The organism is Streptomyces sp. CNT372 (genome assembly GCF_000377145.1).
On the sequence record NZ_KB897781.1, the window covers coordinates 169191 to 224293 of the forward strand.

Below are 55103 nucleotides of genomic sequence, written 5' to 3' on the forward strand. Positions count from 1 at the left end.
CGCGAGGCCGAGGATGCGGTACTCGATGCACGAGTTGACGGTGTCCTTCAGCAGCAGCCAGGTCATCTTCCGCTTGGAGACGTTGCGGTAGAGGACTCGGGCCCGGTGGAGCCGGCCCGGGGGCCGCTCGGGTGTCTCGTTTGCTGCCTGCACCTCCTTACCGTATCCGTACGGCGGGCAGCGGGTGACCGGCCGCACACCGTCCGCCGCGCTCCGCTTCGGGGTCCGCGCGGCGCGCGGGCCCCGGGGGCGCGGGGCGGCGGATCCGCTGCCGGGGGCGAGGTCCCGGGCGGGGGAGCCGGGGTTTGGCCGGATCCGGGCGGCGTGATTGTCTGACCGCCATGAGCATCGCCGTCACCACATGGTCCCTGGAGCAGACGTCCCCCTCCGATCTGAGGCCCGCGTCCGCGCCCGAGGGGGACGTCCGGGTCGTGCGCGCCGAGGTCCCCTCGCCGGAGTTCAGCCGCTTCCTCTACACCTCCGTGGGCGGCGACATCCGCTGGACCGACCGGCTCGGGATGACGTACGCGGAGTGGGAGAAGTGGCTGGACCGGCCGGGCGTCGAGACCTGGGTGGCGTACGACCGGGGGACGCCCGCCGGCTACGTGGAGCTGGAGGCGCAGGACGGCGGCGCCGTGGAGATCGTGTACTTCGGGCTGATCCCGCGGTTCCGCGGTCGGCGGATCGGCGGGCACCTCCTCTCCTGTGGCGTGGCCCGGGCCTGGGACCTGGCCGAGCGGTGGTCGGGCCTGCCCGCCACCTCCCGGGTGTGGCTGCACACCTGCTCCAAGGACGGCCCGCACGCGATGGACAACTACCTGCGGCGCGGCTTCCGGCTCTTCGCCACCAGGGTCGAGGAGGAGGACGAGATCGCGACCCCCGGCCCCTGGCCCGGCGCCCTCGGCTGACCCTCTCCGCGGTCGCCGGACGGCCCCGGCGACCGCGCACCCGCACGACCACGGGCGTCCGCACCGCGGTGACCTACGACACAGTGTCCCACCCTGCGAGACATTGATGTCCACATATTGGATGACGGTGGACTGGGTCCAAAGTCCCGTGACACGCTTCCGTCATGTCCAGCACTGGAATTGCCTTGGTGAGTCGGCGGCACGTCGACCTCGGCCGCATGTCCAGCGCCATCTGTCCGGCCTGCTGAGAGTCCAGCACCGCCGCACCCCTTCTGTCTTCGCCCCGCCCTGCGCACCGCCGCGCTCTCGCCGCGAGTGTGCAGCTCAGAGCCGCCCTCCTGCAGTCTCGAAGGACGTATCCCCATGGCCGCCACCCCCAAGGAGCCCGCCTCCGCCACGCCCCGTCGCAAGGCCGGACGCCACCGCGGCGAGGGTCAGTGGGCGCGGGGCCACCTCACTCCGCTCAACGCCAACGAGCAGACCAAGAAGGACGACGACGGTCTCAATGTGCGGACACGCATTGAGACGATCTACGCGAAGCGCGGTTTCGACTCGATCGACGGCGCCGACCTGCGCGGACGGATGCGCTGGTGGGGTCTCTACACCCAGCGCAAGCCCGGGATCGACGGCGGCAAGACCGCGATCCTGGAGCCGGAGGAGCTGGACGACAAGTACTTCATGCTGCGCGTCCGCATCGACGGCGGCCGGCTCACCACCGAGCAGCTGCGCGTCATCGGCGGGATCTCCGAGGAGTTCGCGCGCGGCACCGCCGACCTCACGGACCGGCAGAACGTGCAGTACCACTGGATCCGGATCGAGGACATGCCCGAGATCTGGCGGCGCCTGGAGGGCGTCGGGCTGTCCACCACCGAGGCGTGCGGCGACACCCCCCGCGTCATCCTGGGCTCCCCCGTCGCGGGCATCGCCGAGGACGAGATCATCGACGGCACCCCGGCCATCGACGAGATCTACCGCCGGATCGTGGGCAACAAGGACTTCTCCAACCTGCCCCGGAAGTTCAAGTCGGCGATCTCCGGCTCCCCGCTCCTCGACGTCGCGCACGAGATCAACGACATCGCCTTCGTCGGCGTGGAGCACCCGGAGCACGGACCGGGCTTCGACCTCTGGGTGGGCGGCGGCCTCTCCACCAACCCCAGGCTGGGCGTGCGCCTCGGCGCCTGGGTCCCGCTGGACGAGGTCCCCGACGCCTACGAGGGCGTCATCTCCATCTTCCGCGACTACGGCTACCGCCGGCTGCGCAACCGCGCCCGCCTGAAGTTCCTGGTGGCCGACTGGGGCGCGGAGAAGTTCCGCCAGGTGCTGGAGGACGAGTACCTGAAGCGCAAGCTGGTCGACGGCCCCGCCCCCGAGCAGCCGATCGCCCAGTGGCGCGACCACGTCGGCGTCCACCGGCAGAAGGACGGCCGCTTCTACGTCGGCTTCGCGCCGCGCGTCGGCCGGGTCGACGGCGCCACCCTCACCAAGATCGCCTCACTGGCCGAGGAGCACGGCTCCGGGCGGCTGCGCACCACCGCCGAGCAGAAGATGGTCGTGCTCGACGTGACCGAGGACCAGGTCGACTCCCTGGTCTCCGGGCTGGAGGCGCTGGACCTGCGGGTCACCCCTTCCCCGTTCCGGCGCGGCACCATGGCCTGCACCGGCATCGAGTTCTGCAAGCTGGCCATCGTCGAGACCAAGGCGCGCGGCGCCTCCCTCATCGACGAACTGGAGCGCCGGCTGCCCGAGTTCGAGGAGCCGCTGACCATCAACATCAACGGCTGCCCGAACGCCTGCGCCCGGATCCAGGTCGCGGACATCGGCCTCAAGGGACAACTCGTCCTGGACGAGGACGGCAACCAGGTCGAGGGCTACCAGGTCCACCTCGGCGGCGCGCTCGGCCTGGAGGCCGGCTTCGGCCGCAAGGTGCGCGGGCTGAAGGTGACCTCCGAGGAACTGCCCGACTACGTCGAGCGGGTGCTGCGCCGCTACCAGGCGGAGCGCGAGGACGGCGAGCGCTTCGCGGTCTGGGCCGCGCGCGCCGGGGAGGACGCCCTGTCATGAGCGAGCGAGCCGCCCCCTTCTACTGCCCGTACTGCGGCGACGAGGATCTGCGCCCCAACGAGAGCGGCCACGGCGCGTGGGAGTGCGCGGCGTGCAACCGGGCCTTCCAGCTGAAGTTCCTCGGGCTCCTGGCCCGGGGGGTCCGGTCCGACAGCAGCGGGAGGGACAGGATATGACGACCGATCAGGCCGTCCGGCAGGACCGGGACCTGGAGTCGCTGGCCGAGCGGGCGGGCCGCGAGCTGGAGGACGCCCCGGCGACGGACATCCTCCGGTGGGCGGCGGACACCTTCGGCAGCCGCTTCTGTGTCACCTCCTCCATGGAGGACGCCGTCGTCGCCCATCTGGCCTCCCGCGTCTTCCCGGGCGTGGACGTGGTCTTCCTCGACACCGGCTACCACTTCGAGGAGACCATCGGTACCCGGGACGCGGTGGACGCGGTGATGGAGGTCAACGTCATCACCCTCACGCCCCGCCAGACGGTGGCCGAGCAGGACGCCGAGTACGGCCCGAAGCTGCACGACCGCGACCCCGACCTGTGCTGCTCGCTGCGGAAGGTCGCCCCGCTGCGGGACGGCCTGACGGAGTACGACGCCTGGGCGACCGGTCTGCGCCGCGACGAGTCCCCGACCCGCGCGAACACCCCGGTGGTGGGCTGGGACGAGAAGCGCCGCAAGGTGAAGGTCTCCCCCATCGCCCGCTGGACGCAGGACGACGTGGACGCCTACGTCGCCGAGCACGGGGTGCTGACCAACCCGCTCCTCATGGACGGCTATGCCTCCGTCGGCTGCGCGCCCTGCACCCGCCGGGTCCTTCAGGGCGAGGACGTCCGGGCCGGGCGCTGGGCCGGGCGCGGCAAGACCGAGTGCGGCCTGCACGGCTGACGGGCCCGCACCGATGACCACCACCCCCTCGCCGCCCGCGCACCCCGCGCCGGCGGCCACCGACCGCACCGACTTGGAGAACGACGTGACCGGAGCCACGATCTGGCTCACGGGTCTGCCGAGTGCCGGCAAGACCACGATCGCCCGCGAACTGGCCGCACGGCTGGAGGCCGAGGGACGCCGGGTCGAGCTGCTCGACGGCGACGAGATCCGCGAGTTCCTCTCCGCGGGCCTCGGCTTCGGCCGGGAGGACCGGCACACGAATGTGCAGCGGATCGGTTTCGTCGCCGAACTCCTCGCCTCGCACGGGGTGCTGGTGCTGGCACCCGTGATCGCGCCGTACGCGGACAGCCGGGAGGCGGTCCGCAAGCGGCACCAGCGGGAGGGCACCGCCTATGTGGAGGTGCATGTCGCGACGCCGGTCGAGGTGTGCTCGGAGCGCGATGTGAAGGGCCTGTACGCCAAGCAGGCGGCCGGTGAGATCAGCGGCCTGACCGGAGTGGACGACCCGTACGAGGCGCCGGAGGCGCCGGACCTGCGGATCGAGTCCCAGAACCAGACCGTGGCCGAGTCCGCCGAGGCGGTCCGTGTGCTGCTGGCCGAGAGGGGTTTGCTGTGACCACCACGACCACCACGACCACCACCGTCGCGACGGCACGACAGAGTGCGGACGGGTCGTACGCGCTGTCGCACCTGGACGCGCTGGAGTCCGAGGCGGTGCACATCTTCCGCGAGGTGGCGGGGGAGTTCGAGCGGCCGGTGATCCTGTTCTCCGGCGGCAAGGACTCGATCGTGATGCTGCACCTGGCGCTGAAGGCGTTCGCCCCGGCGCCGGTGCCGTTCTCCCTGCTGCACGTGGACACCGGGCACAACTTCCCCGAGGTCATCGAGTACCGGGACCGGACGGTCGAGCGGCACGGACTGCGGCTGCACGTCGCCTCGGTGCAGGAGTACATCGACGCGGGCAAGCTGCGGGAGCGCCCCGACGGCACACGCAACCCGCTGCAGACGGTGCCGCTGACGGAAGCCATCCAGGAGCACCGTTTCGACGCGGTGTTCGGCGGCGGGCGGCGGGACGAGGAGAAGGCCCGGGCCAAGGAGCGGGTGTTCTCGCTGCGGGACGAGTTCTCCCAGTGGGACCCGCGCCGGCAGCGCCCGGAGCTCTGGCAGCTCTACAACGGCCGGCACGCGCCGGGTGAGCATGTGCGGGTCTTCCCGTTGTCGAACTGGACCGAGCTGGATGTGTGGCAGTACATCAGGCGGGAGCGGATCGAGCTGCCGGAGATCTACTTCGCCCATGAGCGGGAGGTGTTCCGGCGGTCCGGGATGTGGCTGACCGCGGGCGAGTGGGGCGGCCCGAAGGAGTCGGAGACTCCGGAGAAGCGCCTGGTGCGCTACCGGACGGTCGGGGACATGTCCTGCACGGGCGCGGTGGACTCGGCCGCCACCACCCTGGAGGCGGTGATCGCGGAGATCGCGGCCTCCCGGCTGACCGAGCGGGGGGCGACCCGCGCGGACGACAAGCTGTCCGAGGCGGCGATGGAAGACCGCAAGCGCGAAGGGTACTTCTAGAGATGACGAGCACCACCGAGCAGCTCGCCGGGCTGTCGGAGCAGACGACGCTGCTGCGCTTCGCGACCGCGGGTTCCGTGGACGACGGCAAGTCGACCCTGGTGGGGCGGCTGCTGCACGACTCGAAGTCGGTCCTCGCGGACCAGCTGGAGGCCGTGGAGCACGCCTCGCGCAGCCGGGGCCAGGAGGCGCCGGACCTGGCGCTGCTGACCGACGGCCTGCGGGCCGAGCGGGAGCAGGGCATCACCATCGACGTGGCGTACCGGTACTTCGCCACCGCGCGGCGCCGGTTCATCCTCGCGGACACCCCCGGGCACGTGCAGTACACCCGGAACATGGTGACGGGCGCGTCGACCGCCGAGCTGACGGTCGTGCTGGTCGACGCCCGCAACGGCGTGGTCGAGCAGACCCGCCGGCACGCGGCGATCGCGGCCCTGCTGCGGGTGCCGCACGTGGTCCTCGCGGTCAACAAGATGGACCTGGTGGACTACGCGGAGAACGTGTTCGCGGCCATCGCCGAGGAGTTCACGGCGTACGCGACCGAGCTGGGCGTCCCCGAGGTGACCGCCGTCCCGATCTCCGCGCTGGCCGGGGACAACGTGGTGGAGCCGTCGGCACGGATGGACTGGTACGGCGGGCCGACGGTGCTGGAGCACCTGGAGACCGTCCCGGTCAGCCACGACCTGGCGAGCTGCCACGCCCGCTTCCCGGTGCAGTACGTGATCCGGCCGCAGACGGCGGAGCACCCGGACTACCGGGGCTACGCGGGGCAGATCGCGGCGGGCACCTTCCGGGTGGGCGAGCGGGTGACCGTCCTGCCGTCCGGGCGGCAGTCGGTGATCGCCGGGATCGATCTGCTGGGTGTGCCGGTGGAGGCTGCGTGGACGCCGCAGTCGGCGACCCTGCTCCTCGCGGACGACATCGACATCTCCCGCGGCGACATCATCGTGCCCAGCGGCGACGCCCCGGCCACCAGCCAGGACGTGGAGGCGACGGTCTGCCATGTCGCGGACCGGCCGCTGACGGTGGGGCAGCGGGTGCTGCTGAAGCACACCACCCGCACGGTGAAGGCGATCGTGAAGGAGATCCCCTCCCGCCTGACCCTGGCCGACCTGTCCCAGCACCCCGAGCCCGGGGAGCTGGTCGCCAACGACATCGGCCGGGTGCGGGTGCGCACCGCCGAGCCGCTGGCGATGGACTCCTACGCGCACTCCCGCCGCACCGGCTCGTTCCTGCTGATCGACCCCGCGGACGGCACCACCCTCGCGGCCGGCATGGCGGGCGACGCGTTCGCCGCCCCGGACGCCCCGGCCCCCGGACCCGACGACGAGGGCTGGGACTTCTGATGACCGACGTCTGGGCCACCTTCGCCAAGGAGGGCGGCCGCGTCGGCAGCGGCGCCCTCGGCGCGGGCACGGGAGGGGTGGCGCGATGTGCGCGCTGACCGCTCCGGCGGCGGCGCCGTACCTGCTGCGCCGCTCCCTCCGCGCCACGCACCACCGAAGACCCGTCCCTGACGAACACGACCCGGCCGCGTCCGACACGACGTAGGGACCGGGCCGACGAGAGGAACACCTCCCGTGCCAGCCACTCGCACCGCGCTCCGGCGCCGCCTGACCGCGGCGGCCGTTCTGCCGCTGTTCGCCGTGGTGCTCACCGCCTGCGGCTACGGTGCCGAGGCACCGAAGGACGACGAGATCGCTCCCGCCGCCGGCGGCCGAAAGCTCTCCGTGGACGAGGTGAGGCTCGGCTACTTCCCGAACCTCACCCACGCCACCGCCCTGATCGGCGTCCAGGACGGCCACATCCAGAAGGAGCTGGGCGGCACCGCGCTGAAGGCCAGCACCTTCAACGCCGGCCCCTCCGCGATCGAGGCCCTCAACGCGGGCAGCATCGACATCGGCTTCATCGGCCCCTCGCCGTCCATCAACGCCTTCACCAAGTCGAACGGCCGGAACCTGCGCGTCATCGGCGGTTCCGCCTCCGGCGGTGTGAAGCTCGTCGTCGACCCGAAGAAGATCAAGACGCTGGACGACCTCAGGGGCAAGAAGATCGCCACGCCCCAGAAGGGCAACACCCAGGACGTCGCGCTGATCAACTGGATCAACGAGAGGGGCTGGAAGGTCGACACCGAGTCCGGCAAGGGCGACGTGTCCGTGGTCCGCTCCGACAACAAGGTCACCCCCGGCGCCTTCGCGTCCGGCTCCCTCGACGGCGCCTGGGTGCCCGAACCGACCGCGTCCAAGCTGGTCACCCTGGGGGGCAAGGTCCTCCTCGACGAGACGAGCATCTGGCCCGACGGGAAGTTCGTCATCACCCACATCATCGTGTCCCAGACCTTCCTCAAGGAGCACCCGGACGCGGTCGAGGCGGTGCTGCGCGGCACGGTGCGGACCAACGCCTGGATCAGCGCCAACCCGGACGCGGCCAAGGCGTCCGCGAACAAGGCGCTGGAGAAACTGTCCGGCAAGCCGCTGCCCGCCGAGGTCCTCGACCCGGCATGGCCGTCGATCCGGATCACCGACGACCCGCTGGCCGAGACCCTGAGGACCCAGTCCGAGTGGGCGGTCGACTCGAAGCTGCTCCCGGAGGCGGACCTCGACGGCATCTACGACCTGCGCATCCTCAACAAGATCCTGAAGGCCGAGGGCCGGCCCGAGGTCTCCGACGCCGGCCTCGGCGTGAAGTAACCCCCACCAGCGACCCCCAGGAGGTGACGATCATGGCCATCACGACCACCACCGAGGCCGCCGCCGGAGCCGACACGTTCGCCGGCGGCACGGCGGCCCCCGCCGCCCGCCTCGAGCACGTCTCGAAGTCCTTCGCGGGACCCGCCGGGCGGCAGCTCGTCCTCGACGACATCACCCTCGATGTCGGCCGGGGCGAGTTCGTCACCCTCCTGGGGGCCTCCGGCTGCGGCAAGTCCACCCTGCTCAACCTGGTCGCCGGACTCGACCGCCCGACCTCGGGCGCCATCGAGACCCCCGGCGGCCGGCCCGCCCTGATGTTCCAGGAACACGCCCTGCTGCCCTGGCTCACGGCGGGGCGCAACATCGAACTCGCCCTCAGACTCCGCGGTGTGCCGAAGGCCGAACGCCGTCAGGAGGCAGAGCGCCTCCTCGAACTGGTCCGTCTCGGCGGCGCCCATCGCAAGCGGGTCCACGAACTGTCCGGCGGCATGCGCCAGCGCGTCGCCCTGGCCCGCGCCCTCGCCCAGGACAGCGACCTCCTGCTGATGGACGAGCCGTTCGCCGCCCTGGACGCCATCACCCGGGACGTCCTCCACGACGAGCTGACCCGGATCTGGAAGGAGACCTCCCTCTCCGTCCTGTTCGTCACCCACAACGTGCGCGAGGCCGTCCGCCTCGCCCAGCGCGTGGTCCTGCTCTCCTCCCGCCCGGGCCGTATCGCCCGCGAATGGACCGTCGGCATCGACCAGCCGCGCCGTATCGAGGACACCGCCGTCGCGGAGCTGTCCGTCGAGATCACCGAGGAACTGCGTGGGGAGATCCGCCGCCATGGCCAGCACTGACACGACCGGCCCGGCCGTGACCGAGGCCGGGGACACCCCGGCGAAGGGCGCCGCCCGCGCCGACGACCTCGCCGGCCTGGAGGCCGGACTCGACGCACTGGACACCGTGCAGAGCACCCGCACACCGCTGCGGCAGATCCTCGTGCGGAAGGTCCTGCCCCCGGTGACCGCCGTGGTGCTGGTGCTCGTGGTCTGGCAGCTGCTGGTCACCGCCGAGGTCACCGACAGCTACAAGCTCCCGCCGCCGTCCGCTGTCTGGGACAGCCTGGCCACCATGTGGGCGCAGGGCACCCTGCTGGACGTCGTCTGGACGAGTGTGTCCCGCGGCCTGCTCGGCTTCCTCCTCGCCCTCGCCATCGGGACCCCCCTCGGACTGCTGGTGGCCCGGGTGAGGTTCGTGCGCGCCGCGATCGGCCCGATCCTCTCCGGGCTCCAGTCCCTGCCGTCGGTGGCGTGGGTGCCGCCGGCCGTGCTCTGGTTCGGCCTCAACGACACGATGATGTTCACCGTCATCCTGCTCGGCGCGGTCCCCTCGATCGCCAACGGCCTGGTGTCCGGCATCGACCAGGTCCCGCCGCTGTTCCTGCGCGCGGGCCGCACCATGGGGGCCACCGGGCTCCGGGGCGCCTGGCACATCGTCATGCCCGCCGCCCTGCCCGGCTACCTCTCCGGCCTCAAGCAGGGCTGGGCCTTCTCCTGGCGCTCCCTGATGGCCGCCGAGATCATCGCCTCCTCCCCCGATCTCGGCCTGGGCCTGGGCCAGTTGCTGGAGAACGGCCGGAACAACTTCGACATGCCCGGCATCTTCCTCGCCATCCTGCTCATCCTGACCGTCGGCATCGCGATCGACCTGCTGGTCTTCAGCCCGCTGGAGCGGTGGGTCCTGCGCAGCCGCGGCCTCCTCGTCAAGGGCTGATCCCCGATGCGCCGTCCCGTCCTGCTCGTCGTCGCCCACGGCAGCCGCGATCCGCGGCACGCGGCGACCGTGCACGCCCTGGTGGGGCGCGCCCGGTCGCTGCGGCCCGGGCTGCGCACCGAGGTCGCGTTCCTGGACTTCAACGCGCCGTCCGTACCGCAGGTCCTGGACCGGCTGGCGGCCGACGGCGAGCGGGACGTGGTGGCGCTGCCGCTGCTGCTGACACGGGCGTTCCACGCCAAGTCGGACATCCCGGCGGTGCTGCGGGGCGCGCCCCCGGCGCTGCGGGTGCGGCAGGCCGAGGTCCTCGGGCCGTCGCCGCTGCTGCTGTCCGCGGTGGAGCGGCGGCTGTACGAGGCCGGGCTGGGCCCGGCCGACAAGAGCTCGACCGGCCTGGTGCTGGCGTCGGCGGGCTCCTCCGACCCGGAGGCGATCGCAGTGATCGCCGAAACAGCGCGGGAGCTGCGGCACACCGGTTGGTGCGCCGTGCGACCTGCGTTCGCCTCCGCATCCCTTCCCCGCACCGAGGACGCGGTGCGCCAACTGCGCGCCGAGGGCTGCGCGCGGGTGGCGGTCGCCCCGTACGTCATCGCGCCGGGGCGGCTGCCGGACCGGATCGCCGAGGGCGCGGCGGCCGCCGGGGCCGATGCCCTGGCGGATGTGCTGGGTCCGGCCCCGGAACTGGCGCGGCTGCTGCTGGCCCGGTACGACGAGGCGGTCGCGGTGCGGGAGCTGCGGGCCACGGCCTGAGCCGGGCCGCGCCTGCCACGCGGATCCGCTCGGGTCAGGTGCGCAGGACGGTGGGACGCTCCGGCGGTCCGGCGGTCGGGCGGTCCGACGGTCGGGCGGTCGGGCGGTCCGGCGGTCCGGCGGTCGGACGCTCCGGCGGTCGGGCGGTCCGGCGGTCGGGCGGTCCGGCGGTCGGGCGGTGAGACGCTCAGGCGGGTCAGGCGGGTCAGGCGGTGAGACGCTCAGGCGCGGCGGGCGCCGCCGGCGCCGAAGCCGGTCTCGTGGGCCCAGAGATGCGTGCAGCCGGGGCACTGGAGGTGCAGCCGGCTGCCCTCGTTGGAGAGCAGGTAGCGCCAGTGGGCGCGGCAGGTCCGGCCCTCCTCGCAGACCGCGCAGTCGCGGTGGTCCGCGCAGCCCGGGCAGGGCACCCAGGCGCGGCGCCCGATGTCCGCGGTGGGGTCAAGCGGCAGCACGGCCGTCCCCGTCCCGCGCCGGGAGCACCCCGGCCGCCACGAGCCGGTCGTAGGTGCGCTGCTGCTCGGCGTCGAGCCCGGAGTAGAGCAGCCGGTACGCCTCCTCCTCGCCGGCCAGCACGGCCACCGGGTCCCAGTCGTCCCCGATCGCGGCGAGCACGGCGGCGCGGCGGACGGCCTCCTCGCGGGTGAGGTCGATCTCGAAGGCGTGGAGGTCCGCTTCCTGGTCGTGACGCATGCTGTTCCCTCGGCTGGTGGGACCGGACCCGTCGTGTCTACCAAGGGTTGCCTCACCGAGGAAGCGTCAGCCAGAAGAGCCCGTCACCGCCTGAAACAGGCGATCGACACAGCGCAGCATGATTCGGACATAAGTGGATGAATCACCCCTGTCCGAGGTGTCCCTGTGAGGGACCCCACAGGGCGCCCGCACCCCCAGGATCCAGCGGGAGGTGATCCGGGCTAAAGGCCGGGCGGGATCGCCGGAAGTCTGCGGTGGCCGGAGCGGCGGAGGCGGCGGTCTCGGTGCCGGTGCCGGTGCCGGCGCCCATGGGCGAACCTACCCGGCCAATGGCCCCCTGCCGCGGTCCACTTGGACCCCGTGGTCCTGGACCGGCCGAAGTGGCCGGTCCGGGGCCCCGTGGCCGAAGCGGGTGCCCTGGTGGAAGTAGAGCAGCCAGCCCCTCTCGGTCAGACGCCAGATGGAGCTGCGGTGGACCCGGTGCGCACCGGACTCGGTGTCGAAGGTCAGATGGACCACCCCCGCGGCGAGCTGCACCCCCTTCATCCGCGTGGTGGTGATGGGACGCGGGGACGGTGCGTCGCGCGAGCGCAGCGCGGCCATGATCGTCTCCCGGGTCCAGAGGCGGCCCGAGGTGCCGAACTCCCGGTAGTCCGGATGCAGCAGCTCGGCGAGGAGTTCCGGTGAGGCGCGGACCGCCGGGTCCAGGAGCCGGAACTCGGCCTCCATCGCGGCGTTCACGGCCTCGGTCGCGGAGTCAGTCACGGGTCATCTCCACGAGCTTGGTGACGGTGTTCCAGTTCCGGGCGGTCGCCACCGTCCCCTTCAGCGGCCGGGGGGCGGACAGGGCGGCGGCCAGCCTGGAGCGCCCCATGCCGTCCGGTGTGTAGAGGTAGAGGGCCCGGTCGCCGACGCGGTACTCCTCCGGCAGATGGGCGTCGACGGGGAGGGCGGCGGTCAGGGCCTCCGCGTCCACGTCCTCGGAGAGGTACACGACATGGAGCTGCTTGCCCGCCAGGCCGGCGGCCGGGAAGGGGCAGTCGTCGAGGATTCCGCGCAGATAGGCGTGGTCGCGCACCAGGGTGTCGACCCGGAAGCCGAACTCCTTCTCGATGCCGGCCTCGATCCGGGCGGCGAGGGCCGCCTCGGCGGCCGGCCCGGGGGCCGTGCCGGCGTCGGCCCCGGCCACGTTCAGCGCCGTGCCCGCGTCCCGCGCCGTGCCCGCACCCGGGTCGGCGAAGACCGCGTTGCCACTCTGGAGATACGTCGCGACCTCGGTGAACCCGAGGTCCTCCAGGAGCGCGCGCAGCCTCGCCATGGGGACCTTGCGGGCGCCGCCGACGTTGATTCCGCGCAGCAGCGCCGCGTACCTGGCTGTCATCACCACACGATAAGGCGGCCGCCGTGCCCCGTGGGGGAGGGCACGGCGGCCGCCGGTCAAGGTGCCGGGCGGTACCGGACCACCGGGTTCCCGGCTACTCGACGATCTTCAGCAGCTTGTTGGGCGTGCCCGCCGAGGGGTTGGTGATCTTGTCGGCGGTGGCGCCCCCGGTCAGCGCGGTGGCGACGTCGGCCGGGGCCGCGTCCTGGTGTCCGGCGAGGTAGACCGCGGAGGAGTAGTTGCGCTGGAACGTTCCGCCGTACTCCTTGGCGAGCTTCTTCTTGTCCGCCTTCTCGTCCAGCAGGACGATGTAGCGTCCCGCGACGGCGCCTTCGGCGTCGGCGCCGTAGATCGTGCCCTCGGCCGGCGCGGCGCCCGCGAAGGACGTGTTGAGCAGCGTGACGCCGGCCGCGGCGGCGATGGCCGTGACGGCCGCGGTGAGCTTGATCGGGCGGTGGGGGCGCTTGTGAGTTGCCATGAAGAGGGGGTCTCCTCGTCATCTTTTGTGGGGGGATTCGCCCTCGGTCGGAAGATCTCCCGGGGCTGACTCGAAACCCTGACCGATTGACACGCTCAGATCAAGACCTTCATGGACCCGTGACTTGTTCAACAAGGTTTCTCAACAAGAAGCCGGCCACCAGGGCGCAAGGCGGACAGGCCACGGCAACACCCGCTTCATGTACGGCACATGCACCGGCCGGGCGGCGGTGGCGCGGACCGCCCGCACGAGGTGGGCGGTCCGGCCGGGGGTACGGCCGCCCGGCCGAGACGGCCGGAACCCTCCCTCTCCGCGCGGCTGGTACCCCACACCCGAGCGCGCAGCACCCAGACCGGCGGCATGCGACGGGCGGCAGCCCGGCACGGCGAGGGCTCCGGGACCGGTTCTGGGGTGCGAACCGGTCCCGGAGACCCCGCCTTCCGCCGTGCCTTCGCCCCTGCGGCCGGGCTCAGCGCGGGAGTTCGGCCTCGATCAGGTCGGCCGCCCGCGGGGTGCCGCCCTCCTCGGCCATCCCGGCGCCGATCTCGGCCAGCCGGGCAGCGACCTCCGCGTCGCCGACGAGGGCGAGGACCGCCTCGCGCAGCGCGTCCGCCGTGGCTTCCTCGGTGTCGAGCCGGCGGGCCACGCCGAGGGCGACCAGCATGTCCGCGTTGCCGAACTGGTCCACGGCCTGCGGCACGGCCACCATCGGGGTGCCCGTCGCCAGCCCCTCCTGGCTGCCACCCGCGCCCGCGTGGGTGACGAAGGCGTCCGCCCGGCGCAGCACGGAGAGCTGCGGCACCCAGTCGTGCACCTCGACGCTCGCGGGCACCTCGCCGAGTTCGGCCGGGTCGACGTGCTTGCCGATCTGGAGGACGGTGTGCCAGCCGGGCAGGTCCCCGAAGGCCTTCACGCACTCCCGGTAGAACGCGGGCTGCTTGGTGAAGGAGGAGCCCAGGGAGACCAGGACCACCTTCTCGGCGTCCGCCGGCCGCCGCCACTCCCCCTGGTCGCCGCGCTCGCCCTGGCATGCGCCGACGAAGGAGTACACGGATGCGTCGACCCGGTCGGCGTGCGGCTGGAGGGCCCTGGGGATGAGGACGACACTGCGGCGCGGGCGGCCGGCGAAGCGGTCCGGGTCGGTGGTGATCCCGTTCTCCGTCAGCCAGGCACGGAAACGCGCGTAGTACGCCTGCCCGCGCTCGGACGCCTTCAGTTCGGCGAGCACCGGCGCCGCGACCTCCTCCTCGTACCCCTCCCAGGCGACCAGGTTCGGCGAGAGGGAGACGGCGGGGACGCCCCAGCGGTGGGCGAGCACGGGCGCCGGGTAGGAGGTGATGTCGTGGAGCACCAGGTCGGGTTCGTCACCCGCGAAGGCTTCGGCGAGCTGGGGCAGGGCCTGGATCGCGTCGTGCAGGAACGGTTCGATGTTGTCGATGAGTTCGGTGCCCCAGGCGTCGGGGTCGTCATCGGTCGGCAGGGTCGAGTGGTAGACGACCGGGCGGGCGCCGGTCTCGGCGACCCGGTCGGCGAACGAGGCCGGGATCGCGTAGCTGACGCGGTGCCCCCGGGCGACGAGTTCCCTGATCACCTCCAGGCTCGGGTTCACATGGCCGGGGGCGGCGATGGAGAACATGGCGATGTGCGCGGGGGTCGTGGTCATGCACCCACCTTAACGAGACGATACGTCTCGTGCAACGTCATTCGGTGCCCCCTCGGTGCCGGTAGCGCGGGAGCACCCGGCTCCTCCCTCCACCAGCCGTTCCGCCGGCTCCGCCTCGGCCACGGCCGCGCCTCCTCCAGCCCCCGGAACCGCCCGCACAGGACCGCGCCCCGCCGGTGCGAGACTGGACCCCCGGCCGCGGCGGCCTCCGGGCGGTCCGGTCGCCCGGCGCAGGTCGGGCCTCCGAGGCGCCGGGACCGGACGCCGGGCCGGAACGGCCCGCCAGGGAAGGGCCGGGCACGGGCCGGAACGGCCCGCCGGGGAAGGGCCGGGCACGGGCCGCCGGCGAGGGGCCGGGCACGGCAGGCCGGGCGCGGGCCCGGCGCGAGGACACGCACGGAGACGGAGACTGCACATGGACGAGGCACGCGCACGGGAGCTGCTCGTGGCCGCCGGGCTCGCGGGCGGCGCGGCGGACGCCGCGCGGCTGCTCGCGCTCGGTGAGAACGCCGTGTTCGCCACCGGTGACCTCGTCGTCAAGGTGGGCCGGGACCCCTCCCTCCTCCCCCGCGCCGAGCGCGAACTCGCCGTCGCCGGCTGGCTCGCCGAGGCAGGAGTGCCCGGCGTCCGCGCCGCCGAGCCGAAGCCGCGCACGGCCGAAGGGCACCCGGTCACCCTCTGGCACCGGCTGCCCGACGCCCTCCGCCCGGCCGCCCCCGCGGACCTCGCCGCCCTGCTGCGCCTGGTCCACGCCCTGCCCGCGCCGCCGTTCGCCCTGCCGCCGCGCGAGCTGCTGGGCGGGGTCGAGCGATGGCTGCGGCTGGCGGGCGACGCGATCGACCCGGCGGACGCCGCCTATCTGCGCGAGCGCCGCGACGGCTTCGCCGCGGCCGCCGCCGCGCTCGTCCCGCGGCTGCCGCCCGGCCCCGTGCACGGTGACGCCCTCCCCCGCAACGTCCATGTCGGCCCGGACGGGCCGGTCCTGGTCGACCTGGAGACCTTCTCCTCGGACCTGCGCGAGCACGACCTCGTGGTCATGGCCCTCTCCCGGGACCGCTACGGCCTGGACCCGGCGGCCTACGACTCCTTCACCGAGGCGTACGGCTGGGACGTGCGCGCCTGGGACGGCTGCGCGGTCCTGCGCGGCGCGCGCGAGACGGCGAGCTGCGCCTGGGTGGCCCAGCACGCCCCGTCCAACCCGAAGGCCCTGGCCGAGTTCCGCCGCCGGGTCGCCTCACTCCGCGACGGCGACCCCGAGGTCCGCTGGCACCCCTTCTGACGCGGGCCGGAGCCGCAGCACACCCCCGGGCTCAGCCGGCCCGCGCCGCCGCTTCCGACGCCCGCACCGGCCCCGCGTCCGCGCCGCCCAGCCGCAGGCCACTGCCCGTCAGCCGCGCGCGGATGCCCTCCTTCTCCACGGAGATGTCGCGCAGCCGCACACCGCGCAGCGACTCGGGCAGGGTGAACGACCACGACAGCCGGTCCGACAGCTCCGGCAGCCGCAGCTTCATCAGAGCGCCGACGAGGGCGGGGTCGATCCCCGCCTCCTCCAGCAGCCAGGGGTGCGCGGCGACCAGGTCGATCAGATTGACCTCGGTCAACTGCTCCAGAACGCGGGGACCCGGTCAGCTCCGCCAGCTCCCGTTCGCTGCGCAGCGCCTGTTCGGCCCGGGCGCGCGGGATACCCAGCCGCTCCACCACGGCCGGCACGTCGAACAGCGCCTTCACCCGGGCCGTCTCCTCGCTGATCCGCGCCGCCGCCTCCGGGTGCGGACGCAGTCCGCCGCCTTCCGCGCCCGACCCGGGGCGGTAGGTGAACAGGCCCGGCACGTCCAGCCGCATGCCCGTCACGGTGGTGGACAGCTCGCGCCCGTCGCGCAGGCCGATGCGCGCCTCGGCGCGGACACCGATGGGCCCGGAGTGATCCTCGCGACAGCGCTCCCGCGCGCACCCGGAACCGGCGCGGCCCGCTCCCCAAGCGCCATCCGCCCCCGAAGCCGGCGCGGCGCCCGCCCCGGAACCACCGTGCCCCGCCCCGGGTGCGGACACCCGGGCCGGGGACACGGCGGCACGACCGGGTACGGCGGTACGAACAGGACGCCCTGTACGACCGGTACGGCGGTGTGGCCGTGACGGCGGCCGGATCACCGACCGGGACGGGTCAGCCGCCCAGTTCGGCCGCGGCCTTCTCGATGTCCGCGGCGAAGTGGCTCACCTCGGCGTAGACGCCCGGCTTGCCGGGACGCGCGCAGCCCTCGCCCCAGCTGACGATGCCGACCTGTATCAGCTCGCCGGCCTCGTCCTTGCGGAACATCGGGCCGCCGGAGTCGCCCTGGCAGGTGTCGGTGCCGCCGGTGTCCAGCTTGCCGGCGCACAGCTCCTCGTCGGCGACCAGCTCCGGGTAGGCGCCCTGGCAGGTGGCGTCGTCGACGAAGGGCACTGTGGCCTTCAGCAGGTACCGCTGCTGCTGGCCGCCCTCCTTGTCGGCGCCCCAGCCGGCGATGTCGAACTCGCCCTCGTTGACCGAGGCGTCCTTGGCGATGGGCAGGGTGGGGAGGTCGAGCGCCTTGTCGAGCTTGACCAGCGCCCAGTCCTTGCCCGTCCCGTTGTAGCCGGGGGCCTGGAGGACCTCGGTGGACTTCGCGGTCTGCGCCGCGGGGTCCTCCAGGTCGACGACGCCACCCGTGACGGTGATGGACGTGTCCGGACCGCTGCCGTCGAGACAGTGCGCGGCGGTCAGGACGAGGTCCTCGGCGTACATGGCACCGCCGCAGCCCATGGACAGGCGGACCAGGAACGGGAATTCGCCCTGCCCGGCCGGGGTGCCTCCGACGACCATGGGGCCCATCTCACCGCGTGGGGTCGGTTCGGGGGCGGCCGAGGCCGTGGCGGACTGGAGACCGAGCGTCCCGAGGGCGAGCGCACCGGTGGCGATGACGGAGCTGAGCTTGAGGTAGTTCCGCAACAGACTTCCTCTCGTGGGGGGTGTACGCCGTACGGCAACCCGGACCCACCGGAAGCGGACACGCCGAAGCGCGGCAGCACACGGCGGCCGCGCGGACGCGGCGTGCCGTGACTCGTCCGAACCCAGTGGGGGATGAGTTCGCAGAGCGCCCGGTGATTATGGAAGAACAGCTGCTCGATGGACAAGGGCGCGCAGGATGCCAACGTCGTTGTCGGGCCGGGCTGTTGCGGACGAACCGCCCCCCGCCGGACGCCCCCGGGCCGTGACGGACGCCTCCGGCGCGGCGCGGGCCGGCGCGCCGTGGGCCTCAGGCGCCCGCGGCGGGGACGAGTGCGCGCAGCGGCCAGGCCGGGTCGACCTCCGCGTCCGGGGTGCCCTTGCGCCGCAGGAACTCCTGGAAGGAGGCGGCCCACTGCGCGTACCACCGCACCTGGCTCTCGTGCAGTCGTTCCGGATCGAGAAGCGCCACCGAGGGGTGGCGCTCGGCTATCGCACGGGCGACCAGGACCGCGGCCAGCGCGTCCGCGTCCGCCCGGTGGGCACCGTCGAGGACCACGCCGTACTCGGCGCAGACGGCCTCCAGAGTGCGCTTGCCCTTGCGGTAGCGGTCGACGGCCCGGTCGATGGTGTACGGGTCGATCACCGGCCCGGTCGGGCGGCCGCCCAGCCGCTCCCCCAGCGAGGGGAGCCCGTGACGGCGCAGCTCCGCGCTGAGCAGGGTCAGGTCGAAGGCGGCGTTGTACGCGACCACGGGGACGCCCCGGCCCCAGTGGCCGGTGAGCACCCTGGCGACCTCGTCGGCGACCTCGCGGGCGGGACGCCCCTCGGCGGTGGCCCGTTCGTTGCTGATGCCGTGGATGGCGGAGGCCTGGGCGGGAATCCGTATCCCCGGGTCGGCCAGCCAGAGGCGCCGGGTCTCCGGCTCCCCCGGACGCACCTCCACGACGGCCGCCGTCACGATGCGCGCGTCGAGCGGATCGGTGCCGGTCGTCTCCAGGTCGAACCCGACCAGTGGTCCCCCGTGCCAGGACATGACGCCCCCTCCTCCATGGTGCCGGGCTTCCGCCCCCGTTGGATTTTCACCTTCGCACGGGCCACTGACAACGCGGCCGGCCCGCACCCCGGACCCACCCCGGGACCGGCGATTTCAGGACACCGGACGCGAGTCCGCCCAGACCGACTCGAACTCCTCGCGGTAGGTCTGGAACAGGCCCGTCTCCCCGTCCTGTCCCGGGCGGACGACGGACCGTCCGCCGCCGCGCAGCACCAGCACCGGTGCCTCCATGCCCCGGGCGCGGCGCAGATAGGACTGGACGACGGCCAGGCCGTCGGGGCCGTCCCCGTCGACCAGGTAGGCGGTGAAACGGGGGGTCTCGTCGAAGACCTGGATCTCGAAGGCTCCGGGGTCGCGCAGCCGGGCGCGCACCCGGCGCACATGGAGGATGTTCATCTCCACGGTCCGGCTCAGCTCGCCCTTCTTGATGCCGAGTTCCCGCTCGCGTCGTTTGACGGCGCTGCTGGCGGGGTTGAGGAAGAGCAGCCGGACCCGGCAGCCGGATTCGGCCAGTCGCACCAGGCGTCGGCCGGAGAAGTTCTGCACCAGCAGATTCAGGCCTATCCCGATCGCGTCGACGCGCCGCGCCCCGCCGAACAGGTCCTCCGCGGGCAGCTGGCGCTGGAGTCTGACCCGGTCCGGGTGGACGGAGACCACGTCCGCGTACCGGTCGCCGACCAGGTCCTCGACGGCGTCCACGGGCAGCCGGTCGGCCGAGGGCACGCCCGCGCCGCTGCCGAGTATCTCCAGCAGTCGGGCGGAGGCGCGCTCGGCCTGGGCGAGGACGGCCTCGTTGAGGGCGCGGTTGCGGGAGACGACGTTCCGCGCGACCTCCAGCTCGTCGAGGGCCAGCTCCACGTCCCGCCGGTCGTCGAAGTAGGGCTCGAAGCAGGGCCAGTGCTGCACCATCAGCTCGCGGAGCTGGGGCAGGGTGAGGAAGGAGAGGACGTTGTCGTCGGCCGGGTCCAGCAGATAGCCCTTGCGCCGGGACACTTCCCGCACGGCGACCGCCCGCTGCACCCACTCCTGCCCGGCCGGTCCGGCCGCGGCGACCACCCAGTCCTCCCCGTGGACGGGGTCGTAGACGGGGCGCAGCACCGCGGCGACCACGGCGCGCAGCCGCTGCTCCACCAGATTCAGCCAGATGTAGGCGCGGCCGGCGCGCTGGGCACGGGTGCGCACCTCGCTCCAGGCGTCCGCGTCCCAGTCCAGCTCCGCGCCGATCTCGACCGGCCGCGCGAGCGACACGGCTCCTGGCGGGATCCCGGCGGAGTCCTCCCCCTCATGACCCGCGTCACCGGGGGGTAGCTCCAGCCCTCCCGAGCTCACCCGCGCACCGCCTTCTGCTCCACTTCACGCCCGTCTCGCGCCTGTCTTCACGTCTGTCGTCGACGATCAAGGAGCCTACTCCGCCGACGGGAGCGGGTGCAGCAGGATGGGCGGGGTTGTTTCTCAACTCCGTTGATTGTGAAGACCGTTCCGAGTGGGCACCTCTTCTGGGGTGAGCGGATTCATAGACGTCAGGCCCCTGGCGCCGGTCCGCGCCGGCGGTCGGCCGCCTCGCGGGCGTGCGCCCGCGCGCACGGCGACACGGCGGCACACGAGGTTGACCCGGGTGACCGGAATGACGAAGGTCCTAGGAGCTTGCCCCGATCTGGGGGAGGATCTTGGCCGAGAGTCCCCCGTTCCCCGGATCAGAAATGGAAGAGTCGAATCTATGCAGGTCTGGCCGGGACAGGCGTATCCCCTCGGCGCCACGTACGACGGCGCCGGCACCAACTTCGCAGTGCACTCGGAGGCGGCACGGCGCATCGAGCTGTGCCTGCTCCACGACGACGGTTCGGAGACGGCGGTCGAGCTGCGCGAGACCGACGCGTTCGTCCGCCACGCGTATCTGCCGGGCGTGATGCCCGGTCAGCGCTACGGCTACCGGGTCCACGGCCCGTACGCCCCCGAGCGCGGGCAGCGCTGCAACTCCGCCAAGCTCCTCCTCGACCCCTACGCACGGGCGATCAGCGGCTCGGTCGACTGGAACGAGTCGGTGTACGGCTACCACTTCGGCCGCCCCGACTCCCGCAACGACCTCGACTCGGCGCCGCACACCATGTCGTCGGTCGTGGTGAATCCGTACTTCGACTGGGGTGACGACCGCCCCCCGCGCACCGACTACCACCGGACGGTCATCTACGAGGCCCACGTCAAGGGCCTGACGATGCTCCACCCGGACCTGCCGCCGGAGCTGCGGGGCACCTACGCGGGCCTCGCCCACCCGTCGGTGATCTCGCACCTGACCGAGCTGGGCGTGACCGCGATCGAGCTGATGCCGGTGCACCAGTTCGTCAACGACCACCGCCTGGTCGACGCCGGGCTGAACAACTACTGGGGCTACAACACCATCGGCTTCTTCGCCCCGCACAACGGCTACGCCTCCTGGGGCGACCGGGGCGAGCAGGTGCTGGAGTTCAAGCAGGCGGTGAAGGCGCTGCACCGGGCGGGCATCGAGGTCATCCTCGACGTGGTCTACAACCACACCGCCGAGGGCAACCACCTGGGCCCGACGCTCTCCTTCCGGGGCCTGGACAACGAGTCCTACTACCGGCTGACCGACGACCGGCGCTACTACATGGACACCACGGGCACCGGCAACTCCCTGCTGATGCGCAGCCCGCACGTCCTCCAGCTGATCATGGACTCGCTGCGGTACTGGGTCACCGAGATGCACGTCGACGGCTTCCGCTTCGACCTCGCGGCGACCCTCGCACGCCAGTTCCACGAGGTGGACCGGCTCTCCTCGTTCTTCGACCTGGTCCAGCAGGACCCGGTGGTCAGCCAGGTGAAGCTGATCGCCGAACCGTGGGACGTGGGCGAGGGCGGCTACCAGGTGGGCAACTTCCCGCCGCTGTGGACCGAGTGGAACGGCAAGTACCGGGACTGTGTGCGGGACCTGTGGCGCGGTGAGCCGCGCACCCTGGCCGAGTTCGCGTCCCGGCTCACCGGCTCCTCGGACCTCTACCAGGACGACGGCCGCAGACCCCTGGCCTCCATCAACTTCACCACCTGCCACGACGGCTTCACCCTGCACGACCTGGTCTCCTACAACAGCAAGCACAACGAGGCCAACGGGGAGAACAACCGCGACGGCGAGAGCCACAACCGCTCCTGGAACTGCGGCGCCGAGGGCCCGACCGACGACCCCGGGGTGCAGGAGCTGCGCGAGCGCCAGATGCGGAACTTCATCGCGACCCTGATGCTCTCCCAGGGTGTGCCGATGCTCAGCCACGGCGACGAGTTCGCCCGTACCCAGGGCGGCAACAACAACGCCTACTGCCAGGACAACCAGATCGCCTGGGTGCACTGGCCCGATCCCGGCGAGGACGAGGAGGGCTCGCTGCTCGCCTTCACCAAGACGATGGTGTGGCTGCGGCGCGACCACCCGGTCTTCCGGCGGCGGCGCTTCTTCCACGGCCGCCCGGTGGAGGGCACCCACGACGAGCTGACCGACATCGCCTGGTTCACCCCGCACGGCGAGGAGATGGCGCCGCGCGACTGGCAGGCCGCGCACGCCAAGGCCCTGTCGGTGTTCCTCAACGGGCATGCCATCTCCGAGCCGGGCCCGCGCGGCGAGCGGATCTCGGACGACTCCTTCCTGCTGATGTTCAACGCGAGCGGGGAGGAACTGGACTTCACGGTTCCGGTCGACCACGGCGAGGAGTGGCAGGTCGTCGTCGACACCGCGCTCGCCAAGGGCGTGCCGCCGGGGCAGGGCAAGACCCTCGCCGCCGGGGAACGGCTGCGGCTGGTGGGACGGAGCATGACGGTGCTGCGCCGGCCGGCCTGACCGCCGGGTGCGGGGCCCGGACGGCCTGACCGCCGGGGGTGCGGGGCCCGGACGGCCGGAACGCGGCCGTCCGGGCCCGCCGCACACCCGCCGGGGCGGTGGACCGGAAAAGTTCCCCGCCGGACGACGATCACTCGATATGCCGAACGGCCGGTCAGCACCGCACGGACGGGTTCACGGCGGGTACGTATGTTCGCATGACACCCACGGCCACCTACCGGCTCCAGTTGCAGCCGGAGTTCACCTTCGCGTCCGCCGAGGCGGCGGTCCCGTACCTCGCGGCGCTCGGCGTCTCGCATCTGCACCTGTCCCCGGTGCTGGAGGCGGTCCCCGGCTCGACCCACGGGTACGACGTCGTCGACCACGGCCTCGTCCGGGCGGAACTCGGCGGGGAGGCGGGCCTGCGCGCCCTCTCCCGGACGGCCCGGGACCACGGCCTGGGCCTGGTGCTGGACATCGTGCCGAACCACATGGCGGCGGCCCCCCGCCACAACCGGGCCCTGTGGGAGGTCCTGCGCGAGGGCCCCCACTCCCCCTTCGCCCGCTGGTTCGACATCGACTGGGACGCGGGGGACGGCAAGGTCCTGCTGCCCGTCCTGCCGGCGCCGATCGGCGAGGAACTGGGCAGCCTGCGGACCGAGGGCGGCGAACTGGTCCACGGCGAGCAGCGCTTCCCCCTGCGGGAGTCCACCGAGCACCTGCCGCTGCCCGAGCTGCTCGACGCCCAGTGGTACCGCCTCGCCTGGTGGCGCCTGGCCCGCACCGAGCTGAACTACCGCCGCTTCTTCACCGTCTCCGACCTCATCGGCGTCCGCGTCGAGGACCCGGCCGTCTTCGACGCGACACACGCCAAGATCCTCCAGCTGGTGCGCGAGGGCGTCGTCGAGGGCCTGCGGGTGGACCACCCGGACGGCGTGGCCGACCCCGAGGGCTATCTGCGCCGGCTCCACGAGGCCGCGGGCGACGACTGCTGGATCGTCGTGGAGAAGATCCTCACCGGGCCCGAGCACCTGCCCGCCGGCTGGCCCGTCGCCGGGACCACCGGATACGACGCCCTCCACCGCGTCGACGGCCTCTTCACCGACCCGGCCGGTCTGCGCCGCCTCGCCGGGGCGTACCGGGAGGCCACCGGCACCGAGGACGGCCTCGGCGGCCACTGGGAGTCCACCGTGCGCCGCGCGGCGTACGAGGTGGTGACGCACGAACTGGCCGCCGAGACCGCCACCCTGGTGCGGCTCGCCGAACGGATCTGCGCCGGCTCCCCCGCCCTGCGGGACACCGCCCCCTGGGCGCTGCGCACCGCGCTGCGCGAGCTGCTGGTGCGGGTGCCGGTCTACCGCCCGTACCCGGCGGACCCGGAGGCGGCCCTGCCGGAGGAGGCGGCACAGGCCGCCCGGGAGACCTTCACCGTCGCCGAGGAGGCAGCGGCCGTCGACACGGTGCGCGACCTGGCCCTCGGGCGCCTCGGGGACGGCACCGACCACCGCCGCTTCCGGGCCCGGTTCGCGCAGACCGCCTCCGCCCTGCGTGCCAAGGCCGTGGAGGACACCGCCTTCTACCGGTACGCACCGCTGATCTCGGCGAACGAGGTCGGCGGGGACCCGGGCGACCCGGCGGTGGCCCCGGCCGCCTTCCACCGGTTCTGCGCCCGGCTGGCGCGCGACTGGGCGGACACCGGCACGGTCCTGACCACCCATGACACCAAGCGCAGCGCGGACGTCCGGGCGCGGATCGCGGTGCTGAGCGAGACACCGGAGCGCTGGGTCCGCTTCCTGGAGTCGCTCCCCGGGCAGGCGGCGGCCGCCCCCGACGCCCAGCTCGCGTGGGTCGCCTGGCAGACCGCGGTCGGCCTGGGCCTGCCGGACGCGGACCGGCTGGAGGGCGCCCTGCTGAAGGCGGCCCGCGAGTCGGGCGTCCGCACCAGCTGGACGGAGGGGGACGCGGCGTACGAGAAGGCGGTGTCGGCGTTCGTCGGGGCGGGCCCGGCGGGGGCCGCGCGCCGGTCCGTCGCCGAACTGGTCGCGGAACTCGCCCCGTTCGTCCGGGCGAACGTCCTGGGCGCGGCCCTGGTCCATCTGACGATGCCGGGCGTCCCCGATGTGTACCAGGGCTCGGAGCGGGAGTTCCTGGCCCTGGTCGACCCGGACAACCGCGCCCCGGCCCGCTTCGGACCGCCCCTCCCGGACCCGCTGCCCCCGCACCCCGAACCCGGGGCGGAGAGCGTGACGGGGGACGGTGCGGAGGACGGTGGTGCGCGGGACCGGGCCCCCGGGGCGGGCGCCGGGCCGGACGTGGCACTCGGCGCCGAGAAGCTGGCGCTCACCGCGGCGGCGCTGCGGCTGCGCCGGGCACACCCGGAGGTGTTCGGCGCGGACGGCTCCTACGCCCCCCTCACGGCGGCCGGCCCGGCGGCGGACCACTGCGTGGCCTTCCAGCGGTCCGGGCGTGTGGTCACCGCGGTCACCCGGCTCTCCCTCCGTCTCGACCGCGAGGGCGGCTGGCGGGACACGGAGCTCACCCTGCCTCCGGGCCGCTGGACGGATCTCCTGGACCCCTCACGGGAGTTCACCGGCGAGGAGCCCGTGCCGCTGGCGGAGCTGTTCGCCGCCCGTCCGGTGGCCCTGCTCAGCCGAGCGGACGGACCAGCAGCGACTTCGGAGAGCGGGTGATCAGACCACTGGAGACGGGCCGGAAGCCCTCCGCCCAGCGCATCCGCGGCATGGCCTCCATGAGCGCCCGCAGCCCGTACTCCGCCTCCATCGCCGCGAGCCCGACCGCCGGGCAGCCGCCCAGCCCGTAGGTGAGCTGCCCGGGGTCGCCCCGGAGCATGTCGAACCGGTCCGGGTCCCGGAAGCGCTCCGGGTCCCGGCCGGCGGCGCCGATCAGGCAGGCCACGGTGGCGCCCGCGGGCAGGGTGCCGCCGCTGAGCTTCACGGTCGCGGAGGTCCGGCGGATGACCACGAGCACCGGCGGGTCGCGCCGCAGGGACTCCGTCCAGGCCCGCTGGATCAGCCGGGGCTCGGCGCGCAGGGCGGCCACCCGGTCGGGGTGGTCCAGCACATTGGCGAGGAAGGAGGCGAGGGCCTTCTCCCGGACGGGGACCTGGGAGACGCAGCGTCCGGCGAGCAGGGCCCGCCCGGCGTTCCGGCCGCCCACCCCCATCGACCCGGAGGGCAGCCAGCGGCAGAACTCGTCCACCAGGTCGGCCTGCGTCCGGCCGGCGATGCGCCGGGCGAGGACGTAGGCGGTCCGCTTGACGACCTCGCGCAGATGGGGCGGCACGGGCGCGCTGTGGTCGGCGCAGGCCGCGTCCCCGGGCCGGTTGCCGTGGGTGAAGCGCAGATCGGTCAGGGCGGTGGCCACATCGCGGTAGCGGCTGACCAGCCAGGCCCCGACCGAGGAGTCGTAGGTCAGCGGATGGTCCTCGCGGAGCCTGCGGTAGCCCTCGTACAGTTCGTGCTCGTTCCCGGTGGGCAGGCCGGGCAGCAGCACGGTGCGATGGGAGACGGGGCTGGGTGGCACGGCCGAGGGGCCGGGCGGGGTGGCCTCGGGGCCGGGGTCGGTGTCCGCGTGCATCGGTGGCTCCCCTGTCACGGCCGCGGCTCCTCGTGGCGCACGGCTGCATCCAGGCGACCACCGGGCCGCGCCGGGCGCAGTCCCCGTGGGCCGTTCGGGTGAGGCCCGGGTCCGCCCCCGAACCCCGCCCCGAAGCGGTCAGCGGGCGGTCAGCGGGCGGTCAGGCGGAAGAGCATGTTGCCGAAGCCGACCATGTCGCCGTCCTGGACGACGATGGAACCGGTCAGCCGGCGCCCGTTGACCGTGGTGCCGTTGGTGGAGCCGAGGTCGCGCAGGATCCACAGACGGCCCTGGCGGCTCAGCTCCGCGTGCAGCCGGGAGACCGAGTCGTGGCTGAGCCGCAGACCGTTCGCCGGGTCCCGCCCGATGCGCAGCGGGCTGGGGCCGGGCTCCGGGAAGAGCAGCGGCGGCAGCTTCTCGGCCTGCCAGGCGCGCCGCATCCGCACGGAGAAGGCCGACATCCGGCCGACGAAGCCGAAGAGCCGCCGGGAGAGGCCGCCCTCCGGGGTGAGGTCGGCGGTGACCGCCGTCAGTTCCTCGGGCACCCGCGCGGCGAGCACCAGACCCATCCGGTGCACGAAGGTCTCGTGCGACAGCCTGCCCTGGGCCGCGCCCTCCCTGAGCACGTCGAGGGCGCGTTCGCGCTCCGCGTCGGAGACCCGGGCGGGGTAGGAGGGCAGTTCATAGGACGAGGTCACATCCGAATTGTCGGGCCGGAGTGCCCGGGGTGTCCAGAAGCAGCCAGGTGATCCGGACCGCGCGGGCAAAACGGTTCGCCGCGACGGGCGCGTTACCGGGTTCATCCGCCCCGGCGGCCCGGTGACCGGGGGCGGCAGGAAACCCCCTGGACCACCCGCGCCCGGACGTCTACGGTGATCACGAAGTCCTGGAGGACGCCCCGGAGACGGAAGGAGGCGAGTGCCGTGCACACCGCAGCAGTTGTCCCGCGCTCCCTTCCCGCCCGCCCGGCGTTCGACGGCTGACCGGGAGCGCTCCGCAGTTCACTCCCGGAGGATTCCCCTCATGACCGATCTGGTCATCCGCGCGCTCGACGCGAGCGACGCGCACCTTTTCGACACCCTGCCCGACCCTCTCGGCACGGCCGTCTCGCACGCGCGCACGGTCCACCGACCCGAGTGGAAGCGGGTCGCCCTGCGCGACGGCCGGGTCGTGGCCCGCGGCGCCTGGTGGGGCGGCCTCGACGACACGACCCCGGTGAACGTCAACTGGTTCGACGTCGCCGAGGGCGAGGAGGAGGCCGGCGCCGCCCTGCTGCGCTCCGCCCCGCACCAGGTGGAACTGGAACTCACCCTTCCGCCCGGCTGGCGGGACGACCCGGTCGCCCGTGCCGCCGGGGAGGCCCGTATCCGCGCGGCGGAGGCCGCCGGCTACGAACTCCTCGTCGAGCGCTACCTCTACCGCTGGACCCCCGACCACGGCCTCCCCGAGCGGCCCGGCCGCCTGCGATTCCGGTCCGAGCCGGACGACGCCGTGTTCTTCGACGCGCTGAAGCGCATCCACTCCGACACCCTCGACGCCCACGCCCTGCGGGCCGTCGCGGAGGGCGGGGTCGAGCAGGCGGCCCGGGAGGAGATGGAGTTCTTCCACTGGTGTCCCTCGCCGCGCGAGTGGTGGCAGGTCGCGCACACCCCGGAGGGCGAGTTCGCCGGCATCCACATCCCGGCGCACAACCCGTCCGGCCCGTGCGTCGGCTTCATCGGCGTCCTGCCCGGACAGCGCGGCCGTGGCTACGCCTACGACCTGCTGGTGGAGTGCACGCGCTTCCTCGCCGAGCGCGGTGCGGAGTTCGTGGCGGGCGCCACCGACCAGGGGAACGTGCCGATGGCGGCGAACTTCGCGAAGGCGGGGCACCCGGTGGTCAAGGAGCGGATCAACTTCGTTCCGGGCGCCACCGGCTGACGCCCCGCCGGCACCGGGCGGGCGGCCCGCACCCCCGCCGCCCGCCCGAACGCCACCCGAACCGCCCGTCACGCCCCGCGAGTGCCCCCGCCCGAACGCCACCCGAACCGCCCGTCACGCCCCGCGAGTGCCCCCGCCCGAACCGCCCCACGAGTGCCCCCGCCCGTCTCACCCCGTCCCCAGGGCCGCCCGCTGCGCCGCGAGGGCGTCCCGGTACCAGCCGTACGACGCCTTCGGGGTGCGCGCCAGCGTCTCGTAGTCGACGTGTACCAGCCCGAAGCGCTGCGCCGCGCCCTCGGCCCACTCGATGTTGTCCGTCAGCGACCAGGTGAAGTACCCGCGCACGTCCACCCCTTCGGCGATCGCCGCGTGCAGGGCGCGCAGATGCCCGTCCAGGAAGGCGATCCGGCGGGTGTCGTCCAGGCCGTCGTACGAGCAGCCGTTCTCGGTGATCAGCACGGGCGGCAGCCGGTCCCCGTAGCGCTCCTTCAGCAGCAGCAGGAGTTCGCGCAGCCCCTCGGGCACGACGGGCCAGCCGAAGGCGGTGCGCTCGGTCCCCGGGATGTCGCGGAGCCCGAACGGCAGCCCCTCCGGCATCCCCACGCCCCCGAAGCTGTCCAGGGCGTCCGGCGCGGCCGGTCGCGGGGCGCCGACCAGCATGGGGTGGTAGTAGTTCACGCCGTAGAAGTCCAGGGGCTGGGCGATGACGGCCAGGTCGTCGGCGACCGGGCCGGGCATCAGGGCGGCGATCGACTCGTCCGGGTAGGCGCCGGTCAGCAGCGGGTCCGCGAACAGGTGGTTGGTCAGGGTGTCGTACAGACCGGCGGCGAACCGGTCCTCCTCCGTGTCCCCGGCCGCGCGCACCGGTGAGTGGGAGACGGCGATTCCCACCCGCCCGGCCCCGGCGGCGCGCAGGGCCCGGGCCGCGAGGCCGTGGGCGAGGAGCTGGTGGTGGGCGGCGGGCAGGGCGTCGAAGAGGAGGGTGCGGCCGGGGGCGTGCTCCCCGAGGGCGTATCCGAGGAGGGTGACCTCGGCGGGCTCGTTGAGGGTCATCCACAGCGGGACCCGGTCCGCGAGCCGTTCCGCGACCACGGCGGTGTAGTCGGCGAAGCGCTGTGCGGTGTCCCGGTTCAGCCAGCCGCCCTCCTCGTCCAGGGGCAGCGGCGTGTCCCAGTGGTAGAGGGTCGGCGCGGGCGTGATGCCGTGCGCGCACAGCTCGTCCACCAGGCGGTCGTAGAAGTCCAGGCCGCGCGGGTTGACCGGTCCGGTGCCGCCGGGGACCACCCGGGGCCAGCTCACCGAGAAGCGGAAGGCGTCCACACCGAGCCCGGCGAGGAGGGCCACGTCCTCCCGGTAGCGCTCGTAGAAGCCGGTGCCGCGCGCGGCCTCGGCGCCGCCCCGGACGCGCCCCGCGGCGGCGAAGGCGTCCCAGCCGGAGGGCCCCTTGCCGTCCGCGTCGGCGGCCCCCTCGGTCTGGAAGGCGGAGGCGGAGGCTCCCCACAGGAAGCCGGGCGGGAAGACGGGCAGTGGCGCGGACCCGGGTGCGGCGGACGAGGACGGCGGCAGGGACGCGGGCGGCATCGGCATGCCCGGTGACCTTAATGGCCCAAGCACCCCGCCTGAAGACCCCGGACTTGCCAGGATGGACCGGACGCAGGGGACCGACGACGAGGGGACGCGAGTGCTGCTGTTCGAGGTGTGGGCGCCGAACGCCGAGGAGCACGTGACGCTGTGGCTGGACGGCGAGGAGCTCGCGATGGAGCGGGCACAGGGCAGGCCCGGCTGGTGGGAGGCCGAGGCGGAGGCCGGGGACGGCGCCCGGTACGGCTTCGCGGTCGACGGCGGCCCCGTCCGGCCCGATCCGCGCTCCCGCCGCCTGCCCGACGGCCCGGACGGCCCGGGCGCGGTCGTCGACCAGGGGGCGTACGCCTGGCGGCACGACTGGCCGGGGCGCGGGCTGAACGGCGCGGTCCTGTACGAGCTGCACATCGGCACGTACACCCCGGCGGGCACCCTCGACGCCGCCGCCGAGCACCTGGGTGAACTCGCCGGACTGGGCGTCACCCACGTCGAACTGATGCCGCTGTGCCCCTTCCCCGGGACCCACGGCTGGGGCTACGACGGGGTCGCGCCCTGGGCGGTGCACGAGCCGTACGGCGGCCCCGAGGCGCTGAAGCGATTCGTCGACACGGCGCACGGCCTCGGCCTCGGCGTGATCCTGGACGTGGTGCACAACCACCTCGGCCCCGCGGGCAACCACCTCCCCGTCTTCGGCCCCTACTTCACGGAGACCCACCACACCCCGTGGGGCGCCGCGGTCAACCTCGACGCCCCCGGTTCGGACGAGGTCCGGGCGTACTTCCTGGGCAGTGCGCTGGCCTGGCTGCGGGACTACCGGCTCGACGGGCTGCGGCTGGACGCTGTCCACGCGCTGGCCGACACCCGGGCGCTGACCTTCCTGGAGGAACTGGCGGCGGCGGTGGACGGACTGGCGGCGGACCTGGGGCGGCCGCTCTTCCTCATCGCCGAGTCCGACCTGTGCGACCCGCGCACCACGACACCCCGCACCCAGGGCGGCCTCGGCCTGCACGCCCAGTGGAACGACGACTTCCACCATGCCCTGCACACCGCGCTGACCGGCGAGTCCCAGGGCTACTACGCCGACTTCGCGACCGCCCCGATGGCCGCCCTCGCCAAGACCCTGACCCGGGCCTTCTTCCACGACGGCACCTACTCGACGTTCCGGGGCCGCACCCACGGACGGCCCGTCAACACCGCGACCACACCCGCGCACCGGTTCGTCGCCTACTCCCAGACCCACGACCAGATCGGCAACCGGGCCCTCGGCGACCGCCTGTCGGCCACGCTCACGCCCGGTCTCCAGGCGTGCGCGGCGACCCTGGTGCTCACCGGCCCGGCCACGCCGATGCTGTTCATGGGCGAGGAGTGGGGCGCCGGGACCCCGTGGCAGTACTTCACCGACCACACCGACCCGGAGCTGGCGGAGGCCGTACGGGCGGGCCGGCGGCGGGAGTTCGCGGAGCACGGCTGGCAGGCGGAGCAGATCCCCGACCCGCAGTCCCCCGCCACCCGCGACCGGTCCTGCCTGGACCGGGCGGAACGCGAACGGGAGCCGCACGCGGGCCTGCTGGCCTGGTACCGGGAGCTGATCGCGCTGCGCCGCACCCTGCCGGACCTCACCGACCCGGATCTCGCGGCGGTGAAGGTTGCCTTCGACGAGCAGGGCAGGTGGCTGGCCTACCGCCGGGGCGACACCCGGGTCGCGGTGAACCTGGGGCCGGAACCGGCCGCGATCCCCCTCGGGGGCGGCGGCCGGATCGCGGCGGCCTGGGGCAAGGTCCAGCCCCCGGACGGCGACGGGGTGCTGCACCTCTCCCCGGAGAGCTGTGTGGTCCTCACGAGCGCCTGACCGGAACCGGCCCTCCGCCCACCGGTGACACGTGGCGGCCCGGCGCTGCTCGACGACCGCCGCCCACCGGTGACACGTGACCGGCCCGGCGCGACCGTCCGGCCCCGGCGCTACTCGACGACCGCCATCTCCCGCGAGGTGTTGTTGAAGCGCCGGGCGCCGTCCTCGGTCACCGTGACGATGTCCTCGATCCGGACCCCGAACCGCCCCGGCAGATAGATGCCCGGCTCCACCGAGAAGCACATCCCGGGCACGAGCGGCTGCTCCTCGCCCTCGATCATGTACGGCGGTTCATGGGTGGTGACGCCGATGCCGTGGCCGGTGCGGTGGATGAACAGGTCCCCGTACCCGGCCGCCTCGATGATCTCCCGGGCCGCGCGGTCCACGTCCTGGCAGGCGGCGCCCGGCCGGACCGCGTCGACGCCCGCCTGCTGCGCCTCCCGGACCACGTCGTGGACGTGCTGCTCGGCGGCCGAGGGCTCGCCCACGTGCACGGTCCGGGAGGTGTCGGAGCCGTAGCCGTCCTTGAGGCCGCCGAAGTCGAGGACCACGGTGTCGCCGTGCTCGATGACGCGTTCGCCGGCCTCGTGGTGGGGGTTGGCGCCGTTGGGGCCGGAGCCGACGACGGTGAAGTCCACCTGGGAATGGCCGAACCGCAGCAGGAGCGCGGCGAGGTCGGCGGCGACCTCGGACTCCCGGCGGCCCGCGAAGCGCACCGTCAGGATCTCGCCGTACGCCCGGTCCGCCGCTTCTCCGGCGGCCGCGAGACGGGCGAGTTCATGGGCGTCCTTCACGGCCCGGAGCATGGGCAGCGCGGCGGTGAGGGAGACGTACGAGGCGTCCGGCAGGGCCTGCTGGAGACCGAGCAGGTGCAGGGCCCAGGTGTTGTCGCTGACCGCGAAGCGGCCGGTGGCGCCGAGGAGCGGGGCGACGGTGGCGTAGGGGTCCGCGCCGTCGGTCCAGTTGCGGAGGCTGAGCGCGGGCCCGCCGACCGACCCGGCGGCGTCGGGCGCCTCCAGGGTGGGGACGACGAGGACCGGGTCCTCGCCGGCGCGGAGCACCAGCACGGTCAGGCGCTCGGTGGGCACCGGGAGGTAGCCGGTGAGGTGGATCAGGTCCGGTCCGGGCGCGACCAGGACGCCGTCCAGCCCGGCGTCGGCGGCGGCCTCGGCGGCGCGGTCCATCCGGACCCGGTAGTCCTCGGCGGTGAACGGCTCCGGGCCGGGCCGGTCGGCGGCGGACGGCGACGACGACGGCGGCGGCGGCGGGGTGGTGCTCGTCATGCGGGTCTCCCTGGTTGCTCGGTCACCGGGGTACGCGCCGGGCCCGGCCCGCCCCGCCTGCCATGGTCGTCCGTGCCGCGCCGGGGCGCGAGTGCGCGTCGGGCCCGGGGCCGGTCCCGGGGCGTGCCGGGCTCGGACGGCGCCGGGGTCAGAAGGGGCCGGGGCCGTCGCCGTCCTCCGCGACCAGCCGCTCCAGCAGGTCCTGGAAGTCCCCGTCGACCACGATCTTCAGCCCGCCGCCCTCCTCGTCCCGGTCGCTGAGCTGCGTGAACGTTCCGTCGCGCCACCAGTACACATAGGGGGTGATCGCCCCGGGGGTGTCCTCGAAGCCCCCGGCGGCGAAGGCGGCCATGCCGTTCAGGGCGCGGATCATGCCGGTGTCGCGGATGGCGTGGAAGGCGAGCTGGTGGCGGAAGGGCATCGCGACCAGGGCCCCGTCCTTGCCCAGCTCCTCCCCGGTGACCTGGCGGACCAGCGCGTCCAGGGTCAGGACCCGGCTCGCGGTGTAGAAGGAGTCGCCGAGGACGACCTCGAAGCGCATCCCCTCGGCGTCGTGGATGGTCTCGTGCGCCTCCACCGGGAGCCCGCGCAGGTTGTAGAACGCCTGCTCACGGAGGTAGGGCAGGTCACCGAGAGGGGCCAGGGCCTCGTCGGTGAGCATCATGACGCTCTCGGGGAGGTCCAGCGCCAGGATCTCGTACAGCCCGGGGGCGACGGTCCGGGCGTAGGCGAAGTGCTCCGGGTCGAGCCCTTCCGCGCCGACCACGCGCGGGTAGAGCTGGGCGCGGATCTGCTCGGCGGGGAGGGTGTCCAGGGCGGACGGGGCGTCCATGGTGCGCAGGACCATCCCGATGTGCCGGTGGACGAGTTCGGGCCAGACGCGCGGGCCGCGGTCGTCGTTGTGGCAGACGGCGGCCAGGTTGCCGAGGCCGAACTGCCGCCCGGAGCTGTCGGTCACCATGTCCGCGTAGACGGTCACCTCCAGGCCGTGTTCGGCGAACTGCTCGCGCACCAGGCCCCGGAAACGTGCCCCCTCGGCGGCCGAGAAGTAGGCGAACTCGGCATCCCGGGGTCCGTCCTGCCCGTCGCGCTTCGGCCCCCGCCGGAACCACCCCACGTCGACCGCCTCCGTCTTTCCTCGTCTCCGACTCCGAGCCTACCGAGGGGCGCGCGGGGGCGGTCGGGGCAGGTCGATCATGGGGCCGGCCCGGGGCGGCGCCCGTCCCCTCAGGGCAGGTCCACGACCAGGTCCGCCCGGCCGCGGCCCGCGTCCACCAGCCGGGCGTTGGCCTCGTCGGACTCGCGGACCCAGCGTGCGGCGCGGGCGGGCTCCTTCCCGTACCGGATGTGCCGCGCGACGAGCCGCCGGACCCGCTCGGTCTCCTCGGTGCGCACGAACCAGACCTCGTCCAGCAGGGGGCGCACCCGGGCCCAGTGGCCGTCGTCGTGGAGGAGGTAGTTGCCCTCGGTGACCACCAGGGGGATCTCCGGCGGTACGGGCAGCGCACCGGCGACGGGCTCCTCCAGGGCGCGGTCGAAGTCGGGCGCGTAGACGGTGGTGCCGGGCTCGGGGGCGCGCAGGCGGGCGAGGAGGGCGGTGTACCCGGCGGCGTCGAAGGTGTCCGGCGCGCCCTTGCGGTCCGCGCGGCCGAGGCGGTCCAGCTCCTTTCCGGCCAGGTGGAAGCCGTCCATGGGCACCAGGACCGCGCCGCCGTCCAGGGCCGCGACCAGGCGGGCGGCGAGGGTGGACTTCCCGGCGCCGGGCGCGCCCGCGATCCCGAGAATGCGCCGCTGCCCGGGGCCGGCCAGCGCACGGGCCCGGGCGAGGAGCCGGGGCAGGGGGTCCAACGTCGGGTCCGGGAGCGGGAGCGGGGTCGTCGGCATGGCCGTGATTGTCGCATCCGAGTGATACGTATAACGTGCCCGTATGCCCTCCATCGCCCTCGTCACCCTGGTCGTCGACGACTACGACGACGCCCTCGACTTCTACACCCGCGCCCTCGGCTTCGAGCTGGTCGAGGACACCGACCGCGGCGACGGCTCCCGCTGGGTCGTGGTCCGCCCGCCCGGCTCCCCGCAGGGCACCGGCCTCCTCCTCGCCCGCGCCTGTGGCGACGACCAGCGGCGCGCGGTGGGCGCGCAGACAGGCGGCCGGGTCGGCTTCTTCCTGCACACGGACGACTTCGCCCGCGACCACGCCCGGATGACCGGGGCGGGCGTCCGCTTCCTGGAGGAGCCGCGCCACGAGGTGTACGGCTCGGTGGCGGTCTTCGAGGACCTCTACGGCAACCGCTGGGACCTGCTGGAGCCCCGCGCGTAGCACCCGGCCGCCGACGCCTTCCGGGCCGAGCTGCAAGCCCTCGCCGGAGCCCCGCGCGTAGCACCCGGCCTCCCCGCCACACCCCCGGGCGCCCCCGGCGCCCGGGTCAGAGCGGCAGGGCGCAGGACGCCCCCGGCGCCGCGAACACCCGCCCCGCGCGCCGCAGTTCGCCCGACTCCGGGTCGACGTGGTGGACGCTCACCGTCCCGGAGCGCTGGTTCGCCGCGAAGAGCAGCCGCCCGGACGGCGAGAGCGCGATCTGACGGGGGAACGCGCCCCCGGCCGGCACGCTGTCCACCAGCCGCAGCCGCGCCCCGCCCGCCTCCACGGCGTACCGGGTGAGGACGTCGGGCCCCCGGTTGGCGAGGTACGCGTACCGGCCGTCCGGGGTCACCGCGAGGTTGGCCGGGTACGCGGTGGCCGGGCCGCTGCTGCCGGTCGGCTGGGGACGGCCGGGGCGAAGGCGGCCGGTGCGGGCGTCGTATGCACAGACCTGCACGGTGTCGTCGAGTTCGTTGGCCAGGTACGCGTACCGCCCGGACGGATGGAAGGTCAGATGCCGGGGCCCGGCACCGGCCCGCACGGTGGTGCGCGCGGTCTCGGCGAGGGTGCCCGCGCGGGTGTCCAGCCGGTAGGTGTAGACGGTGTCGGTGCCGAGGTCCACGGCGAGGACGTGCCCGCCGGGGGCCGTGAGGATCTGGTGGGCGTGCGGCCCGTCCTGGCCCGGGCCGGGGCGCGGACTGCCGTGCACCACACGGTCGGTGGCCGCGCCGGGTGCCCCGTCCGCGGCCAGTGGGTGCACGGCGACGCTGCCCGAGCCGTAGTCGGCGCTCAGCAGCCAGCGGCCGGAGGGGTGCACGGAGAGATGGCAGGTGCCGGACCCGCCGGTCGGCCGGGTGCCGAGGACGCGGGGCGGTGCTTCCCCGTCGCCGAGGCGGACGGCGGTCACCGCGCCCTCCTCGCGCTCGTTCGCCGCGTAGAGGGTGCGGCCGTCGGGGTGGACGGCGAGGTAGGACGGGTCCGGGACGTCCCCGACCGTGCGGCCGGCGGCGATCCGGCCGTCCGCCGACTCGTACGCGGCGACGCCGATGCCGTCGCCGCCGCCCGCGACCGAGGTGTACGCGCCCAGGTACAGGGGGCGCGGGCCGTCCGGCTCGGGCGCCGGGGCGGTCGGCGTGGCACGCGCCCGCTCCCCGGAACCGCTTGGGCCGTCGCCCTCGCCTCCGCCGCAGGCGGTGAGCGCGGCACCCGCGAGGGCGCCCGAGGCGGCGGTGAGGAAGCGCCTACGGTTCGCGTGCCGGGCGGTGTGCGCGGCGTGGTCCGTGCCCATGCCTCCGACCCTAGAGGGTGCGCGGTGGCGTGCGCTCGGCCGCCGGGGCCCGGCGGAGGCCGATCTCCGCGCGGACGGTCTTGCCCACCGGCACCCGGTCCAGCACCTCCCAGCGGTCCGCCAGAGAGGCGACAAGCAGCAGCCCCCGCCCGCCGCCGTCCAGGGGGTCCGGGACGGCCAGGGCGTCCGGGCCGGGCGGGCGGCGCTCCCCGCGCGTGTCGGAGACCTCGATGCGCAGCACGTCCGGGCCGAGGGTGAGCCGCAGCTCGAAGTCGCGCCCGGGCACGCGCCCGTGGGTGGCCGCGTTCGCGGCCAGCTCCGCCACGATGACGGCGGCGGTGGCGGAGAGGTCGGAACCGAAGGCGGCGGCGTCCCAGGCGTCGAGCTGGTGGACCGCGAGCCGTCGGGCGAGCCGGGCCCCGAGCGGCGTCGAGCTGAAACGCTGGGTGAACACACGTACGGTGCCCGGCAGTTGCGGGGCTACGGGTGAATGCATGCCTCCACCCTGGCGTCCGCGCACGTCGGACCCCAGATCAGGAACCCGTACGCTCGGTCGGCGTACGGGTACGGAGGGTGGACAGTAGGAGTCACCGACCGTGACGATGGGGCGGGCGCGGGCGTTGCCCAACTCAGGGAACGGGTAAGGGAGGTGGCCGTACATGACGGGATCGGCGAGCAGCGGCGGAAGCGGGGAGCCGGAGACCTCGGACAGCCTCAAGGCGTTCGGGGCGGTCGTCCAGGCGTTCCGGAAGCGGGCGGGGCTCACACAGGAGCAGTTCGCACCGCTGGTGGGATACTCGGTGCCCACGGTCGCGTCCATCGAGCAGGGCAGGCGCTTCCCGCCGGACGCGTTCGTGGAGCGGGCGGAGGAGGTACTCGACGCCTTCGGGGCGATCCGGGGCGCGGCGAAGCACCTGTCCCGGCAGCCGGGGCTGGCGAGTTGGTTCAGGCGGTGGGCGGAGCTGGAGGCGAAGGCGCTGAGCCTGTACACGTACGAGTGCCGGCTCGTGCCGGGGCTGCTCCAGACCGAGGCGTACGCCTTGCGGTTGTTCACGGAGCAGTTACCGCCCCTCGACGACGCGCAGATCGACGCCAACATGGTCAAGCGACTGGAGCGCCAGGCGCTGCTGACCGAGCGTCCGAACACGTCCTACAGTTTCATCATCGAGGAGCATGTGCTGCTACGGCAGCTGGGAGGTCCGGAGCTGACCCGTGAGCAGCTCGACCATCTGATCGAGGTGGCACAACTCCGCAACGTGGAGGTCCAGATCATGCCCTTGGTGTGCGACAGCCACGCCGGTCTGGGCGGCCCCCTCCAGCTCCTGGAGACTCCGGAACACCAGCGGCTCGCCTACAGCGAGGGGCAGAAGAGCGCGCAGCTCATCGCGGAAGCCAAAGTGGTCAGCCAGCTCCAGATGCGGTATGCCAGGATGCGATCACAGGCCCTTCCCCTGAAGGAATCCCTGGGCCTGTTGCGGCAGATGCGAGGAGCGACATGAGCGGCACCACCGAACTGGCCTGGTTCAAGAGCAGTTACAGCAGCGGCTCCGGCGACGACTGCGTGGAGGTGGCGCTGTCCTGGCACAAGTCCACTTACAGCAGCGGTGACGGCGACTCGTGCGTCGAGGTCGCCGCCTGCCCCGACACCGTCCACGTCCGGGACTCCAAGGTCGTCGACGGGCCGCAGTTCACTGTCGCTCCCGACGCCTGGACCGCGTTCGTCGGTCTGGCCCGCCGCGCCTGACCTCAGGTCAGGCGGAAGACCGGGCCGCGCGGTGTGAACGGCAGGGACGCGCCCTGCGGCACCAGGTAGGCGTGTTCGCGGCGCACGCGGAGCACGTCGCACCAGCCGTCGGTGATGACCAGCACCGGCGCGTCCGGCGGGAAGTCCCGGGCGCGCTGGAGCAGGTCGACGCCCGGCTGGAGGACCGTTCCGCCCCGCCCGCGTACCCGGACCCGGCCCGCGATCTCGGTCGGCGGGAGGTATCCGGCGTCGTGGGCGGCCGCGTCGCAGAAGACGACCCGGGCGGCGGGCACGTCGCGGGCCTCCGCGTAGGAGGCGATCGCGCCGAGCGCCTTGCCGAGGAGCCGCGCGTTCATCGAGCCCGAGGTGTCCAGGACGACGCCGAAGGTGCAGCGCGGGGTCTCCTCGGCCGGGAAGTACCGGCCCGCGCGCGGGATGTCGGGCGTGGACGCCTGGCGGCGGGCCGGGCGGGCGTAGGAGCGGACGGGCTCGGGCCGGGGCACGTATTCGTCGAACCAGCGGGCGAGGCGCGCGTCCCACGGCACCGGCGGGTGGGCGAGCGCGCGGATCTCCTGCACCAGCCCGGCGGGGAGCAGTCCGCGTTCCCCGGCGCAGTGCAGTTCGAAGCCCTGCGTGAGCCCGCGCCGGTAGAACTCGTCCAGGTCCGTGTACGGGCGGGAGCAGGGGTGCGGGAGCGCGTCCCCGAGGATGTCGCCCGCGCCCTTGCCGCGCAGGGTGGCCAGGCGGCGGTGGCGGCGCAGGTCGGTGGCGATCCGGTCGTAGACCTCCTCCACGGGGGCTCCTCCACGACCAGGAGCTGAAGGACCTCTCGCGGACCGGGCCCGCACACGCAGCCGATTTTCCGCGCGTGCGGTGGGGCGATCGCTCCCCGTGCCGTACGCGGCAGGCTCAGGCGAGCGTGTACTCCGTGTCTCCGAAGTCGGCCACCACCCTCAGCCGCCCGCCCAGGGCTTCGACGTACGACCTCAGGGTGGCGACTTCGGTTCGGTCGGCCTCACCGTGCTCGATCGCGGAAACCCTCGGCGCGGAGACGCCCATGGACTCGGCCACGTCCTTCTGCGTGAGCGCCTGCTCGCGCCGGATCTCCGCGAGCCGGTAGGCACGGACCTCGGCCATGAGCCGGTCCATCGCCGCCTGCTTCTCCTCGGCGGTGGGCACGGGCAGACCGGCCACCGCCCGCCGCTCGTGCACCCGTCGCCTGACGTCCTCCCAGCGCTCAGTGCTCATTCGTACTCCCTCGTTTCGAGTTCGGCGAGGTGCGCCCGATAGCGCTGCTCGGCGAGCGGAATGCTCTTCTCGTACCAGCCGGTCCAGCTGCCCGCTTTGTCACCTGCGACGAGGAGGACCGCCCGCCGGACCGGATCGAAGGCGAAGAGGATACGGATCTCGCTCCTGCCACCGGACCCTGGCCGCAGCTCCTTCATGTGGTGCTGCTCGGCGCCCTTGATGCGGTCCACCAGCGGTCGGCCCAGTCCGGGGCCGACCAAGGACAGCGCGTCAATGGCCTGCTCCACCTGCCAGGCGCTCTCCCAGTCCGCTTCGGCCAGCTCCTCAAACCAAGCCGCGACCTCCTTCACGAGCACTACTTGCCATTGAGCCATGGCAACGAAGTTAACGCAAGCGTTAACACGTGGCGCGTGGGTGGGGAGAGGATCACTCGATCGGGTCGAGGCGCCTGATCATGCCGTCCCGTAGACGAGCCCGAGGGCGTACTCGACCTCCAGCCGCTCCCGTAGCGTCAGATCCTTCACCGACGAAGGCTGCTTGGGCACCGAGGCAATCGCCCCCGCCTCGGTCATGGCTTCGACGCGGGCGAACGGCTCGGCCGGTGCCCCGGTTCGCGTCAACTGCCGCCTCACTCCGCGTCCGGCTCCAGGCGCAGTGAGACGGAGTTGATGCAGTACCGCTGGTCGGTCGGGGTCGGGTAGCCCTCGCCCTCGAAGACGTGGCCGAGGTGGGAGCCGCAGCGGGCGCAGCGGACCTCGGTGCGGAGCATGCCGTGGGAGCGGTCTTCGACCAGTTCGACGGCGTCGGTGTCCTTGGGGTCGTAGAAGGACGGCCAGCCGCAGTGGGAGGAGAACTTGGTGTCCGAGCGGAACAGCTCCGCCCCGCAGGCCCGGCAGGAGTAGACGCCGGGGGTCTTGGTGTCGGTGTACTCGCCGGTGAAGGCGGGCTCGGTGCCCGCCTGACGCAGTACGGCGTACTCGGCGGGCGACAGCTCGGCCCGCCACTGCTCGTCGGGCTTCTCGACGTCGTACGGCATCACGCGCTCCCTCGGGTCGACAGGTGGGCCAGGACGAGCGGACCGAGGTCCGTCACGTCTCCGGCGCCCATCGTGAGAACGAGATCACCGGGCTTCGCCATTCCCGCGACAACGGCCGGGGCGTCCGCCTTGTCGTGCACGGGCGTGACGTCCGCGCCCGCCGCCCGCGCCGCGTCGGTGATCAGCTCGCTGGTGACGCCGGGGATCGGGTCCTCGCGGGCCGGGTAGATGTCCAGGACGACGGAGGCGTCGGCCAGGGCGAGGGCCGCGCCCATCTCGGTGGCCAGCTCCTGGGTGCGGGAGTAGAGGTGCGGCTGGAAGACGACGAGCAGCCGGGAGCCGGCGGCCGCGCCGCGCATGGCCTCCAGGTCGGCGGTCATCTCGGTGGGGTGGTGCGCGTAGGAGTCCACGACCTGGACGCCGGCCGCCTCGCCCGTGAGCTGGAGCCGCCGCCCGACCCCGGTGTACGCGGTGAGCGCCCGCGCCAGGGCGGCCGGGTCGATGCCGACCCGCGCGCCCGCCGCGAGGGCGGCGGCCGCGTTGTGGGCGTAGTGGCGGCCGGGCACCGAGACGGTGAAGGTGTGCTCGGCGCCGTCCAGCACCACGGTGACCTCGCTGGTCATGCCCTTGGGCGTGATCGAGCGGATCCACACGTCGGAGTCCTCCGACTCCCCGACGGTGACGACCGCCGGGCCGCCGGGCCGGGCGGACACCCGGGCGGCCAGCTCGCGCGCCCCGGCGTGCTCGCCGACGACCAGGGCGCCGCCGGGCACGATCTTGGCGGCGAACGCCTCGAAGGACTCGTAGATCTCGTCCATGGAGGCGTAGTTGGCGTGGTGGTCCAGCTCCACGTTGAGGACGATCGCGACCTCGGGGTCGTACTTCTGGAAGCTGCGGTCGCTTTCGTCCGCTTCCGCGACGAAGACCTCGCCCTCGCCGTGGCGGGCGTTGGTGCCGGGCCCGGCGAGGTCGCCGCCGATGGCGTAGGAGGGGTCGAGGCCCAGCTCGGTGAGGGCCACGGCGAGCATCGAGGTGGTGGTCGTCTTGCCGTGGGTGCCGGCGACGGCGATCGGGCGCAGGCCGTGCATCAGGGAGGCGAGCGCGTCGGAGCGGTGGACCACCGGGACGCCCAGCTCGGCGGCGCGGGCCAGCTCGGGGTTGTCGGCGCGGATGGCGCTGGAGACGACCACACAGCTCGCGTCGTCCGCGAGGTGCCCGGCCGCGTGGCCGATGTGCACGGTGACGCCGAGGGCCCGCAGCGACTCGGAGCCGGCCGACTCCTTGGCGTCACTCCCCGCGACCTTCGCCCCGCGCCGGGCCAGGATCCGCGCGATGCCCGACATCCCGGCGCCGCCGATTCCGATGAAGTGCGGGCGCTCCATGGCGCTGGGGACGGCGGGTGCCATGTGGCGGCCTCCTGACTGTGCGGGTACCGGCGTACGCGAGTACGTACGCGGTACGCGGATGTGCGGGACGAGCGGGTGCGTGGCGGGTCGTGCGGTGCCGGGGCCCACCCTAATGGGCCCCGGCGGACCGCCCCGGCACCCCGGGCCCAGGTGCCCCGGTGCCCGGGTGCGGGCGCACGGCCGAGGGGCGCAGGCCGATAGGCGCGCCGCTGAGAGGTGCACAACCGGGAGGCGCGCGGTCGAGGGGGCCCACCCCCGCCGCCGCTACTCGCTGTGCGCGAAGAGCTTCAGGACCGGCACCCCCACCTTGTGCCGGGCCCGGGAGGCCCAGTCCCGGTGGAAGAACTCCTCCACGTAGTGCGGCTCGGTCAGGACGATCACCTCGTCCGCGCCCGACTCCTCCACCAGGGTCTTGAGTCTGTCCAGCGGATGGTCCTCCACGACCTGGCCGCGCGCCTCCGCCCCCGCCTTCCTCAGCGCGGCCAGGGAGAGTTCGAGACCCCGGTGCGCCGGGGCCTTGGCCTCGTCGCCCTCCGGCTCCTCCCCCTCGCGCACGGCTTCCTTGATCTCGCCGAGGGCCACGTCGTCGATGGCGCGCAGCAGGACGTCCGCCTGGTCGCCCCGGGGCTGCATCAGCAGGACGAAGGCCACCTCTTCCTCCCCGTGGAGGGTGGTGAGGAAGTCGACGTCTTCGGATGACAGGGGCTTCTCGATCATCAGTACGCTTGTGAACACGTTCAGGAGCCCTTCTGCGGAAACCATCCTTCCCCGCGGGTCAGGCGGGGCCAGCGAGACAAGTGTGCCCCTCCGGAGCTAAGCGGAACGGTAAATTCCGCCGATTGTCACCTGCCGTGGCGCCCTTGTCACACGCGCCGGTAGCGAGTGAACAGATAGCCGGATTCCTCCAGCAGCGAGACGAGGGCGAAGCGGGCCGGATCGACGACCGACGGGCCGCCCGCGATCCGCTGCGCGCCACCCGCCGTCATCGTCGGCGAGAGGGTCAGGCACAGCTCGTCCAGTACCCCCGCCGCCGTGAACTGACCGAGCAGGCGCGGCCCGCCCTCGGTCAGCAGCCGCCGCAGCCCGAGGTCCGCGAGGGCGCGCACCGCCCGCTCCGGGTCCACGCCCTCGCCGTCGCCCGCGACCACCACCCGCGCGCCCGCGCGCTCGGCCTCCCGCACCCGGTCCGCCGGGGCGGACGCGCCGGTGAGGACGAGCGTGGGGGTCAGCGGCGCGGTGAAGAGCGGGAGGGAGAAGTCCAGGTCCAGCGAGGCGGTGACCACGGCGATGGCCGGGGCGGGCCCCTGCCCGGCCGCCGCCCGCCGCGCGGCGAACGCCTCCCGGGCCCGGGCCGGCCGGTAGCCCTCCTGCCGGACGGTCTCCGCGCCCACCACGACCGCGTCGGCGAGGGCGCGCAGGGTGCCGAAGACCCGCATGTCGGCGGCGGAGGAGATGGGCTGGGAGCGGCCGTCGTGCTGGGCGGCGCCGTCGAGGGTGGAGACCATGTTGGCGCGCAGCCAGGCACCGGTTCCCGGCCCCGTCGCGGTCGCGTCCGGGCCGGAGGCGGCCGCCCTCGCACCCGGGCCGGAGGCGGCCGGGTGGTACACGGAGGCGGCCGGGTACGCGTAGGCGTCGGCCAGCGCGTCGAACGACCACTCCCCCTCGGGCCGCTCGGGCCGCTCGGCGCCCTCGCCCCGGCCCTCGGATTCGGATGTCTGGTCGGTCACAGGGAACAGGCGTCGCATGCCGAGCAGTCTTACACGCCCCTTACAGTTGAATACTGTGCCGACCAGCCCCATAACCGAAGCCGCCACCGAAGCCGCGCCGCTCTCGCTCTGCGCCCGCGAGCCGCGCGTCCCCGCCGACCGCCTGGTGGCCGAGATGGTGCCGCCGCCGCGCTTCGACGCGGTGCGCTTCGACACCTACGTCCCCGACCCGAAGCAGCCCAGCCAGACCGAGGCGGTGCGGGTCCTCTCCGGCTTCGCGGCCGGCCTCGGCGGGGCGCACGCCTCGGGCGGCGGCAAGCGGCGCTGGTTCGCCCGGAAGCCCGCCGCGCCGACCGGGCCGCGCGGGGTCTACCTGGACGGCGGCTACGGCGTCGGCAAGACCCACCTGCTCGCCTCCCTCTGGCACGCCACCCCGGCCGACCCGTCGCTCAAGGCCTTCGGCACCTTCGTGGAGCTGACGAACCTGGTCGGGGCGCTCGGCTTCCAGGAGACCGTGCGCACCCTCAGCGGCCACCGGCTGCTCTGCATCGACGAGTTCGAGCTGGACGACCCCGGCGACACCGTCCTCGTCTCCAGCCTGCTGGCCCGGCTGGTGGAGGCGGGCGTGGCGCTCGCGGCGACCTCGAACACCCTGCCCGGCAAGCTCGGCGAGGGCCGGTTCGCGGCGGCCGACTTCCTGCGCGAGATCCAGGGCCTGTCCGCCCACTTCCGGCCGCTGCGGATCGACGGCGAGGACTACCGCCACCGCGGCCTGCCCGAGGCGCCCGACCCGGCCACCGACGACCAGGTGACCCGGGCCGCGTACGCGACCCCCGGCGCGTCCCTGGACGACTTCCCCCAGCTGCTGGAGCACCTGGCCCGCGTCCACCCGAGCCGCTACGGGGCGCTGACCGACGACCTGAAGGCGGTCTGCCTCACCGGCGTACGGCCGGTGCCCGACCAGTCGACGGCGCTGCGGCTGGTCGTCCTCGCGGACCGCCTCTACGACCGCGAGGTGCCGGTGCTCGCCTCCGGCCTGCCGTTCGACCGGCTGTTCAGCGAGGAGATGCTGAACGGCGGTTACCGCAAGAAGTACTTCCGGGCGATCTCCCGGCTCACCGCCCTGGCTCGGGACGCAAAGGGCTTGATCGCGCAGTAGGTTGGGGGACGTCACGGGGACGTCCACCACCCGAAGGGAAGAACATGGCTACCACCCGCCAGGCCCACACCGTCTGGGAAGGCAACCTCCTGGAGGGCAAGGGCACCGTCGCCCTCGACTCCTCCGGCGTCGGCGAGTACCCGGTCTCCTGGCCCTCGCGCGCCGAGGCGGCGAACGGCAGGACCAGCCCGGAGGAGCTGATCGCGGCGGCCCACTCCAGCTGCTTCTCGATGGCCCTCTCGCACGGCCTGGCCGGCGCGGGCACCCCGCCCGCCCGTCTGGAGACCAAGGCGGAGGTCACCTTCCAGCCGGGCGAAGGCATCACCGGCATCCACCTCACCGTGGAGGGCTCGGTCCCGGGCCTCGACGAGGCCGGCTTCCAGAAGGCCGCCGAGGACGCCAAGGCCAACTGCCCGGTGAGCCAGGCGCTGACCGGTACGACGATCACGCTCAGCGCCTCGCTCGCGGACTGAGGCGGCGCCCGCCCCGAGCGGGTACGGCGGTACGTGGGTACGGTGCGGCGGTCGCGGACAGCGGCCGCCGCACCGGCGTACCCGGGCCGTGTGTCCGGGCCGGGGGCCGGGCGTTTCCGGGGCGGGCGCGCGGGCGTTCGCGGGCGCGGGCCTCAGGGATCGTCCCACGGACCGGGCCCGCGAGGTCCGGGCAACGCGGGTCCCCGGTCCGCGGGTTCCGTACCGGCGACACCTTCGGCCACATCCGTCCGCGTGGTTACGTCATGGCCGTGTGCGTGCTACACACATGCGGGTCACGTTTCCTGATGTCCGTCCCGTGTCCGTCCCCCCACTGCCTCCGGCACGCGGGCGGCACCCCACAGGGAGTTGAGACTCATGACCGCCACACGACGCCACGTACTCGCAGGGACCGGAGCGCTCGGCGCGTCCATCGCCTTCACCGGCGCGTTCTCCGAACTCTTCGCGGGCACCGCGGCCGCGCGCGGGCACGCCGGCTACGGCCCGCTGGTCCCCGACCCGGCCGGGCTGCTCGATCTGCCGAAGGGCTTCCGCTACAAGGTCCTCTCCCGCGAGGGCGACCCGCTGCGCTCGGGCGAGGGGCCGGTGCCCGGCAACCACGACGGCATGGCCGCCTTCGCGGGCCGGCGGGGCCGGGTCCATCTGGTCCGCAACCACGAGAACCGGCACAACGGGAAGATCCCGGTGCCGGTGGCGGAGGGGCTGACCTACGACCCCGAGGGCAAGGGCGGCTGCACCGCGCTGGAGCTGGACGGGCGGAACAACGTCCTCGGCGAGCGCGTCGCCATCGCGGGCACGGCCGTCAACTGCGCGGGCGGGCCCACCCCTTGGCGTACCTGGCTGACCTGCGAGGAGACCGAGGACAAGGCCGGCACCAACGGCTACACCAGGGACCACGGCTTCGTCTTCGAGGTGGACGGCGCCGATCCGCGCCGCACCGGCGCGGTGCCGCTGACCGCGATGGGCCGCTTCCAGCACGAGGCGGTCGCCCTCGACCCGGCGAGCGGGATCGTCTACGAGACCGAGGACGCCTTCGAGCACCCCTTCGGCCTCTTCTACCGCTTCCTGCCGCACAAGCCGCTCGGCGGCACGGGCTCACTGCGCGCCGGCGGGGAACTCCAGGCGATGCGGGTGCCCGGGGTGCCGGACCTCTCGGACATCCGGGAGACCGGCGCGTGCTTCGACCGGATCGAGTGGGTGCCGGTGCCGGACAGCCAGGCGCGCGAGACCCCGATCCGGCACCAGGACTTCGGCCGCAGGGGCATCACCCACGCGCAGAAGCTGGAGGGCTGCTACTGGGGCGGGCGCTCGGTCTACTTCGTCTCCAGCTTCGCCCGTGCCGACGAGGGCTCGGCGGCGGACCACTTCGGGCAGGTCTGGCGCTACGAGCCGGACCGGCGGCGGCTCACCCTGGTGATCGTCTTCGGCCCGGACACGGACGTCCGGCTCCCGGGCGAGTCCCCGGACAACATCTGCCTGGCGCCCGGCGGCGGGCTGATGGTCTGCGAGGACGGCAGCGGCGGCCAGCACGTCTACGGCCTGACCAAGCGCGGCGAGGTGTACGCCCTGGCGCGCAACGCGCAGAACACGGGCACGCCCGAGGAGCCGGAGTGGGGCGAGTTCGCGGGCGTCGCGTTCTCGCCGGACGACGCGACGATGTACGTGAACTGCTACAGGCCCGGGACGACCTTCGCGGTGACCGGCCCCTGGCACTGACGCGGGAGGGTCCGCCTTCGGCTGGGAGGCTCCGCCTCCGGTTCAGCGGGCCGGGGCGGCGGGCGGCGGAGCCGGGACGGCGGGCCCGGCCCGGGGGCGGGAACGTTCCGCCTCGCGGTCCCGGCCCGCCCGGCGGACGATCGGGGGGAGCCGCGCCACGAGGTGCGGCACAGGCCGAGAGGGGCGCGGGATGGCGGGCGGCGGCAAGAAGCGGCGCGACGAGGACGCCGGATCCGGAAAGCTGTCCGGGAAGGCGTCCGGGCAGACGGGGCGGCACCGAAGTGACCGGCAGGTCCGCGTCGGGGACCTGCTGCGTGTGAAGCCCGGCAGCACGGTCGACCTCGCCGCGTACGACACCCGCGCCACGCCCGGCGGCCCGCCGGACAAGCAGGCCGCCCTCGTGGAGACCGCCCTGATCGGCCGCCGCCTCGGAGACCTCCAAGGTGACTGAAAGTGCTCTGCCCCGAGCCGTAAGCGGCGGAAGACAGCTCCGGCCGGGTCGTGCTCCTGGAGCTGCCTCATGCCGGTGACGATGATGGGGCGACAGAGGCCGGTGCGTGTCTATGCAGCGGCGAAGGCCAGGACTGTGTTGTGCCCGCCGAAGCCCAGTGAGTGACTGACGGCCAGTCTGACATGCTGATGGTGGCGAACGGCGGCCGCGACGTCGATGCCAGCGGTGCTCTCGTCCGGTGCAGTGAAGTTGGCGGTAGGGGGCACGATGCCGTGGGCGACGGTCAGTACGGTCAGGGCTGCTTCGATAACTCCGGCGGCACCCATGGTGTGGCCCAGAACTCCCTTGGCGGAAGTGACCGACGGTGGTCTGCCGGGGTAGAGCTTGCGGATTGCTGCGGCTTCCACACGGTCGTTGAGGCGGGTGCTGGTTCCGTGGGCATTGATGTGGTCGACGTCGTTCGCACCCGCTTCCGCCCGTCTCAGGGCCGCCAGTGTGGCAGCCCTGAGGCCGGCGGCCTCAGGGTGCGGTGCCGTGGGGTGGTGTGCGTCGCTGGTGGCGCCGTGACCGGCGAGCAGAGCCAGTGGAGGTACGGCGCGTGCAGCCGCGTGCGGTCCGCGTTCCAGCACGAGCACACCGCTGCCCTCACCCAGGACGAAGCCGTCGCGGTCCTTGTCGAAGGGGCGCGAGGCGTGAGCGGGGTCGTGGTGGCGGCGGGACAGCGCGCCTGCTTTGGCGAAGGCCGCGACACACAGGGGGGTGATCATGGCGTCGGTGCCGCCTGCAACGGCGATGTCGCAGGCGCCGCTTTGCAGGAGCAGGCAGGCGGTGATGAGGGCGGTGGCTCCTGAGGCGCAGGCGGTGGAGGTTTGCAAGGAGGGCCCGGTGATGCCGAGTTGGAGAGCGAGGTGGCCGGCGGCCATATTGGGAAGGAAGGCGGGCAGCGTCATTGGAGAGACGGCGCCGGGGCCGTTGGCGAGCAGCTTGCTGTGTTGGGTTTCGAAAGTGGCGATGCCGCCGGCCGCGGTGCCGATCACGACGGCCACGCGGGTGGGGTCCCAAGCAGCAGGGTCCAGTTGGGCCATGCTGAGAGCCTCGTGGGCGGCGGTGAGCAGGAAGCGGGTGCTGGGGTCGAAGCGCCAGAGGCGTCCCGGGCCGGGTTCCATGGGCGGGACGCGGCAGGACATGGTCACCGGTCCGGTGTCGAGTGCCGGGTCGGAGCGGGCGGTGGGCCGGCCCGCGCACACGCTCTTCCAGGTCTGTTCGGTCCCGATGCCGGCGGGGGTCACCAGGCCGATTCCCGTGACGGCAATCGTTCCGCTCACTGGACGGGTCCCTGTCCGGAGTCGGTTTGGGCGAGGAGTGTGGTCACCGACTGGGCCACGTCGGCGACGGTGAGTTCGGCGCTCGCGGTGGAGTCGTCGAGCGGGACCTTCCACTCTTCCTGCAGGGTGACGTACAGCTCCACCACGGCCAGCGAGTCCAGGTCGAGTTCGCCGAGCGTGCTGTCGGCGGTGATCCGTGCCGTGTCGACCTCGAACTTGTCGGTGAGCAGGGTCACGAGGTGGTTGTAGACGTGGTCCACGGGTGGCTCCTGGAGAGGTCGGGGGTGCACAGGGGGGTGCTGTTCAGGGCGAGCGGCGGGTCCTCCGAGCGGGGAACGGCCGCGGGCCAGTTCAGCGTGGCGGAGGCCCAGGTGAGGCCGCCGCCGAAGGCGGTGAGCAGGGACCGGGCGCCGGGAGCGACGGCCCGGTGGACGGCGGGGTCGGCGAGGACCAGGGGAATGGAGGCTGCGGCGGTGTTGCCGAGTTCGTTGATGTTGCTGAACCGGTGGGCGGGCGCGATGCCCAGACGGTCGCCGACGGAGTCCAGGATGCGCTGGTTCGCCTGGTGGCCGACGAAGGCCCGTACGCTGTCCGGTGCCCAGCCGGCGTGGCGCAGGACGGCGGTTGCGGACTGTGTCATCCGCCGGACCGCGTGGGCGTAGACCGTGCGGCCCTGCATGCGGAAGTAGCGGGCGGCCGGTTCGGGGGGTGGCAGGTGGTGCGGGTGGCGGGAGCCGCCGTACGGGACGGTGATGAGGTCCTGGCCGCTTCCGTCGGCTCCGAGGTCGAGTGCCGTGACGGCTCCGGGGTCGTGCGGGTTGCCGGAAGTCAGGAATACGGCCCCGGCTCCGTCCCCGAAGATCGGTGCTGTCTCCCGGTCCTTCGGGTCGATGATGCTGGTGTAGGTCTCGGCGGCGATCACGAGGACGGTGGAGCAGGTGCCGGCACGGATCATGGCGGTCGCCGTGGCCAGGGCGTAGAGGAAGCCGGAGCAGACGGCTGAGAGGTCGAAGGCGGGGATGGTACCGAGGCCGAGGCGGTGGGCGATGGCGGGGGCGGTGGCCGGGCAGGGGTGGTCGGGTGTGCTGGTGGCCAGGAGCAGGAGGTCGGGGCGCCGGCCCGCGGCTGAGGTGAGGGCGGCCCGTCCGGCGCCGACGGCCAGGTCGCCGGTGCTGGTGCCGGGGTCGGCGTGCCGGCGGCGGGTGATGCCGGTGCGGTCGCGGATCCAGGTGTCGTCGGTGTCCAGCGCACCGCGGGCGATGACCGTGTCGTTGTCGACGGTGTGCGGGGGCAGACAGGCACCGATTCCGGTGATGACGGCCGTGGCCGGGTCGGTGGCCGTCATGTCGTCGCGAAGGGGGAGGGGGGCTTGGGGTGTCCGGCGAGGCCGCCGTCGGGTACGGCGAGGCCGCCGTCGACGACGAGCGCGTGTCCGGTGACGAAGGACGAGGCCGGGGCGGCGAGGAACAGGGCGCTGCCGACGACCTCTTCCACGTCGGCCCACCGGCCGAGCGGGACGTGGCTGGTCAGCCAGTCCGACAGCGGGCCGGTTGCGCTGGCGAAGGAGGTCATGTCCGTACGGGTCCATCCGGGGCACAGGGCGTTGACCCGGATGCCCTGGCGGGCCCAGCCGACCGCGAGGCTGCGGGCGAGGGAGATCTGGGCCGCCTTGGTGGCGGCGTACGCCTCCATCATCGGGGTACCGACCAGCCCGGCGACGGAGGACATCAGGATCAGGCTGGCGCGGTCCGAGTCGGCCAGGTGCGGGTGGGCGGCGCGGGCCAGGGCGGCCGTGGCGTTGAGGTTGACGGTGACGACGGTCTCCCAGTCCTGCTGGCGGGCGTGCTGGAGTGGGGCCAGCAGCGGGCTGCCGTCGTCCGCGGTGGGGAGGGTGCCGGCGTTGTGGACGATGACGTCGAGCCCGCCCAGTGCCTCGGCAGCTTCGTCGACCAGGTCGGCCGCGGTGCCCGGTCGGGCGAGGTCTCCCGCAAGGGCCACGGCCTTCCGGCCCCGTTCCTCGACCGCTCGGGCGGTGGCGTCGAGGGCGGACAGCGTCCGGGCGGTCAGTACCAGGTCGCAGCCCGCATCGGCCAGGCCCTCGGCCACGGCCTTGCCGATGCCTCGGGATGCGCCGGTGACCAGCGCGCGGGCGCCGTCCAGGCGGAACAGGTCCAGTGCGTTCATCGCAGAGCTCCTTGGTTGTCGTAGAGGCGGGCGGCGGGCTGCCGGACCGCAGTAGAGGTCAGGGCGGTCGCTCCGCTCCAGGTGAGGAGGGCGCTGCCCCAGGTCATGCCGGCTCCGAAGACCGCCAGCAGGACTCGGTCGCCGGGCCGGATCCGGTGGCCGACCGCGGCCCGGGCGAGGGCGTACGGGGTGCTGGCGGCGCCGATGTTGCCGACCTCGTCTCCGACGACCACCAGTCGCTCGGCCGGGATGCCGAGGTCGGTGCCGATCCGTCGGAGCAGCACGGGGTTCGGTTGGTGTGCGACGACGCAGTCGATGTCCCGGATGGCTAGCCCGCTACGGCCGAGAGCATCGGTGATCAGCCGGGGGAAGACCTCGGTGATGAACCGGCCGATGGTGCGACCGTCCATGTGGATGCAGTGGCTGCCTTCGGCGAGAGTGGCGGGGCTCGCCGGCAGGCGGCTGCCGCCGGCCGGGATGAGGACGCGGTCGGCGAGGGTGCCGTCGGAGCCGAGGCTGAAGTCCGTGAACCCCTGGGAGCCGGCTACCGGTCCGAGGACGGTGGCGGCCGCGCCGTCGGCGAACAGCACGGCGGTGCCGCGGTCGGTCGGGTCGAGGAACTTCGAGTACACCTCGACGCCCACGACGACCGCGTACCCGGTGCTGCCGGCCGCGCTCAGCCAGTCGTGTGCCACCTTGGCGGCGAACAGCCATCCGGAACAGGCGGCGCTGACGTCGAGGGCAACGGCGGAGGTGGCACCTACCAGTGTCTGGATCCGACAGGCGGTCGACGGGCCCAGTTCGTCGGGGGTCGAGGTGCCGCAGATCAGCAGCCCGATGTCGGCGATGTCGATGCCGGCGGCCTTGGCTGCCGCGCGGACCGCGTGGGCCGCGAGGTCGGAGGCGGCCTCGTCGGGCTCGGCGACGTGGCGGGTGAGGACGCCGGTGCGCTCCCTGATCCAGTCCGCCGTCACCCCGGCGTGGCCGGCGACCTCGGTGTTCGTGCGCACGGTGGGGGGAAGATGGGTGCCCATGCCGAGCACGCCAATACGGGCCTTTCCGGTCATCGTGTGTCTCCTCGGGTCCAGGTGAGCGTGGCCCTCAGGGCGGCGTTGTAGTCGGCGGCGGCCAGGGGCGCGGCCGCGAGGTCCTCGGGGTAGGCGAATACTTCCGTGAGCAGCGGCAGCACGGGAACGATCGCGTCGCACAGTTCGTCGGCGACGGCTGTCAGTGCGCGGGCGTCGGCCGGTCGCAGCGTGCCGTGGGCGAGCAGGGAGCCGACCCGGCGCCGGGCGGTGGTGACGCCGTGCAGGGCCGCGAGCGGTCCGAGGGCCTGGGCCAGATCGCGGTCGCGTATCCCGTCCAGCGTCCGGGCCACGTCCTCGGCGACCAGCGCGTCCGCGTACACCTCGCCGAGGAGACCCGCGTCCTCCATCAGAGGATTCCAGCCCTCGAAGGTGACGTCCGGGCCCGCCGCCCGCAGGCGTTCCGCCAGATCACGGGTGAGGGCTTCCTGGTGGCGGCGCACGATCGCGGGCCACCAGCGTGGGGATGCCACCGATGGAGGTGGTGGGGGGGTGTGCCCGGCGGATGCCGAGCCGGCTTCGGCGAGGGCGCGGCCGATGTCGTAGAAGATGAGCCGGCTGTCCCCGCCGGCCGCGTCGAAGGCGTGGTGGAAGCCGTGGTAGACGGCCAGACGGTTCACGTCCAGGTGCCCGGAGAAGCCGCACCGGCTCTGGCAGTCGCGGGTGACCCGGGCGGCGGTGCGGACGGCGACGGCTTTGTACGCGGCCAGCGGGCGGCTGACGGCCGCCCATGGCGTGAATCCCATCGCCCCGGTCCCGTCACCGGCCCGTGGCGCGGGGGCGGCTAGGGAGTCCGACCATACGGCGCGGGCACCGCCGCTGGCACAGGTCAGAGCGAAGGCGTCGGCCAGTGCCCCCAGAACGGCCCGCTGCTGCGTCCGGTATGCGAGCAGGGGCACGCCGGGGGCGAGCCTGCCCTGGGTGCTGCGTTGCCGCGCGTAGTTGACGGCCTGCACGGCCGACTGGCGGGTGGTCGCGGCCGCGACCGCGGGCATCGCCGCCCACAGCCCCTGCCCCACCCGCAGCGTCCGCTGGAGGCGTTGCTCGCTGTCTCCAGCCGGGTCGTGGAACGCTCCGTCGTCCCCGACGGCCGCGCCGTCGGCGAGCCAGTCGTTGTGGGGTACCCGGACGTGTTGGAAGCGCACCAGGACGTAGTCGAGGGGCAGGGCTCCCAGTCCAAGCGGCGAGGAGAGTTCGATGCCGGGCAGCGGTCCGTGATCACCGGTCAGATCGACGACGAAGGCGAAGACCCCGCGTTCCACACCGGCCACGACCAGCTGCGCGAGAACCACCGCCGTCTGTGGTACGTCCAGGGTGCCGGCGCTGCCAAACTTCGCCGCTCCCGGATCTGGCGTGTGCAGGACAAAGTCGCCGGTGCGCGGGTCGTACTCGGCGCGGGTCCGGGTCGCGAGGTGGCTGTTGGCCTGGCCGGCCTCGGTGATGAGGTAGACGCCCTTGGCGCGACCCGTGAGCAGCGATTCTCTGCGGGGGTCCGGAGGAGAGCCGAGTCGGGTCATGGAACCGAGGCACAGCATGTGATGGACCAGGGCTGCCAGGCAGAGGGAGGGATCGGCGACCGCGGCCCAGGCGTGGACGGTGGCGAGCCGGTCCGGGGTGTCGAGGAGTCGGTCGGCCGGTGGGAGGAGCGTGCCCAACTGCCCGAGGCGGTGCAGCAGCGACTTGCCCGCGCTGCCGGTCCGGTCAGCGTCGGGCCGGGGGTCGGCGGCTAGGACCTTATGCAGGGAGGACAGGAATGAGGGGTCGCAGGGGCCGTGGAGGAGTTGTCGTAGTTCGTCGTGTGCTGACGGGGGCAGGGACGCGAGGCTCATCAGTGGTTCTCCGGTATGGAGGCGGGTTCGCCCAGCGGAGTCGTCCGGGCGGATCGGTTCACCAGACGAAGTCGGGTTCGGCGAGGGGCGCGTGGACGTGCGGCCCGGTGGCCGCGGACAGGGTCCTGTGGGCGCTGCAGGCCAGTGCCCGGCCGGTGCCCGCCTCGAAGAGGACGTCCGGCCGGTGCGCGGCCGCGGCCATAGCGAGGACGGCGGGGACGACGGCGGGGCGGACCAGGCAGTCCGCCAGGCGCCGTGTCAGGTCGTCCTCCGGGAGGTATCGGCGTCCGGCAACGGCGGAGTACACGGGCAGGCGTGCCTCGCACCAGGAAAGGGTGCGCAGCGAAGCGGTAAACGCGTCGGCCTGAGCGACGAGGGAGGGATGGTGGGAGGAGAAGGGCAGGTGCAGCCGCACGGCAGCCACACCCGCTTCCGTGGCCGTCTTCTCGGTGCGGAGCAGGTCCGGCAACGGGCCCGAGACCACCACGGAGCGATCGTCGTTGACCACAGCCACCACGGCGTCCCTGGCCTCGGCCCGGTCCAGCAGCTGCAACGCGGACGACGCGGAGCAGGAGAGGAGAGTCAGCCCCCCAAGGCATGACGCGAGCACAAGGGAGAGTTCATGGGCCGCCCGTGCTCCGTCGGCTGCGCCGAGCACTCCAGCAGCGGTCAGCGCGGCGATCTCGCCGAAGCTCACGCCGACGACGGCATGGGGAGGCCCCTTCGCGACGCACAGCGCCCGGTGCACGGCCACCGAGGCGCCGAACAGCGCAAGCTGGGCGGTGCCGGCAGGGGCATCGGCGAGCTCCCGCCCGCTTGGCGGATCCGAACTCAGCAGCCACCGGCCGAGTGGCGGCAGACCGCGTTCCTCCGCAACGGGGTCCACCTCTCGGAACACCAGGCGGACGGCTTCGCGGACGTGCTCCTCGGCGTGCACGGCGCGGGTGAGCGACGTGACGGAGAAGTCCCCCTGTCCGGGGAACAGGTGAACAGAGCGTGATCGTTTGGGCGGGCGGCCCGGCTGGGGCTCAAGGCTGGTGCGCATGTATCCGCCGTTCTGGGATGCCGGCCGCGCGCAGGGGGCGCACGGCCGCGTGGGAGGCCTGCCTGTGCGCACTGCCCACAGGCTTCCATGGAGTCGTAATGTGAGGATGTCTCACCCATGCGCGCCCT

General features: G+C 73.4%; 55 protein-coding genes and 4 pseudogenes (1 of these 59 only partly in view). 24 read left to right on the forward strand and 35 right to left on the reverse strand.

Annotated features, from left to right (window positions below; translation table 11 throughout):
* Positions 1-153, reverse strand: the start of a protein-coding gene (locus C593_RS29640) for a YihY/virulence factor BrkB family protein (protein WP_078521534.1). The gene continues 1113 nt to the left of window position 1, outside the view; the window shows 153 of its 1266 coding nt (coding positions 1-153); its start codon is at positions 151-153; its stop codon lies beyond the left edge, outside the window.
* A 188-nt stretch (positions 154-341) separates the two neighbouring features.
* On the opposite strand from C593_RS29640, the gene C593_RS0113605 reads away from it, so the two are divergent.
* The 12 genes from C593_RS0113605 (at position 342) to C593_RS0113660 (ending at position 10622) form a co-directional block, all read left to right on the forward strand.
* Complete coding sequence (locus C593_RS0113605; RefSeq protein ID WP_018847841.1) at positions 342-908, forward strand: GNAT family N-acetyltransferase; 567 nt, start codon at positions 342-344, stop codon at positions 906-908.
* A gap of 164 nt (positions 909-1072) precedes the next feature.
* Positions 1073-1156 (forward strand): putative leader peptide, encoded by an 84-nt coding sequence (locus tag C593_RS33760; protein ID WP_310650533.1) that lies wholly within the window; start codon positions 1073-1075, stop codon positions 1154-1156.
* A gap of 115 nt (positions 1157-1271) precedes the next feature.
* The gene (locus tag C593_RS0113610; RefSeq protein ID WP_018847842.1) at positions 1272-2969 is read left to right on the forward strand and encodes a nitrite/sulfite reductase; all 1698 of its coding nucleotides are present in this window, start codon (positions 1272-1274) and stop codon (positions 2967-2969) included.
* A complete protein-coding gene (locus tag C593_RS0113615; RefSeq protein WP_018847843.1) occupies positions 2966-3145 on the forward strand; it encodes a hypothetical protein in 180 nt (59 codons plus the stop codon). The genes C593_RS0113610 and C593_RS0113615 overlap by 4 nt, the downstream gene beginning before the upstream one ends.
* Positions 3142-3852 carry a phosphoadenylyl-sulfate reductase gene (locus C593_RS0113620; protein ID WP_018847844.1) on the forward strand — a complete coding sequence of 237 codons (711 nt, stop codon included), beginning with the start codon at positions 3142-3144 and terminating at the stop codon, positions 3850-3852. Before C593_RS0113615 ends, C593_RS0113620 begins: the two co-directional genes overlap by 4 nt.
* A gap of 13 nt (positions 3853-3865) precedes the next feature.
* Positions 3866-4471: an adenylyl-sulfate kinase gene (gene cysC, locus C593_RS0113625; protein WP_018847845.1), complete on the forward strand. Its 606-nt coding sequence runs from the start codon at positions 3866-3868 to the stop codon at positions 4469-4471.
* On the forward strand, positions 4468-5424 hold the full coding sequence (gene cysD / locus C593_RS0113630; RefSeq protein ID WP_018847846.1) for a sulfate adenylyltransferase subunit CysD: 957 nt from the start codon (positions 4468-4470) through the stop codon (positions 5422-5424). The genes cysC and cysD overlap by 4 nt, the downstream gene beginning before the upstream one ends.
* Before the next feature lie 2 nt (positions 5425-5426).
* Entirely contained in the window at positions 5427-6770 is a 1344-nt protein-coding gene (locus C593_RS0113635) for a GTP-binding protein (RefSeq protein ID WP_018847847.1), read from the forward strand.
* 234 nt (positions 6771-7004) lie between these two features.
* Complete coding sequence (locus tag C593_RS0113645; protein ID WP_018847849.1) at positions 7005-8114, forward strand: aliphatic sulfonate ABC transporter substrate-binding protein; 1110 nt, start codon at positions 7005-7007, stop codon at positions 8112-8114.
* A gap of 32 nt (positions 8115-8146) precedes the next feature.
* A complete protein-coding gene (locus C593_RS0113650) occupies positions 8147-8956 on the forward strand; it encodes an ABC transporter ATP-binding protein (protein ID WP_018847850.1) in 810 nt (269 codons plus the stop codon).
* Positions 8943-9872 (forward strand): ABC transporter permease, encoded by a 930-nt coding sequence (locus C593_RS0113655; protein ID WP_018847851.1) that lies wholly within the window; start codon positions 8943-8945, stop codon positions 9870-9872. Before C593_RS0113650 ends, C593_RS0113655 begins: the two co-directional genes overlap by 14 nt.
* A gap of 6 nt (positions 9873-9878) precedes the next feature.
* Positions 9879-10622, forward strand: a complete 744-nt coding sequence (locus C593_RS0113660) for a sirohydrochlorin chelatase (protein WP_018847852.1) — start codon at positions 9879-9881, stop codon at positions 10620-10622.
* Positions 10623-10843: 221 nt separating this feature from the next.
* On the opposite strand, the gene C593_RS0113665 is transcribed toward C593_RS0113660, so the two are convergent.
* From C593_RS0113665 to mgt, 7 genes and pseudogenes are all read right to left on the reverse strand, one after another.
* Positions 10844-11074, reverse strand: a complete 231-nt coding sequence (locus C593_RS0113665; RefSeq protein ID WP_018847853.1) for a hypothetical protein — start codon at positions 11072-11074, stop codon at positions 10844-10846.
* Entirely contained in the window at positions 11061-11312 is a 252-nt protein-coding gene (locus tag C593_RS0113670) for a DUF6400 family protein (protein WP_018847854.1), read from the reverse strand. Before C593_RS0113670 ends, C593_RS0113665 begins: the two co-directional genes overlap by 14 nt.
* Before the next feature lie 318 nt (positions 11313-11630).
* The gene (locus tag C593_RS0113675; RefSeq protein ID WP_051093696.1) at positions 11631-12041 is read right to left on the reverse strand and encodes a nuclear transport factor 2 family protein; all 411 of its coding nucleotides are present in this window, start codon (positions 12039-12041) and stop codon (positions 11631-11633) included.
* A gap of 28 nt (positions 12042-12069) precedes the next feature.
* The gene (locus C593_RS0113680; protein ID WP_018847856.1) at positions 12070-12693 is read right to left on the reverse strand and encodes a DUF1697 domain-containing protein; all 624 of its coding nucleotides are present in this window, start codon (positions 12691-12693) and stop codon (positions 12070-12072) included.
* Between the two features lie 94 nt (positions 12694-12787).
* Positions 12788-12928 (reverse strand): annotated as a pseudogene (locus C593_RS33335) (S8 family peptidase); the annotation flags it as partial.
* A pseudogene (locus tag C593_RS0113685) lies at positions 12917-13171 on the reverse strand (S8 family peptidase); the annotation flags it as partial. The pseudogenes C593_RS33335 and C593_RS0113685, both read right to left, overlap by 12 nt.
* Before the next feature lie 469 nt (positions 13172-13640).
* Positions 13641-14875, reverse strand: a pseudogene (mgt, locus tag C593_RS0113690) (macrolide-inactivating glycosyltransferase).
* Between the two features lie 374 nt (positions 14876-15249).
* Here mgt and C593_RS0113695 point away from each other — a divergent pair.
* Complete coding sequence (locus C593_RS0113695) at positions 15250-16113, forward strand: aminoglycoside phosphotransferase family protein (RefSeq protein WP_018847859.1); 864 nt, start codon at positions 15250-15252, stop codon at positions 16111-16113.
* Positions 16114-16144: 31 nt separating this feature from the next.
* On the opposite strand, the gene C593_RS31005 is transcribed toward C593_RS0113695, so the two are convergent.
* From C593_RS31005 to C593_RS0113715, 4 genes are all read right to left on the reverse strand, one after another.
* A complete protein-coding gene (locus C593_RS31005; RefSeq protein WP_018847860.1) occupies positions 16145-16435 on the reverse strand; it encodes a hypothetical protein in 291 nt (96 codons plus the stop codon).
* Between the two features lie 560 nt (positions 16436-16995).
* Positions 16996-17799, reverse strand: coding sequence for a serine protease (locus C593_RS0113705; RefSeq protein ID WP_018847861.1), 804 nt, complete (start codon positions 17797-17799; stop codon positions 16996-16998).
* Between the two features lie 307 nt (positions 17800-18106).
* Positions 18107-18832 carry a 3'-5' exonuclease gene (locus C593_RS0113710; RefSeq protein ID WP_018847862.1) on the reverse strand — a complete coding sequence of 242 codons (726 nt, stop codon included), beginning with the start codon at positions 18830-18832 and terminating at the stop codon, positions 18107-18109.
* A gap of 114 nt (positions 18833-18946) precedes the next feature.
* Positions 18947-20182 (reverse strand): SAV2148 family HEPN domain-containing protein, encoded by a 1236-nt coding sequence (locus tag C593_RS0113715; RefSeq protein ID WP_026277667.1) that lies wholly within the window; start codon positions 20180-20182, stop codon positions 18947-18949.
* A 388-nt stretch (positions 20183-20570) separates the two neighbouring features.
* On the opposite strand from C593_RS0113715, the gene glgX reads away from it, so the two are divergent.
* Together glgX and treY are read left to right on the forward strand one after the other, a co-directional pair.
* Entirely contained in the window at positions 20571-22691 is a 2121-nt protein-coding gene (gene glgX / locus C593_RS0113720) for a glycogen debranching protein GlgX (protein WP_018847864.1), read from the forward strand.
* A 197-nt stretch (positions 22692-22888) separates the two neighbouring features.
* Positions 22889-25360 carry a malto-oligosyltrehalose synthase gene (gene treY, locus C593_RS0113725; RefSeq protein ID WP_018847865.1) on the forward strand — a complete coding sequence of 824 codons (2472 nt, stop codon included), beginning with the start codon at positions 22889-22891 and terminating at the stop codon, positions 25358-25360.
* Here the strand turns inward: treY and C593_RS0113730 are convergent.
* On the reverse strand, positions 25317-26267 hold the full coding sequence (locus tag C593_RS0113730) for a cytochrome P450 (RefSeq protein ID WP_018847866.1): 951 nt from the start codon (positions 26265-26267) through the stop codon (positions 25317-25319). The two genes, treY and C593_RS0113730, sit on opposite strands and share 44 nt — an antisense overlap.
* A 149-nt stretch (positions 26268-26416) precedes the next feature.
* Positions 26417-26965, reverse strand: coding sequence for an FHA domain-containing protein (locus tag C593_RS0113735; protein ID WP_018847867.1), 549 nt, complete (start codon positions 26963-26965; stop codon positions 26417-26419).
* A gap of 325 nt (positions 26966-27290) precedes the next feature.
* Between C593_RS0113735 and C593_RS0113740 the strand changes: the two genes are divergently transcribed.
* Positions 27291-28187 carry a GNAT family N-acetyltransferase gene (locus tag C593_RS0113740; protein WP_018847868.1) on the forward strand — a complete coding sequence of 299 codons (897 nt, stop codon included), beginning with the start codon at positions 27291-27293 and terminating at the stop codon, positions 28185-28187.
* 168 nt (positions 28188-28355) lie between these two features.
* On the opposite strand, the gene C593_RS0113745 is transcribed toward C593_RS0113740, so the two are convergent.
* Positions 28356-29774 (reverse strand): GH1 family beta-glucosidase, encoded by a 1419-nt coding sequence (locus C593_RS0113745; protein ID WP_018847869.1) that lies wholly within the window; start codon positions 29772-29774, stop codon positions 28356-28358.
* A 97-nt stretch (positions 29775-29871) separates the two neighbouring features.
* Between C593_RS0113745 and treZ the strand changes: the two genes are divergently transcribed.
* Positions 29872-31617, forward strand: a complete 1746-nt coding sequence (gene treZ / locus C593_RS0113750; RefSeq protein ID WP_026277669.1) for a malto-oligosyltrehalose trehalohydrolase — start codon at positions 29872-29874, stop codon at positions 31615-31617.
* A 110-nt stretch (positions 31618-31727) separates the two neighbouring features.
* Here treZ and C593_RS0113755 read toward each other — a convergent pair whose 3' ends face one another.
* From C593_RS0113755 to C593_RS0113765, 3 genes are all read right to left on the reverse strand, one after another.
* Positions 31728-32900, reverse strand: coding sequence for an aminopeptidase P family protein (locus C593_RS0113755; RefSeq protein WP_018847871.1), 1173 nt, complete (start codon positions 32898-32900; stop codon positions 31728-31730).
* Positions 32901-33048: 148 nt separating this feature from the next.
* Positions 33049-34017, reverse strand: coding sequence for a hypothetical protein (locus tag C593_RS0113760; RefSeq protein ID WP_018847872.1), 969 nt, complete (start codon positions 34015-34017; stop codon positions 33049-33051).
* Between the two features lie 110 nt (positions 34018-34127).
* Positions 34128-34784 (reverse strand): nucleoside/nucleotide kinase family protein, encoded by a 657-nt coding sequence (locus tag C593_RS0113765; protein ID WP_037745720.1) that lies wholly within the window; start codon positions 34782-34784, stop codon positions 34128-34130.
* A 43-nt stretch (positions 34785-34827) separates the two neighbouring features.
* Between C593_RS0113765 and C593_RS0113770 the strand changes: the two genes are divergently transcribed.
* A complete protein-coding gene (locus tag C593_RS0113770) occupies positions 34828-35220 on the forward strand; it encodes a VOC family protein (RefSeq protein WP_018847874.1) in 393 nt (130 codons plus the stop codon).
* A 106-nt stretch (positions 35221-35326) separates the two neighbouring features.
* On the opposite strand, the gene C593_RS0113775 is transcribed toward C593_RS0113770, so the two are convergent.
* On the reverse strand, positions 35327-36550 hold the full coding sequence (locus C593_RS0113775) for a lactonase family protein (RefSeq protein WP_018847875.1): 1224 nt from the start codon (positions 36548-36550) through the stop codon (positions 35327-35329).
* A gap of 10 nt (positions 36551-36560) precedes the next feature.
* Complete coding sequence (locus tag C593_RS0113780; RefSeq protein WP_037745725.1) at positions 36561-37046, reverse strand: ATP-binding protein; 486 nt, start codon at positions 37044-37046, stop codon at positions 36561-36563.
* A 163-nt stretch (positions 37047-37209) separates the two neighbouring features.
* Between C593_RS0113780 and C593_RS0113785 the strand changes: the two genes are divergently transcribed.
* Both C593_RS0113785 and C593_RS0113790 read left to right on the forward strand, forming a co-directional pair.
* A complete protein-coding gene (locus C593_RS0113785) occupies positions 37210-38049 on the forward strand; it encodes a Scr1 family TA system antitoxin-like transcriptional regulator (RefSeq protein ID WP_018847877.1) in 840 nt (279 codons plus the stop codon).
* Positions 38046-38294 (forward strand): DUF397 domain-containing protein, encoded by a 249-nt coding sequence (locus tag C593_RS0113790; protein ID WP_018847878.1) that lies wholly within the window; start codon positions 38046-38048, stop codon positions 38292-38294. The genes C593_RS0113785 and C593_RS0113790 overlap by 4 nt, the downstream gene beginning before the upstream one ends.
* Positions 38295-38296: 2 nt before the next feature.
* Here the strand turns inward: C593_RS0113790 and C593_RS0113795 are convergent.
* The 8 genes and pseudogenes from C593_RS0113795 to C593_RS0113830 form a co-directional block, all read right to left on the reverse strand.
* Positions 38297-39091 (reverse strand): annotated as a pseudogene (locus C593_RS0113795) (vWA domain-containing protein); the annotation flags it as partial.
* A gap of 112 nt (positions 39092-39203) precedes the next feature.
* Complete coding sequence (locus tag C593_RS0113800; RefSeq protein ID WP_018847880.1) at positions 39204-39542, reverse strand: XRE family transcriptional regulator; 339 nt, start codon at positions 39540-39542, stop codon at positions 39204-39206.
* The gene (locus tag C593_RS0113805; RefSeq protein ID WP_018847881.1) at positions 39539-39916 is read right to left on the reverse strand and encodes a type II toxin-antitoxin system RelE/ParE family toxin; all 378 of its coding nucleotides are present in this window, start codon (positions 39914-39916) and stop codon (positions 39539-39541) included. The genes C593_RS0113800 and C593_RS0113805 overlap by 4 nt, the downstream gene beginning before the upstream one ends.
* Positions 39917-39994: 78 nt before the next feature.
* Entirely contained in the window at positions 39995-40162 is a 168-nt protein-coding gene (locus C593_RS0113810) for a hypothetical protein (protein WP_158686842.1), read from the reverse strand.
* 8 nt (positions 40163-40170) lie between these two features.
* Entirely contained in the window at positions 40171-40578 is a 408-nt protein-coding gene (msrB, locus tag C593_RS0113815; protein WP_018847883.1) for a peptide-methionine (R)-S-oxide reductase MsrB, read from the reverse strand.
* A complete protein-coding gene (murC, locus tag C593_RS0113820) occupies positions 40578-41984 on the reverse strand; it encodes a UDP-N-acetylmuramate--L-alanine ligase (protein ID WP_018847884.1) in 1407 nt (468 codons plus the stop codon). The genes msrB and murC overlap by 1 nt, the downstream gene beginning before the upstream one ends.
* A gap of 264 nt (positions 41985-42248) precedes the next feature.
* Positions 42249-42701, reverse strand: a complete 453-nt coding sequence (locus C593_RS0113825) for an indole-3-glycerol phosphate synthase (RefSeq protein WP_199790033.1) — start codon at positions 42699-42701, stop codon at positions 42249-42251.
* 146 nt (positions 42702-42847) lie between these two features.
* Positions 42848-43729, reverse strand: a complete 882-nt coding sequence (locus C593_RS0113830) for a pyrimidine reductase family protein (protein WP_037745728.1) — start codon at positions 43727-43729, stop codon at positions 42848-42850.
* On the opposite strand from C593_RS0113830, the gene zapE reads away from it, so the two are divergent.
* The 4 genes from zapE (at position 43728) to C593_RS0113850 (ending at position 47507) form a co-directional block, all read left to right on the forward strand.
* Positions 43728-44849, forward strand: coding sequence for a cell division protein ZapE (gene zapE, locus C593_RS0113835; RefSeq protein ID WP_486591127.1), 1122 nt, complete (start codon positions 43728-43730; stop codon positions 44847-44849). The two genes, C593_RS0113830 and zapE, sit on opposite strands and share 2 nt — an antisense overlap.
* A gap of 44 nt (positions 44850-44893) precedes the next feature.
* Complete coding sequence (locus C593_RS0113840; RefSeq protein WP_018847888.1) at positions 44894-45322, forward strand: OsmC family protein; 429 nt, start codon at positions 44894-44896, stop codon at positions 45320-45322.
* A 375-nt stretch (positions 45323-45697) separates the two neighbouring features.
* Positions 45698-47056 carry an alkaline phosphatase PhoX gene (locus C593_RS0113845; protein WP_018847889.1) on the forward strand — a complete coding sequence of 453 codons (1359 nt, stop codon included), beginning with the start codon at positions 45698-45700 and terminating at the stop codon, positions 47054-47056.
* A gap of 190 nt (positions 47057-47246) precedes the next feature.
* Positions 47247-47507 carry a hypothetical protein gene (locus C593_RS0113850; RefSeq protein WP_018847890.1) on the forward strand — a complete coding sequence of 87 codons (261 nt, stop codon included), beginning with the start codon at positions 47247-47249 and terminating at the stop codon, positions 47505-47507.
* A gap of 110 nt (positions 47508-47617) precedes the next feature.
* Here the strand turns inward: C593_RS0113850 and C593_RS0113855 are convergent, their stop codons facing one another.
* The 7 genes from C593_RS0113855 to C593_RS0113885 are packed head-to-tail and all read right to left on the reverse strand — an operon-like array spanning position 47618 to position 54975.
* Positions 47618-48832, reverse strand: coding sequence for a beta-ketoacyl-[acyl-carrier-protein] synthase family protein (locus C593_RS0113855; RefSeq protein ID WP_020610305.1), 1215 nt, complete (start codon positions 48830-48832; stop codon positions 47618-47620).
* Positions 48829-49092, reverse strand: coding sequence for a phosphopantetheine-binding protein (locus C593_RS0113860; protein WP_018847892.1), 264 nt, complete (start codon positions 49090-49092; stop codon positions 48829-48831). Before C593_RS0113860 ends, C593_RS0113855 begins: the two co-directional genes overlap by 4 nt.
* Complete coding sequence (locus C593_RS0113865) at positions 49065-50177, reverse strand: beta-ketoacyl-ACP synthase III (RefSeq protein ID WP_018847893.1); 1113 nt, start codon at positions 50175-50177, stop codon at positions 49065-49067. The genes C593_RS0113860 and C593_RS0113865 overlap by 28 nt, the downstream gene beginning before the upstream one ends.
* Complete coding sequence (locus C593_RS0113870) at positions 50174-51016, reverse strand: SDR family oxidoreductase (protein ID WP_018847894.1); 843 nt, start codon at positions 51014-51016, stop codon at positions 50174-50176. The genes C593_RS0113865 and C593_RS0113870 overlap by 4 nt, the downstream gene beginning before the upstream one ends.
* Positions 51013-52083, reverse strand: coding sequence for a ketoacyl-ACP synthase III (locus C593_RS0113875; protein ID WP_037745732.1), 1071 nt, complete (start codon positions 52081-52083; stop codon positions 51013-51015). Before C593_RS0113875 ends, C593_RS0113870 begins: the two co-directional genes overlap by 4 nt.
* Entirely contained in the window at positions 52080-53930 is a 1851-nt protein-coding gene (locus C593_RS0113880; RefSeq protein WP_018847896.1) for an acyl-CoA dehydrogenase, read from the reverse strand. Before C593_RS0113880 ends, C593_RS0113875 begins: the two co-directional genes overlap by 4 nt.
* A gap of 58 nt (positions 53931-53988) precedes the next feature.
* Positions 53989-54975, reverse strand: a complete 987-nt coding sequence (locus C593_RS0113885) for an acyltransferase domain-containing protein (RefSeq protein WP_018847897.1) — start codon at positions 54973-54975, stop codon at positions 53989-53991.
* Positions 54976-55103 lie beyond the last annotated feature (128 nt).

What these genes read in the sequence shown, in the direction of transcription:
- C593_RS0113605 (WP_018847841.1), top strand. Translation starts at nt 342, where the DNA reads ATGAGCATCGCCGTCACCACATGGTCCCTGGAGCAGACGTCCCCCTCC.
- C593_RS33760 (WP_310650533.1), top strand. Translation starts at nt 1,073, where the DNA reads ATGTCCAGCACTGGAATTGCCTTGGTGAGTCGGCGGCACGTCGACCTC.
- C593_RS0113610 (WP_018847842.1), top strand. Translation starts at nt 1,272, where the DNA reads ATGGCCGCCACCCCCAAGGAGCCCGCCTCCGCCACGCCCCGTCGCAAG.
- C593_RS0113615 (WP_018847843.1), top strand. Translation starts at nt 2,966, where the DNA reads ATGAGCGAGCGAGCCGCCCCCTTCTACTGCCCGTACTGCGGCGACGAG.
- C593_RS0113620 (WP_018847844.1), top strand. Translation starts at nt 3,142, where the DNA reads ATGACGACCGATCAGGCCGTCCGGCAGGACCGGGACCTGGAGTCGCTG.
- cysC (WP_018847845.1), top strand. Translation starts at nt 3,866, where the DNA reads ATGACCACCACCCCCTCGCCGCCCGCGCACCCCGCGCCGGCGGCCACC.
- C593_RS0113635 (WP_018847847.1), top strand. Translation starts at nt 5,427, where the DNA reads ATGACGAGCACCACCGAGCAGCTCGCCGGGCTGTCGGAGCAGACGACG.
- C593_RS0113650 (WP_018847850.1), top strand. Translation starts at nt 8,147, where the DNA reads ATGGCCATCACGACCACCACCGAGGCCGCCGCCGGAGCCGACACGTTC.
- C593_RS0113655 (WP_018847851.1), top strand. Translation starts at nt 8,943, where the DNA reads ATGGCCAGCACTGACACGACCGGCCCGGCCGTGACCGAGGCCGGGGAC.
- C593_RS0113660 (WP_018847852.1), top strand. Translation starts at nt 9,879, where the DNA reads ATGCGCCGTCCCGTCCTGCTCGTCGTCGCCCACGGCAGCCGCGATCCG.
- C593_RS0113670 (WP_018847854.1), bottom strand. Translation starts at nt 11,312, where the DNA reads ATGCGTCACGACCAGGAAGCGGACCTCCACGCCTTCGAGATCGACCTC.
- C593_RS0113675 (WP_051093696.1), bottom strand. Translation starts at nt 12,041, where the DNA reads ATGGAGGCCGAGTTCCGGCTCCTGGACCCGGCGGTCCGCGCCTCACCG.
- C593_RS0113680 (WP_018847856.1), bottom strand. Translation starts at nt 12,693, where the DNA reads ATGACAGCCAGGTACGCGGCGCTGCTGCGCGGAATCAACGTCGGCGGC.
- C593_RS0113695 (WP_018847859.1), top strand. Translation starts at nt 15,250, where the DNA reads ATGGACGAGGCACGCGCACGGGAGCTGCTCGTGGCCGCCGGGCTCGCG.
- C593_RS0113710 (WP_018847862.1), bottom strand. Translation starts at nt 18,832, where the DNA reads ATGTCCTGGCACGGGGGACCACTGGTCGGGTTCGACCTGGAGACGACC.
- glgX (WP_018847864.1), top strand. Translation starts at nt 20,571, where the DNA reads ATGCAGGTCTGGCCGGGACAGGCGTATCCCCTCGGCGCCACGTACGAC.
- treY (WP_018847865.1), top strand. Translation starts at nt 22,889, where the DNA reads ATGACACCCACGGCCACCTACCGGCTCCAGTTGCAGCCGGAGTTCACC.
- C593_RS0113730 (WP_018847866.1), bottom strand. Translation starts at nt 26,267, where the DNA reads ATGCACGCGGACACCGACCCCGGCCCCGAGGCCACCCCGCCCGGCCCC.
- C593_RS0113740 (WP_018847868.1), top strand. Translation starts at nt 27,291, where the DNA reads ATGACCGATCTGGTCATCCGCGCGCTCGACGCGAGCGACGCGCACCTT.
- C593_RS0113745 (WP_018847869.1), bottom strand. Translation starts at nt 29,774, where the DNA reads ATGCCGATGCCGCCCGCGTCCCTGCCGCCGTCCTCGTCCGCCGCACCC.
- C593_RS0113755 (WP_018847871.1), bottom strand. Translation starts at nt 32,900, where the DNA reads ATGACGAGCACCACCCCGCCGCCGCCGCCGTCGTCGTCGCCGTCCGCC.
- C593_RS0113765 (WP_037745720.1), bottom strand. Translation starts at nt 34,784, where the DNA reads ATGCCGACGACCCCGCTCCCGCTCCCGGACCCGACGTTGGACCCCCTG.
- C593_RS0113770 (WP_018847874.1), top strand. Translation starts at nt 34,828, where the DNA reads ATGCCCTCCATCGCCCTCGTCACCCTGGTCGTCGACGACTACGACGAC.
- C593_RS0113775 (WP_018847875.1), bottom strand. Translation starts at nt 36,550, where the DNA reads ATGGGCACGGACCACGCCGCGCACACCGCCCGGCACGCGAACCGTAGG.
- C593_RS0113780 (WP_037745725.1), bottom strand. Translation starts at nt 37,046, where the DNA reads ATGCATTCACCCGTAGCCCCGCAACTGCCGGGCACCGTACGTGTGTTC.
- C593_RS0113785 (WP_018847877.1), top strand. Translation starts at nt 37,210, where the DNA reads ATGACGGGATCGGCGAGCAGCGGCGGAAGCGGGGAGCCGGAGACCTCG.
- C593_RS0113790 (WP_018847878.1), top strand. Translation starts at nt 38,046, where the DNA reads ATGAGCGGCACCACCGAACTGGCCTGGTTCAAGAGCAGTTACAGCAGC.
- C593_RS0113800 (WP_018847880.1), bottom strand. Translation starts at nt 39,542, where the DNA reads ATGAGCACTGAGCGCTGGGAGGACGTCAGGCGACGGGTGCACGAGCGG.
- C593_RS0113805 (WP_018847881.1), bottom strand. Translation starts at nt 39,916, where the DNA reads ATGGCTCAATGGCAAGTAGTGCTCGTGAAGGAGGTCGCGGCTTGGTTT.
- msrB (WP_018847883.1), bottom strand. Translation starts at nt 40,578, where the DNA reads ATGCCGTACGACGTCGAGAAGCCCGACGAGCAGTGGCGGGCCGAGCTG.
- murC (WP_018847884.1), bottom strand. Translation starts at nt 41,984, where the DNA reads ATGGCACCCGCCGTCCCCAGCGCCATGGAGCGCCCGCACTTCATCGGA.
- C593_RS0113825 (WP_199790033.1), bottom strand. Translation starts at nt 42,701, where the DNA reads ATGATCGAGAAGCCCCTGTCATCCGAAGACGTCGACTTCCTCACCACC.
- zapE (WP_486591127.1), top strand. Translation starts at nt 43,728, where the DNA reads ATGCCGAGCAGTCTTACACGCCCCTTACAGTTGAATACTGTGCCGACC.
- C593_RS0113830 (WP_037745728.1), bottom strand. Translation starts at nt 43,729, where the DNA reads ATGCGACGCCTGTTCCCTGTGACCGACCAGACATCCGAATCCGAGGGC.
- C593_RS0113840 (WP_018847888.1), top strand. Translation starts at nt 44,894, where the DNA reads ATGGCTACCACCCGCCAGGCCCACACCGTCTGGGAAGGCAACCTCCTG.
- C593_RS0113845 (WP_018847889.1), top strand. Translation starts at nt 45,698, where the DNA reads ATGACCGCCACACGACGCCACGTACTCGCAGGGACCGGAGCGCTCGGC.
- C593_RS0113850 (WP_018847890.1), top strand. Translation starts at nt 47,247, where the DNA reads ATGGCGGGCGGCGGCAAGAAGCGGCGCGACGAGGACGCCGGATCCGGA.
- C593_RS0113865 (WP_018847893.1), bottom strand. Translation starts at nt 50,177, where the DNA reads ATGACGGCCACCGACCCGGCCACGGCCGTCATCACCGGAATCGGTGCC.
- C593_RS0113870 (WP_018847894.1), bottom strand. Translation starts at nt 51,016, where the DNA reads ATGAACGCACTGGACCTGTTCCGCCTGGACGGCGCCCGCGCGCTGGTC.
- C593_RS0113875 (WP_037745732.1), bottom strand. Translation starts at nt 52,083, where the DNA reads ATGACCGGAAAGGCCCGTATTGGCGTGCTCGGCATGGGCACCCATCTT.
- C593_RS0113880 (WP_018847896.1), bottom strand. Translation starts at nt 53,930, where the DNA reads ATGAGCCTCGCGTCCCTGCCCCCGTCAGCACACGACGAACTACGACAA.
- C593_RS0113885 (WP_018847897.1), bottom strand. Translation starts at nt 54,975, where the DNA reads ATGCGCACCAGCCTTGAGCCCCAGCCGGGCCGCCCGCCCAAACGATCA.